At 48.1% G+C, this 57,671-nt stretch carries 42 protein-coding genes (2 of these 42 running past the window's edge); 27 read left to right on the forward strand and 15 right to left on the reverse strand.

The window, feature by feature from the left end:
• Window positions 1–765 carry the 3' portion of an AAA family ATPase gene (locus tag BLV62_RS05950; RefSeq protein ID WP_225889519.1) on the forward strand. Its footprint begins 345 nt before the window's first position, so 765 of the gene's 1,110 nt are visible here — the last part of the coding sequence; its start codon lies beyond the left edge, outside the window; its stop codon occupies window positions 763–765.
• On the opposite strand, the gene BLV62_RS05955 is transcribed toward BLV62_RS05950, so the two are convergent.
• A complete protein-coding gene (locus tag BLV62_RS05955; RefSeq protein WP_089759680.1) occupies window positions 755–1,369 on the reverse strand; it encodes a 4'-phosphopantetheinyl transferase family protein in 615 nt (204 codons plus the stop codon). The genes BLV62_RS05950 and BLV62_RS05955 overlap by 11 nt on opposite strands.
• A gap of 269 nt (window positions 1,370–1,638) precedes the next feature.
• Here BLV62_RS05955 and BLV62_RS05960 point away from each other — a divergent pair, with 269 nt between their 5' ends.
• From BLV62_RS05960 to BLV62_RS06030, 16 genes are all read left to right on the forward strand, one after another.
• A complete protein-coding gene (locus BLV62_RS05960) occupies window positions 1,639–2,232 on the forward strand; it encodes an RNA polymerase sigma-70 factor (protein ID WP_089759682.1) in 594 nt (197 codons plus the stop codon).
• 62 nt (window positions 2,233–2,294) lie between these two features.
• A complete protein-coding gene (locus BLV62_RS05965) occupies window positions 2,295–3,272 on the forward strand; it encodes a FecR family protein (RefSeq protein WP_089759684.1) in 978 nt (325 codons plus the stop codon).
• Window positions 3,273–3,337: 65 nt separating this feature from the next.
• A complete protein-coding gene (locus BLV62_RS05970) occupies window positions 3,338–6,625 on the forward strand; it encodes a TonB-dependent receptor (protein ID WP_089759894.1) in 3,288 nt (1,095 codons plus the stop codon).
• Window positions 6,626–6,628: 3 nt separating this feature from the next.
• Entirely contained in the window at window positions 6,629–8,116 is a 1,488-nt protein-coding gene (locus BLV62_RS05975) for a RagB/SusD family nutrient uptake outer membrane protein (protein ID WP_089759686.1), read from the forward strand.
• 14 nt (window positions 8,117–8,130) lie between these two features.
• Window positions 8,131–10,683: a glycoside hydrolase family 38 N-terminal domain-containing protein gene (locus tag BLV62_RS05980; RefSeq protein WP_089759688.1), complete on the forward strand. Its 2,553-nt coding sequence runs from the start codon at window positions 8,131–8,133 to the stop codon at window positions 10,681–10,683.
• A 165-nt stretch (window positions 10,684–10,848) separates the two neighbouring features.
• On the forward strand, window positions 10,849–12,546 hold the full coding sequence (locus tag BLV62_RS05985) for a RagB/SusD family nutrient uptake outer membrane protein (RefSeq protein ID WP_089759690.1): 1,698 nt from the start codon (window positions 10,849–10,851) through the stop codon (window positions 12,544–12,546).
• A 30-nt stretch (window positions 12,547–12,576) separates the two neighbouring features.
• Window positions 12,577–12,996 (forward strand): DUF5004 domain-containing protein, encoded by a 420-nt coding sequence (locus tag BLV62_RS05990; RefSeq protein ID WP_089759692.1) that lies wholly within the window; start codon window positions 12,577–12,579, stop codon window positions 12,994–12,996.
• A gap of 1 nt (window position 12,997) precedes the next feature.
• On the forward strand, window positions 12,998–13,975 hold the full coding sequence (locus BLV62_RS05995) for a DUF4961 domain-containing protein (protein WP_089759694.1): 978 nt from the start codon (window positions 12,998–13,000) through the stop codon (window positions 13,973–13,975).
• 8 nt (window positions 13,976–13,983) lie between these two features.
• Window positions 13,984–17,073: a SusC/RagA family TonB-linked outer membrane protein gene (locus BLV62_RS06000; protein ID WP_089759697.1), complete on the forward strand. Its 3,090-nt coding sequence runs from the start codon at window positions 13,984–13,986 to the stop codon at window positions 17,071–17,073.
• Between the two features lie 5 nt (window positions 17,074–17,078).
• Window positions 17,079–18,797, forward strand: a complete 1,719-nt coding sequence (locus BLV62_RS06005; protein WP_258522411.1) for a RagB/SusD family nutrient uptake outer membrane protein — start codon at window positions 17,079–17,081, stop codon at window positions 18,795–18,797.
• 32 nt (window positions 18,798–18,829) lie between these two features.
• Entirely contained in the window at window positions 18,830–21,895 is a 3,066-nt protein-coding gene (locus tag BLV62_RS06010) for a SusC/RagA family TonB-linked outer membrane protein (protein ID WP_089759699.1), read from the forward strand.
• Between the two features lie 24 nt (window positions 21,896–21,919).
• The gene (locus tag BLV62_RS06015; RefSeq protein ID WP_089759701.1) at window positions 21,920–23,308 is read left to right on the forward strand and encodes an SGNH/GDSL hydrolase family protein; all 1,389 of its coding nucleotides are present in this window, start codon (window positions 21,920–21,922) and stop codon (window positions 23,306–23,308) included.
• Window positions 23,309–23,313: 5 nt separating this feature from the next.
• A complete protein-coding gene (locus BLV62_RS06020; RefSeq protein WP_089759702.1) occupies window positions 23,314–25,584 on the forward strand; it encodes a GH92 family glycosyl hydrolase in 2,271 nt (756 codons plus the stop codon).
• A 161-nt stretch (window positions 25,585–25,745) separates the two neighbouring features.
• The gene (locus BLV62_RS28275) at window positions 25,746–25,898 is read left to right on the forward strand and encodes a hypothetical protein (protein ID WP_168927744.1); all 153 of its coding nucleotides are present in this window, start codon (window positions 25,746–25,748) and stop codon (window positions 25,896–25,898) included.
• Window positions 25,885–27,183, forward strand: a complete 1,299-nt coding sequence (locus tag BLV62_RS06025) for a glycosyltransferase family 2 protein (protein WP_089759704.1) — start codon at window positions 25,885–25,887, stop codon at window positions 27,181–27,183. The genes BLV62_RS28275 and BLV62_RS06025 overlap by 14 nt, the downstream gene beginning before the upstream one ends.
• Window positions 27,180–29,030, forward strand: coding sequence for a hypothetical protein (locus BLV62_RS06030; protein ID WP_089759706.1), 1,851 nt, complete (start codon window positions 27,180–27,182; stop codon window positions 29,028–29,030). Before BLV62_RS06025 ends, BLV62_RS06030 begins: the two co-directional genes overlap by 4 nt.
• Here the strand turns inward: BLV62_RS06030 and BLV62_RS06035 are convergent, their stop codons facing one another.
• From BLV62_RS06035 to BLV62_RS06045, 3 genes are read right to left on the reverse strand one after another with little or no spacing between them, the layout of a single operon-like run.
• Window positions 29,031–30,284, reverse strand: a complete 1,254-nt coding sequence (locus BLV62_RS06035; protein WP_089759707.1) for a hypothetical protein — start codon at window positions 30,282–30,284, stop codon at window positions 29,031–29,033.
• On the reverse strand, window positions 30,271–31,263 hold the full coding sequence (locus tag BLV62_RS06040; RefSeq protein WP_089759710.1) for a FecR family protein: 993 nt from the start codon (window positions 31,261–31,263) through the stop codon (window positions 30,271–30,273). Before BLV62_RS06040 ends, BLV62_RS06035 begins: the two co-directional genes overlap by 14 nt.
• A 27-nt stretch (window positions 31,264–31,290) precedes the next feature.
• Window positions 31,291–31,842 (reverse strand): RNA polymerase sigma-70 factor, encoded by a 552-nt coding sequence (locus BLV62_RS06045; RefSeq protein ID WP_168927745.1) that lies wholly within the window; start codon window positions 31,840–31,842, stop codon window positions 31,291–31,293.
• Window positions 31,843–32,290: 448 nt separating this feature from the next.
• Between BLV62_RS06045 and BLV62_RS06050 the strand changes: the two genes are divergently transcribed.
• Window positions 32,291–32,827 carry an ORF6N domain-containing protein gene (locus BLV62_RS06050; protein WP_089759713.1) on the forward strand — a complete coding sequence of 179 codons (537 nt, stop codon included), beginning with the start codon at window positions 32,291–32,293 and terminating at the stop codon, window positions 32,825–32,827.
• 532 nt (window positions 32,828–33,359) lie between these two features.
• On the opposite strand, the gene BLV62_RS06060 is transcribed toward BLV62_RS06050, so the two are convergent.
• From BLV62_RS06060 to BLV62_RS06075, 4 genes are all read right to left on the reverse strand, one after another.
• Window positions 33,360–34,952, reverse strand: a complete 1,593-nt coding sequence (locus BLV62_RS06060; protein ID WP_089759717.1) for a DUF5005 domain-containing protein — start codon at window positions 34,950–34,952, stop codon at window positions 33,360–33,362.
• Window positions 34,953–34,997: 45 nt separating this feature from the next.
• The gene (locus BLV62_RS06065) at window positions 34,998–37,541 is read right to left on the reverse strand and encodes a glycosyl hydrolase 2 galactose-binding domain-containing protein (protein WP_089759719.1); all 2,544 of its coding nucleotides are present in this window, start codon (window positions 37,539–37,541) and stop codon (window positions 34,998–35,000) included.
• 308 nt (window positions 37,542–37,849) lie between these two features.
• Window positions 37,850–38,905 carry an NAD(P)-dependent alcohol dehydrogenase gene (locus tag BLV62_RS06070; protein WP_089759721.1) on the reverse strand — a complete coding sequence of 352 codons (1,056 nt, stop codon included), beginning with the start codon at window positions 38,903–38,905 and terminating at the stop codon, window positions 37,850–37,852.
• 177 nt (window positions 38,906–39,082) lie between these two features.
• Window positions 39,083–39,949, reverse strand: a complete 867-nt coding sequence (locus BLV62_RS06075) for a helix-turn-helix domain-containing protein (RefSeq protein ID WP_089759723.1) — start codon at window positions 39,947–39,949, stop codon at window positions 39,083–39,085.
• A gap of 340 nt (window positions 39,950–40,289) precedes the next feature.
• On the opposite strand from BLV62_RS06075, the gene BLV62_RS06080 reads away from it, so the two are divergent.
• The 4 genes from BLV62_RS06080 to BLV62_RS06095 all read left to right on the forward strand — a co-directional run bounded on the left by BLV62_RS06080 (window position 40,290) and on the right by BLV62_RS06095 (window position 45,649).
• Window positions 40,290–41,174 carry a helix-turn-helix domain-containing protein gene (locus tag BLV62_RS06080; protein WP_089759725.1) on the forward strand — a complete coding sequence of 295 codons (885 nt, stop codon included), beginning with the start codon at window positions 40,290–40,292 and terminating at the stop codon, window positions 41,172–41,174.
• Window positions 41,175–41,185: 11 nt separating this feature from the next.
• Window positions 41,186–42,715 carry a gluconokinase gene (locus tag BLV62_RS06085; protein WP_089759726.1) on the forward strand — a complete coding sequence of 510 codons (1,530 nt, stop codon included), beginning with the start codon at window positions 41,186–41,188 and terminating at the stop codon, window positions 42,713–42,715.
• Window positions 42,716–43,270: 555 nt separating this feature from the next.
• Window positions 43,271–44,101, forward strand: a complete 831-nt coding sequence (locus BLV62_RS06090) for an alpha/beta hydrolase (protein ID WP_089759727.1) — start codon at window positions 43,271–43,273, stop codon at window positions 44,099–44,101.
• Between the two features lie 27 nt (window positions 44,102–44,128).
• Window positions 44,129–45,649, forward strand: a complete 1,521-nt coding sequence (locus BLV62_RS06095; protein WP_089759728.1) for a glycoside hydrolase family 43 protein — start codon at window positions 44,129–44,131, stop codon at window positions 45,647–45,649.
• A 3-nt stretch (window positions 45,650–45,652) separates the two neighbouring features.
• Here the strand turns inward: BLV62_RS06095 and BLV62_RS06100 are convergent, their stop codons facing one another.
• On the reverse strand, window positions 45,653–46,039 hold the full coding sequence (locus BLV62_RS06100) for a winged helix-turn-helix transcriptional regulator (protein ID WP_089759731.1): 387 nt from the start codon (window positions 46,037–46,039) through the stop codon (window positions 45,653–45,655).
• A gap of 88 nt (window positions 46,040–46,127) precedes the next feature.
• On the opposite strand from BLV62_RS06100, the gene BLV62_RS06105 reads away from it, so the two are divergent.
• The 3 genes from BLV62_RS06105 to BLV62_RS06115 all read left to right on the forward strand — a co-directional run bounded on the left by BLV62_RS06105 (window position 46,128) and on the right by BLV62_RS06115 (window position 48,677).
• Window positions 46,128–46,520, forward strand: coding sequence for a DoxX family protein (locus BLV62_RS06105; RefSeq protein ID WP_089759732.1), 393 nt, complete (start codon window positions 46,128–46,130; stop codon window positions 46,518–46,520).
• A 224-nt stretch (window positions 46,521–46,744) separates the two neighbouring features.
• Window positions 46,745–47,743, forward strand: a complete 999-nt coding sequence (locus tag BLV62_RS06110) for an SDR family oxidoreductase (RefSeq protein WP_089759734.1) — start codon at window positions 46,745–46,747, stop codon at window positions 47,741–47,743.
• 142 nt (window positions 47,744–47,885) lie between these two features.
• The gene (locus BLV62_RS06115; RefSeq protein ID WP_089759735.1) at window positions 47,886–48,677 is read left to right on the forward strand and encodes an SDR family NAD(P)-dependent oxidoreductase; all 792 of its coding nucleotides are present in this window, start codon (window positions 47,886–47,888) and stop codon (window positions 48,675–48,677) included.
• Between the two features lie 130 nt (window positions 48,678–48,807).
• Here the strand turns inward: BLV62_RS06115 and BLV62_RS06120 are convergent, their stop codons facing one another.
• Both BLV62_RS06120 and BLV62_RS06125 read right to left on the reverse strand, forming a co-directional pair.
• Window positions 48,808–49,866, reverse strand: a complete 1,059-nt coding sequence (locus tag BLV62_RS06120) for a hypothetical protein (RefSeq protein WP_089759737.1) — start codon at window positions 49,864–49,866, stop codon at window positions 48,808–48,810.
• A 40-nt stretch (window positions 49,867–49,906) separates the two neighbouring features.
• On the reverse strand, window positions 49,907–50,914 hold the full coding sequence (locus BLV62_RS06125) for a helix-turn-helix domain-containing protein (protein WP_139169958.1): 1,008 nt from the start codon (window positions 50,912–50,914) through the stop codon (window positions 49,907–49,909).
• Window positions 50,915–51,086: 172 nt separating this feature from the next.
• Here BLV62_RS06125 and BLV62_RS06130 point away from each other — a divergent pair, with 172 nt between their 5' ends.
• Complete coding sequence (locus tag BLV62_RS06130; RefSeq protein WP_225889520.1) at window positions 51,087–52,331, forward strand: MFS transporter; 1,245 nt, start codon at window positions 51,087–51,089, stop codon at window positions 52,329–52,331.
• Window positions 52,332–52,348: 17 nt separating this feature from the next.
• Here the strand turns inward: BLV62_RS06130 and BLV62_RS06135 are convergent, their stop codons facing one another.
• From BLV62_RS06135 to BLV62_RS06145, 3 genes are all read right to left on the reverse strand, one after another.
• The gene (locus BLV62_RS06135) at window positions 52,349–53,017 is read right to left on the reverse strand and encodes an ArsR/SmtB family transcription factor (RefSeq protein WP_089759741.1); all 669 of its coding nucleotides are present in this window, start codon (window positions 53,015–53,017) and stop codon (window positions 52,349–52,351) included.
• 49 nt (window positions 53,018–53,066) lie between these two features.
• A complete protein-coding gene (locus BLV62_RS06140) occupies window positions 53,067–53,495 on the reverse strand; it encodes a rhodanese-like domain-containing protein (protein WP_089759743.1) in 429 nt (142 codons plus the stop codon).
• A 66-nt stretch (window positions 53,496–53,561) separates the two neighbouring features.
• Window positions 53,562–55,937 carry an ABC transporter permease gene (locus tag BLV62_RS06145; protein WP_089759744.1) on the reverse strand — a complete coding sequence of 792 codons (2,376 nt, stop codon included), beginning with the start codon at window positions 55,935–55,937 and terminating at the stop codon, window positions 53,562–53,564.
• A 173-nt stretch (window positions 55,938–56,110) separates the two neighbouring features.
• Here BLV62_RS06145 and BLV62_RS06150 point away from each other — a divergent pair, with 173 nt between their 5' ends.
• Window positions 56,111–56,476 carry a hypothetical protein gene (locus BLV62_RS06150; protein ID WP_089759746.1) on the forward strand — a complete coding sequence of 122 codons (366 nt, stop codon included), beginning with the start codon at window positions 56,111–56,113 and terminating at the stop codon, window positions 56,474–56,476.
• 92 nt (window positions 56,477–56,568) lie between these two features.
• Here the strand turns inward: BLV62_RS06150 and BLV62_RS06155 are convergent, their stop codons facing one another.
• Window positions 56,569–57,671, reverse strand: the 3' portion of a protein-coding gene (locus tag BLV62_RS06155; RefSeq protein ID WP_089759748.1) for a RagB/SusD family nutrient uptake outer membrane protein. 391 nt of this gene lie beyond the right edge of the window; 1,103 of the gene's 1,494 nt are visible here — the last part of the coding sequence; its start codon lies beyond the right edge, outside the window — the gene reads right to left on this strand; its stop codon occupies window positions 56,569–56,571.

The raw sequence follows: 57,671 nt of genomic DNA on the forward strand, positions 1-57,671 counted from the left end.
CCTTTTGCAATACGGGAGCAGATAACAGGATTGATCAGGTATCATGGCCTGCCGTTATGGATATTCGAAAAACCGGACCCTCTGAAAACCCTTGTAAAAGCCAGCATGGAAGTAAATACCAAACTGCTGGCCATACTGGCAAGGGCGGATGTCAACGGGCGCTGGTGCGATGATAAAGAGGCGTTACTCTACAGGGTAGATTGTTTTGAAGAATATTGTAAAGAACAGGATTGCTGGGGCAAACCCAAGGCGTTTGAATCGGCGAATGCGATGATGCATTATATGTCGAAAGACGATGCCTCTTTGCATTACGTTCCGTTCGAACAGCCTAAGACCAAAGTGATAATGTTATGCGGCCTGCCTGGCAGCGGAAAGGATTTTTACCTGAGGCAGTTTAAAGATCTTCCGGTTATGTCGCTGGACCAGATCAGGAGAGAATGGAAGATAGACCCAACGGATAAATCGGGCAATGGCCGCGTGATCCAGGAAGGGAAGGAGAGGGCCAGGCAATTCCTGCGCAAACAACAAACCTTTATCTGGAATGCTACCAATATTACCAGGCAAATGAGAGGACAACTGATCGAATTGTTTATGTTGTACGATGCTGAAGTTGAACTGGTATACATTGAAGTGCCTTATCAACGGTTGGTAGAACAGAACCGGCAACGGGAACAGGTAGTTCCGCTGGCAGTCGTGGAGAAGCTGATAGACAAGCTGGAAGTACCTGTGGCGTGGGAAGCGCATAAGGTGACCTTTAGGGTATAGATAATTCTTTAACGGTTATTGACCTGATGGGAGCAGTAGCGGCAACATGGCAGGCATACCCTTCTTCCAGCCTTATCTCTTCCAGGTAATAACTGTTTCCCCGGAACTGAACGGCGGCCAGCCCGTTTATTTCAGGGAAAGCATCGGGCCCGGTTCCATCGGCTTTTAATATGGCTTCCTTGGCCGTCCAGGCGCGATAGAAATCAGCATACGGGGTAGCCGACCGCCGGATGGCTGCCCATTCTTCCCGGCTGAAGTAATCTTCAAAGTCGGGGAGTGCGATCTCTTTTTCCTGCTCCAGGTCTATCCCGATAGTATGAGGGGCAATCGCGCAAACGGCCAGGTTCCCGCTATGCGAGATGCTGAAATGAGGCGGCCCCGGAAATGCCGGCCGCCCGGCTTCATTGAAGCGGATATCGTCCAGCGAATACGGAACCTGCATGGTTGCCAGTATTTGCGCCAACAGCCATCTTCCGGCTACGAACGATGGCAGGTCGCCGGTTCGGGGCGCCCTTGCCAGCTGTCGCCCAATTGCCGGGTTGCCGGCTATCAGCAACCCGGCTTTTCCGGCACTGGGTAAATATGTATAATAAATGTTGATCACCTGCTAAAGTTGCGGTTTTTTTTATAATTGCCACCCCTTTTTGAATGCGGCGCTTTATATTTGTATCCCCCTTCAACCTTTCATCCCAAAAAAATTAGTTTGCCTTCAAATATTGGTTATTTTCATGCCCGGATCAACCATTAAATAATTACAAACTTATCAGCCAGTCGAATAATCAGGTCAGGAGATTGAAATAGTAGGAAAAGATTTTGAAATAAGATGCTAAAACGATTAACTTTAGTTAAATGGTTTCAGGCTAATGGAACGTTATGAAACAAAATTTATCCGCGTTATCAGATGAAGAATTGTTCCTGCTTGTAAAACAGGAGCATAAAGAAGCGTTTGCAGCGATCTATCATCGCTATTGGAAAGAGATGCTGGATGCTGCCTATAAACGTGTGAAATCAACCGACCATGCTACCGAAATGGTGCAACAACTTTTTGTAACGCTCTGGCTGAAGCGTGACACGATCAGTATTACTTCTTCTTTAAGGAGCTATTTACACACCGCCCTCCGGAACAAGATCCTGAATGAAATCAGGAGCGGGGTGGTGCAAACCAATTACCAGCTGCACCTGTTGTCGGCCCCGCCTTCCTTCCAGGCAGATGCAGCAGCCGATCTCCAATTCAAAGAACTGCAACAGCAAATCGACAAGGCTTATGCCCTGCTACCGGAAAAATGCAGGGAAGTTTTTCTTTTAAGCCGCCAACAACAGCTATCTTACCGTCATATTGCCGAACAACTGGGCATTTCCGTTAATACCGTTGAAAAACATATGGCCAAGGCGCTGAAAATTTTAAGGGCCGGGTTAAAGGAATACGCCCCTGGCCTTGTATGGCTGATAATCGGGTTGTTGAGGTAAATTTTTTTTGACAGTAACGGTAAGTAATTATCAGCGTGTCTAACTAATGAGAGCTAATAACAATGAATAATACTGAATTAAAGGCACTGATAGCAAAATACCTGGATGGCCTGGCAACTGCCGAGGAAAAGCAACGGGTAGAGGCCTGGTATCAGTCTTTTGATACAGAGCAGGGATTGACTGACCAACTGGATGCGCAGCAACAGGAAGCCTTACAGCAACAAATGTACGGGCAGATAGACCAGGCAATCGCTTCTCAGTCAAAAGGCGGCCGTGGCCTGTTCATACGCTATCGCTACCTGGTAGCGGCTGCAGCAATGCTGTTGCTCGTAATAGCGGGAGGCGCCCTGTATTATTCCAGGAAACAACCGGCCGCTCAGCCAATTGTTATGGCCACGGCAACCGGTAATAATATTGCCAGGAAAGTGAAACTGCCCGACGGGTCGCTTATGTGGCTGAATGCAAACAGTAAGGTGAAATTTGAACAAGGCAGAACAGCCGACAGCAAAAGAGAAGTCTGGATCAGCGGGGAAGCCTATTTCGAAGTACAGCAGCAAACAAACCTGCCGTTCCTCGTACATGCCGGCGATATCACCGTACAGGTACTTGGTACCAGTTTCAATGTAGATGCTTATGAATCCGCTAAGCTTGTTGCGGTAACGGTAAATTCAGGCAAGGTGGCAGTGAACAGGGATCAATCGCAGAAAGCAGTATTGCTGCCGGATGAACAATTGGTATATGATCTCAGCAACGCCTCTTTTGTAAAAAAACAGGTGAGCGCAAAAGACATGGTTACCTGGACAACAGGGCAACTAATATTCAAAAAACAATTGTTTAAAGATATTGCTGCCAGGTTGGAAAGACGCTATAACGTACACATCGAGTTTGATAACGAAGAAGTGGCAAACGGCCTTTTAACAGCCAGCTTCGACGAACAGGTCGCCCTGCCGGAGGTATTGGACATGCTTTGCCGTGTTTACAGGTACTCATGGCGCAAAGAAAATAATGTTTACAGGATATCAGGAATGCCTGTACATTGATATATTCACGGTATGAAAAAGGTATCGCAGCAGGAAACTTCCCGGGTGTTATAATTATTGTTGTTATGAAGAAGTTTTACAGGAGCATTCCCCTGTTTATCATACTATTGTTGTTGGTTGTGCAGCTGAAAGCTCAGCATATAAAACAGACCTTTGTCAATATCCATGTCACAGATCAGTCGTTAGACAAGATTTTTGAACAGATAGAAGCCACTACAGTTTTCAGGTTTGTTTACAGTCCCTCTGCCATCGCCAGCATAGGCAAAGTATCTTTCAATCGTGATAATGTAACGGTAGAACAGGTGCTGAAACAGGTACTTCCGCGCAGCCTTGCTTACGAACAGAGAGGGAAGAATATCCTGGTTACCGTGCGGGAAACAGAGAGCATTGCAACTCCTACCACGGAAGGACTGATCACAGGTGTGGTCACCGATCAGAAAGGGCAACCGCTTTACGGCGTAAGCATTATGGTGAAAGGCTCCGGGAAAGGCGTTGCATCCGGCGTGTTCGGCACCTTCAGCATACGCGCCAGATCTGTTGATACCCTGCATTTCAGGCACCTGGGTTTTTATGAACAGGAGGTGATCGCGGGCAACAGTTACCTGAAAGTGGCTTTAAAACAAAGAATGTCCGACCTGGGAGAAGTAGTAGTGGTTGGATATGGCATCAGCAGCAAAGCTGAATTAACCACGGCAATAGGTACGGTATCGGGCGAAAAGATCACTGACCGGCCTACCACTATTAACCTGGTACAGGGACTGGCGGGTAAACTGGCCGGCGTCAGCGTAATGACCAATTCAGGCAAACCCGGTGGCAATCCAACCATCAAGATCCGGGGAACAGGTTCTATCAACGCTTCGAATAACCCGTTGTTTGTGATCGATGGCATTGTAGGAGCGGACCCGGACATCATTGATCCTAATATTATTGAATCGACCGACATACTGAAAGACGCCGCAGCTACGGCGATCTACGGCGCCCGCGGTTCTAACGGGGTAGTGGTGATCACTACCAAACGCGGCGCCAACACAGCGGCGGTGATCAACTTCCGTAACACCGTCAGCTTCGGAACCCTGGCCAGGGAAATTTCCCTGATGAATGCCAGCGAAGCCCTGGAAATGTTCAAAAGAGAATATGAATATAAACCAGGAAGGCTGGCGCCGCATTTGGATCCCAACAAAACTTTCGAACGCAAATCCGATCTCTTTAATGCCGACGGTACCCCGAAATATAATACCAACTGGCAAAAAGAAGCTACCAGGCTGGCCATCTCACATGCTCACTCACTCAGCTTTTCGGGGGGCAAAGATAATCTTACCGCTGTAGCCAATGTTTCCTTTAAAGACCAGCAGGGCATATTGCTGAGCAGTTATTCGAAACAGGTCAATGGATTTATCAACCTCGGGTGGGATGTAAAGAAATGGTTTCATTTGCAGGCGGTGTTGAATACCGGGGCCGTCAGGCAGCGAAACGTTGATATCAATACTTTCGGGTTGAATGGCATCCGGCAGATCTACGAGTTCCTACCCTTTTTTCCCGTCAGGTATCCCGATGGCACTTACTCCCGCAAAGGGGATTACCCCGGAGCTGAAGATTCTGAAAATCCCGTGCGCCTCCTCAAGGAGGTGCAATCTGTTTTTGGGAGGACCTATACAATGGGAAGTCTGACCGGTACTTTTCATCTGAACACCAAACTGGACTTCACCGCCAGCATCACCGGGCAAACAGGAACGACCTACGATTTCTATTACTCGGGGCGCGATATCAGGGGCCTTTCAGAAACACAGCAGGGCGTGGCTACCCGAACCAACGCGATCTTAGGCTCCTGGACCTCGGAAGATTACTTCACCTATACCAATCATTTTAACAAGCATCATCTCACCGCTGTAGCCGGCGCCAGTTGGTACTACTTCGCCAATACGGCTACCAAGGCAGGAGCGGAGGGCTTCTTCGACGATTTTTTTTCTTACAATAGTTTGCAGACCGGCACCGTTAAGCAAACCCCTTACTCGTATAACGGCACCAACCAGATGAACTCTTTTTTTACCCGTTGGAATTACGGGTATAACGATAAATACCTATTAGGAGCGTCTTTCAGGGTAGACGGTTCTTCCAGGTTCGGGAAGAATAACAAATACGGTTATTTCCCGGCTTTTTCGGCCGCCTGGCGCATATCAAAGGAAAATTTCTTTAACGACAGGATCGTCAGCGATCTTAAGCTGAGAACGAGTTACGGGGTAGTGGGAAATGCGGAGATTGGCGATTATGTGACCATCAGCAAAATGAACAACGCGCTGGGCGTTTTTAACGGGCAGCCCGTGCCCTCCGTTACGTTGGCAACATTCGGCAACCCCAACCTGAAATGGGAAAAATCCAGGCAGCTGAACCTGGGGATAGACGCTACGTTGCTGGATGGAAGGGTGCAGCTGACAGCGGATGTTTACAACAGGCTGACCAGGGATCTGCTCTATTCCCGCCAGTTGCCGGCTACTACCGGTTACGACTATATTCTCGACAACATCGGTTCTATCAGCAACAAGGGACTGGAAATTACGGTAAACAGTACAAACATCGACAAGCCCGCATTCAGCTGGAGCACCAGTTTCAATTTTTCCATGAACCGTTCCAAGGTGCTGAAGCTGAACGGCGATATCATGTATACCTGGGCAGGCCGCATTATGGAAGGCCGGCCGCTGAACGAATTTTTCGGGTACCAGCGCCTGGGCACCTGGGGAAGCGACGAAGCCGCGGAAGCAGCGGTCTATGGCAAGAAGCCGGGCGACCTGAAATTTGCCGACCTGAATAACAACAAGATCAAAGACGCTGGCGACAAGACCAGCCTGGGAAACGCCATGCCTAAATTCGAGTCCAACATTGGCAATACCTTCACGTACAAAGGACTGTCGTTATACGTGGATCTGCAGGTGATGTATGGTCATAAGCTGGCCAATTTCACCCGGTTTATCACGGAAAGCGCGGCGCCTGTTGCCAATAGTTATAAAAGCATCCTCAACGCCTGGACGCCGGGCCATCAGCAGACCTATAACGCAGCTTTGCGTTTACCGGGCGATGGTTACGATAATGAACTGGATTCCTATAACATCGAAGACGGCTCATTCCTGCGGGTGCGCAATATTGCGCTCAGCTACCGGCTGAAACCCGAATGGCTGCAGCGTTATAACCTGAAAGGCGCTTCCATAGGGATCAATGCCGAGAATTATTTCCTGTTCACCAAGTACAGCGGGTATGATCCGGAAGCAACCTCTTTTGACGGAGGACTGAACCAGGGCGTGGATGTTTATCAATATCCCAAGCCCAAAACAATTTCATTATCCTTAAACATCAATTTCTGAACAATGGGTACAAGGATATTTTTGTTGTCGATACTTCTGTTCTTCTGTTCCTGCCAGAAATTTCTCCGGGAAAATCCTAACGGGTTCCTGGCTGCCGATCAGTATTATAAAACGCCGGAACAGGCCAAAGCGGCTGTAAATGGTACTTATGAAGGCCTTGGGAAAATATTTACTGTTGACTTAGGCGTTAGCGTTAGTGCGGTGTTCGCGCTTGAATATATTACAGGGTACAGCAACAGGCCGCGTCCATCAGGTTTTGAAGATGACCAGTTCCTGCGGCTTGATAAGATCGACCCGGCTAATTCCCGCCTGCAGGCATGGTGGGCGGCTTACTACAAAGCCATTGAGAATTGTAACAGCGTTATCGAAAATATCAACAACACGAAAGTGCTCGACACTGCTACCAGCAGGCAATACCTGGGGCAGGTGTATTTCCTGCGGGCCTGGTACTATTTCCAGCTGGTAAGGTTGTTTGGCGACGTTCCGTTGAAAACTACTCCTACAAAGGATCTCGATAATATCTTCATTCCAAAAACTCCCATGGCCCAGGTATATGACCAGGTAGTGAAAGACCTGGATATGGCTGCAGCCAGCAACCTGCCTTGGACAGATCAATCAGGCCGGGTAAGCCTGGGGGCGGTGAAATCCTTATTGGCAAAAGTCTACATTACCATGGCCGGTTACCCGTTGCAGAAAGGGAAGGAGTATTACATCAAGGCATATGAAGCAGCCATGGAGGTTGTCAACAGCGGGAAATTCGAACTGTTTGACGACTACAGTGAACTGAGGGACATAGCAAAACAGAATACCAGGGAACATATTTTCATGCTGCAGCGGCATCCGACGGAAGCTGCCAGCATCATTCATTTTGGATATCTTCCCTATCCTGATCAGCCCATCTCCATACAACCCGCCTATGGCGGCGCAATGGCGCCCGAACAATCGTTTTACGACTCTTACGCCGCTGCGGATAAGCGAAAAGCGGAGCAGGCATTCTTTTATACCCGTTATCCGAATTATAGCAATCCTAATAGCATTGTTCAGCTGCCCGCCCCTTTTATTTTTAAATTCTGGGATGCGCTGGCAGAACAGACAGGAAGGTCGGGCGAGAACTTTCCTCTCATCAGGTATGCTGATGTTCTGTTGATCTGCGCGGAAGCCAGGGCAATGGCTGATGGCGGCTCAACGGCCGATGCGGTGGCTATCGGCGCCTATTACCAGGTACGCAAAAGGGCGATGCCCGGAGAACAAAGACCTGCCATTTTGGAAGTTGACCAGGTGCTGAAGGAAAGGTATTGGGAGTTATGTTTTGAATTCCAGACCTGGTTCGATATGCTGCGCACCCGCAAAGCATTGGATGTACCTTCCGGCCAAATAGTTCCCCTGCTGGGCTATAAAGCGCCCCGGCACATTAAAGCATTTACGGAAGCTGATCTGAAATTTCCGATTCCGTTAGCTGAGATTCAGAAAAATCCTGCATTAAAAGATTAATTATTGAAGATAAGATGAACAAATTGCGTTTTTACCTGGCCCTGTTTTTACTGCTTAGTACCTCTTCTGTTATGGCACAGCAAGCCTATTTTATAGACGGATACCACGGTGGGATCTACGGGCATTATCCCGTCTGGAACACCCGGTTCATGGCAGATCTGTTGAAGCGGCATCCTGGCTGGAAGATCAACCTGGAAATAGAGCCGGTAACCTGGGATGACGCCAAAGTAAAAGACAGGCAGGCATACGACGCATTTAAGCAATGGTTCAGCGACCAGTCGGTCAATGGCCGTATAGAGTACGTAAACCCCTCCTATGGCCAGAGTTATCTCTATAATATTTCAGGAGAAAGTATTATTCGCCAGTTTAGTTATGGAATGAAGAAATTGAGAGAGCATTTTCCCAATGCTGTTTTTGAAACCTATTCATCGGAAGAACCTTGTTTCACCAGCGCTTTGCCGCAACTGCTGCTTTCCTACGGTTTCAAATATGCTTCGCTGAAAAATCCCAACACCTGCTGGGGTGGTTATACCCGCGCCTGGGGAGGCGAACTGGTGAAATGGCAGGGATCTGATGGTTCGCAGATCCTGACGGTACCCAGGTATGCCTGTGAAGACCTGTTGCCCGGGTCTACCTGGCAAACCACCGCCTGGAACAATAGCAAATCATACCTGGATGCAGCCGTTCGTATGGGCATACAGCACCCGGTAGGCATGTGCCTCCAGGATGCCGGCTGGAAGAACGGCCCCTGGTTAAAGGATGCCACTTATAACGGGTTGCCGGTGCAGTACGAAACCTGGAGACATTATTTCGAAAAAGTGGCAGATCAGCGCCAGGCCCCTGTCTGGAAGTTCAGCCAGGAAGATATCAGGGTAAGCCTGGTATGGGGGGCGCAGGTTTTGCAACGTATAGCCCAACAGGTTAGAACAAGCGAAAATAAACTGGCAACAGCAGAAAAGATAGCCGCCCTGGCAGCCTATAACAAATTTCGCTGGCCGGCAACGGACCTCGACAGCGCCTGGGAAGCCTTGCTGCTCGCCCAGCACCACGACTGCTGGATAGTGCCCTACAACGGCCAGCCGGGCGATACCTGGGTAGATAAAGTAGCTGCTTGGACCAGCTTTTCCGATCAGAAAGCAGACCAGGTGATCTCCGCCGCTTTGGGGGCTTTGTTGCAGAACAACGGGAAACCGGACGAACAATACATCAGCATATTTAATCCCACATCCCACGACCGTACCGAATGGGTGAGCGTTCAACTTCCTGCCGGCTGGACGTCCGATCATGTGCTGGTATCGGATACGCTGGGAAGGAAAACCCCTCAACAGCAGGGACCTGGCAATACCATCGTTTTCCGGGCCTTTGCTCCCCAATTGAGTCTTAATACCTATAAGCTGAAACGCTCGGCATCGCCGGTAGCTACCGGGAGTGCCAATGCCTTCAGACAGTTACCTGGCGGCAGGTACGTCCTGGAAACGGATATGTACAGGTTAGAGATCGATCCGGCAAAAGGCGGCGCCATATCCAGCCTGGTTGCAAAATTCCTGGGTGGTAAAGAGTTGGTGAAGAAATCCGATAGCCTGGGCTTCAATAGTATCCGCGGGTACTTTTATGATGAAGGTAAATTCCTTTCCAGCGCCGATAATCCTGCCACAGTGCAGGTGTTGCAGCAAGGCGCCGGCCTGGTAAAAGTACAGGTAAACGGGAAAATAGGAATACATCCTTTCACCCAATTCATTACCCTGGCGCAAGGGCAGCGGCGGATCGACATGCAGGTGAAGATCGGCTGGCAGGGCAACCCTGGCATAGGCGCCTATTCCCAAAAGCACAACTATAAGGCCGAGTCATTGAAGAAAGCCTTTTACGACGATCGTTATAAGCTACAGGTTATGTTCCCGTTAGATCTTGCCGATCAGTTGATCAGTAAAGACGCGCCTTTTGATGTTACGGAAAGTACTTTACCCAACACGTTCTTCGAAAGCTGGGATAGCATTAAGAACAATATCATATTGCATTGGGTAGATGTCAGGGATAGGAAGGAGAAAACGGGGATGGCCTTATTTACTGACCATACTACCAGTTATGTGCATGGGGAAGGAACGCCTTTGGGGCTTGTATTGCAATATGCAGGAAAAGGCCTGTGGGGCAGGGATTACGACATTACCGGGCCAACCCTTGTGAACTATGCCATACTGCCTCATACCGGCAACTGGGTTAAAGGAAATGTATATACGGAAAGCACGGCATGGAACGAACCCTTGTTACTGGCGCCGGGGAAACCTGCCGCCAATTATTCGCCCCTGTTTGGGGTGAAAGCCAGGGGATGGGAGGTAACAACCATGCTGGCCGATGGAAATGATCTGGTACTCCGGTTGTTTAATTACGGGGGAACAGATAAAGAAGGGCAAATATTGGTTCCCGGGCGGTTCAAAGACATCAGCCTGGAAGAACTGGATGGCCGCCGGGTGCGGTCGCTCCTGCCGGTTACCGGCTCCCGGGTCGCCTTATCTATTCCGCAGTTTGGAGTCCGGACCCTCCGGTTTAAAGATGCGGGTATAGCCAGATAACAGCACGGAGAAATTTTTTTACTACCCCGACTACGGTAGCGGCGTTTGAAAACGTCATTCTTATAAGCGAGCTGGTTTCATGAACAGGTTTGACAGCCAACCGAACCTGGTCTGCCCCGCTCGTATCGAAAAAGAATGAAGTCTTATCAATCAAACTACTACGTTATGAAATGCCGTTACCTGCCTTTTTTGGCGCTATTAACGGGGGTGCTATTGTCGTGTGAGAAGAAACAGTTTCTTGACCAAACGCAGACCACCGATCTGACAGAGGAAGCAGTATTTTCCGATAGTTCCCGGACTGTCGCCTTCCTGAACAATATTTACACAAGCATTGCTATCAGTGCCAACCCTGTCAGGTTTGGAAACGGGGGATTAGACGCTTCATCAGATGAAGCGGAGCCCCAGAAATCTGCCAACATTACTACCTCTGTCCAATTTGCTACCGGCACCGTAAATGCCGCCATCATTACCGACGACGCCTGGAGAACAGCTTATTCCAATATCCGGAGCGTTAACCAGCTTATTAAACATATTCCCCGTACGCCTATGCAGGCAGCCGATAAGATCAGGCTTGTAGCAGAAGCCAGGTTTTTACGGGCATGGTACTACGCTATTTTGCTGAAGCATTACGGGGGAGTGCCATTGGTAGGAGATACCATATTTACCATGGCAGATAAGATCCCCGCGCAACGCAGCACCTTCGATGAATGCGTGAAGTATATCGTTGCGGAATGCGACAAGGCGGCGAAAGATCTTCCGGTTGTCAGGATCCGGCAGGATTACGGTCGCGTGGGCGCCGGTGCATGCCTTGCCCTGAAGGCGAGGGTTTTGCTGTATGCGGCCAGCCCGCTTTTCAACGGCGGTAACATTGCGGCCGGTAATTCTTACACCGGGTATACAAATGAAGATCCCGAACGCTGGAAACTGGCTGCCGACGCTGCCCGCGCCGTTATAGGCCTGAATGCCTACTCGCTGTACGTAGACAATGCCACCGCCCCGGGTTACGGCTTTTATAAAGTATTTACCCTGCGGGTGAACAACGAATACATATTTGCCCGGATGCAGGGAGGGAACAGGGATCTTGAAACCTACTGGCAGCCGCCTTCGAGAGGTGGCGGACAAGGCGGATTCCCTTACCAGCAGCTGGTAGATGCCTTCGAGATGGCTAATGGCAAAGCTATCACCGATCCCGCTTCCGGCTATGATCCCAATAACCCGTATGCCAACCGCGATCCGCGGATGAATTATTCCATCATTCATGACCAGTCCATGCTTATCCAGAAAACCGGGGTAAAGGAACTGGTGAATATCTACCTGGGGCCTAACGGCAAAGGAGTTAGCCAGGATGCCGTGCATGCAGGTACGCCTACCGGCTATTATATAAATAAAATGCTGGCCGATAATATCAGCGCCAACAACATCCACGGAACCGACAGGTGTTTGCCATTGATGCGGTATGCAGAGGTATTGCTAAACTTCGCCGAAGCAACGAACGAGTATGCAGGCCCCGTTGCCGATGTATACACCGCGGTAGAGCTGATCAGGCAACGCGCGGGACTCAATCCCTACCAACTTCCGCAAGGCCTGGACAAAAATGCCATGCGGGAAGTTATTCGCCACGAACGCCGTGTGGAACTGGCCTACGAGGAACATCGCTTCTGGGATGTGCGCCGCTGGAAAATAGCCGCCCAAACCGAAAACCAGGTGATGAACGGCATGGAGATCACCAGGGATGGAAACAAGGTTACCTATAAAGTATTCGCGGTGCGCAAGCACAATTTCAGGGAACCAATGTACCTGTGGCCTATCCCGCAGAGCGAAACTGCCAAATCGCCCGAACTGCAGCAAAACCCGGGCTACTAATCTTTAATCGTCCACGGTCAATTTGTTTATATGAAAAATTATTTAGTATCTGTATGTCTGCTCCTGCTGGCCGCCTGTAGAGCCACGGAGATAGCAATTCCCGAACCTGTAAAGAATATTGAAGGCACCTGGAGGATCACCAAAGCAACAAGAAATGGTACCGATCTGACCAACGTGGTCGACTTCTCCAAATTCCGGCTTCATTTCCAGAACAATACTTATACAATAGACAACCTGCTTCCTTTTATCGTAAGCGGCAAAGGAACCTGGTCGCTGGATGACCCGCAATATCCTTTCAAGATCACTTTCCACCAGGAGGGTGTGGATTCTTCCGTTGTAACCAAATTCGATTATCCCATCACAGACGGGCAACGCATAATCAACCTGGTTTTCAGCCCGGGATGTATTAACAACACTTACCAGTACACGTTGGAAAAAATTTCGAAATAACATGAAGCACAATAAATATACAGGCATCTTAAAGTACACGTTGATCGTATTGGCCTGCCTGGTACTTTCCAGATGTGTTTACCTGAACGAAGTGGATCAGCCTTCGGAAGTAAAGGCCGGCCAGGACCTCGTTGCAGTGATGCATACACGTTTTGAAATAGCCGAGGCCAGGGCTGCCGACAGGATAGTGGTAGGCATCCTGGTTCCCAAGAGCTGGAACGCAGCCGCCAATACTACCATGACCTATACCACTACTTCCATGGGTAGCGGCACCATGGTAAAAATACCGGCCGGCGTACTGACCAACGGGAAGGAATGGCCGGCTGCCCTGCGCGAAAGGTACGGCATAGGACCTAACCTCCTGGATGATATGGAATGGGTTGTATTCTGGTCGCAAACGACCTATGATGTCGTAAATGGAGATAAACAGGATGTAGACATCAAAATAGTAACAAAAACAGGCCCCGAAAACATGCGGGTAAAACTGGGATATTTCATCGCATCCAGCTCCGACGGGTTGAATGACTTCTATACCAACAGGCCGTATAAAGCCATCTTCAAGGACTGCTTCGAGGTAACGGATGGCGACGGCGACCTGGTCGACTTCTGCAACCCGCAGCTGGCGATCACCGATCCCAATTCGTCGTTAGACAATGATATCATGACCATCACCTTCAACGCCGATGTTGTGAATACGCCGCTGACCGGAGCCCAGGATGTTTATTTCTGCGTGAAAGCATATACGAACGATGGCCAGGTGATAGACAGGTGCGTACAGCAACCCGGGTCGCGCATGCCAAAAGCTGCCGGCGTCGGGAACCGCTACAGCATTACGTTCTGGCCAAGGCAATACTTTAATGTAAGCGCCAACCAAACCATCAACCGGCTGGAATACTATTTCACCGACGCAAGCGGAAATATAAAGGTAGGATACGGTAATACAGCCAGTCCTTTTGTCTATACGTTCAAATGTAAATAGAAATAAAAATGTTGCGATTTTACTATATAAAATACCTGGCCGTTTCTATCCTGTTTACGTTGCTGCTATCTGTTTCCGCAACTGCGCAGCAGGCGGCAGGTAAGGTACAGGGACAGGTGGTAGACGACTATGGTTCGCCCCTGCAGGATGTGAAGATACAGCTCAAAGGCTCCGGCAACGCTGCAACTTCAGACGCCAATGGTTCTTTCAGTATAGACGCTCCCGTTAACAGTTTGCTGGTGGTGTCTAAAGACGGTTATTATACCACAGAATATAAAATAAGCCAGGATACGCTCACGCGTATACGAATGGAGGCGGCTTTTATCCGCCAGCCTAAAGAAGTGGATGTATTGTATGGAAAGATGCCAAGGAGCCGGGTGTTGGGAGAAGTGAATGCGATCTACAACAGGCAGTTATCAACTACTCCGGCCTCGCAACTTGCATACGCATTGCCGGGCCAGCTGGCAGGTTTATATACCCAGCAATACAGCGGTTTCAGAAGCCCTGTTACAGCAGCGAATTATAACGTGGATATTTTTGTCGGCAACCGTCCTATTCCGGGTGGCGCCAGCCCCTCCGAGAACTCGGAGTTCTTATTGTCCCTGAGGGGACAGGGAGCTGTTACCCTGGTAGATGGCGTACAGCGTGATTTCTACTCTGTTGATCCGGAGAATATAGAATCAGTAACAGTACTGAAAGACGCTTTATCTACGCTGTTGTTGGGACAGCGGAGTTCGCGGGGAGCCATCCTGATCACCTCAAAAGCTGCAACACCTGGCAAAACGCGGATATCATTTACCGCGCAGCGGGGAACACAGGAGCCGTTAAAACTGCCGTCTCCCTTACCTGCCTACCAATATGCTTACCTGCTGAATGAAGCGCTGCAGAACGACGGGAAAGACCCCGTATACAACCAAAAAGATTTCGAAGCCTACAGGAATGGAACAGATCCCTTCGGACATCCAAATGTTAACTGGTATGACGTACTGTTAAGGGATCGGGCTCCCATATCCAGGTATAACCTGAATATCGGGGGAGGCACTAACGTAGCCCGCTATACGGTATCGCTGAACTATACAAAGCAAGACGGGCTGTTTAAAACCGACCCTGCTAATACCTATAACACTAACCTGCAGCTGGAACGTTATATCATCAATTCGGATCTCAATATTAACGTTACCAGGGAGTTTACTGTTGGGATGCAGCTGTTTGGCCGTTTGCAGAATGGCAATCAACCCGGAGCTACTACCAGCAAGGTATTGGGCGACCTATTGGCCACCCCGAACAATGCCTATCCCATCAAGAACCCTGATGGCTCCTGGGGCGGTACCAATTCCTTCCAGACCAACCTGCTATCCAGCATGCTTAATTCGGGTTATATCCTCGACAATGCTAAAGACGTGATGGCGAATATCGTACTGGCTTACGATATGGGTAAATGGGTGAAAGGTCTTTCCGCGAAGTTCAGGACCAATCTTTCCATCCAGTCGCTGAATTCGACCGTGCGGAACAAACAATCCTTAACCTATAAATATGGCATAGGGCCGGATGGCGATACCACTTATTCTAAATTTGGTACGCCACAGTCGCAGTCCAATAACTTCGTTACCGTATTCAACGCCCGCTATTGGTTTGCACAGGCATCTCTTAACTACGACCGCAATTTTGGCGATCATGGCGTTAGCGCAGCATTGCTGGCAGATCAGCAGCAAACAACTTTCAACTACGATCTTCCCGGTAAGCTTAATAACCTTTCCGCAAAAGCAGCTTACAATTACAAAGAGAAATACTTCCTGGAAGGCGCCATCAACTACAGCGGCTATAACCGTTATATGCCGGGCAGGCAATACGGGTTGTTCTATGCCGGAGGTATAGGCTGGGATATTGCGAAAGAGGACTTTTTTAAAGAGAATGTCAGTTGGATAAACCTGCTTAAACTTCGCGCTACTTACGGAAAAACCGGCAATGGCGTTGATAATTCCGGTTATTATATCTGGCGTCCTTCCTTTGCTTTAAACAACGGCGTTGGGGGAGGCATTTACTCGCAGGGAACGACCAGGTCGCCGGGCCAGGGATTTGAAGAGTACAACGGCGCATTATCCAATATCAATATTTCCTGGGAGAAAGCGCATAAACTGAACACGGGAATAGATATCTCCCTGTGGCAGGACCGTTTGCAGGTTACCGCCAGCTATTACCACGATAAATACTACGACCTGCTGCAATTGCGCGGTAAAAGCATTGCGCTGATAGGATTGTCTTACCCGCCTGAAAATATTGGCGTAAATCTCTATACAGGCCAGGAATTAACGGTTACCTACCAGGATCATATCGGCAACTTCAACTACTTCATTACCGGCAATATCAGCAGGGAGCAAACCAAAGTGCTTTTTGTAGATGAACAGAAACGCCGTTATGAATGGAACAAAAGAACAGGGCAGCCGGTAGGCATGCCGTTCGGGTATATTGCTGATGGCTTCTTCCAGACGGCAGAGGAAGCGGCCAACGGCGCCACGATCGCAGGATATACGCCGAAGCCGGGAGATATTAAATACAAAGACCTCAACGGCGATGGATTGATAGATCAATTTGATGAAGCGCCTATCGGAACAGATAAACCCAGGGTTTATTACGGCGCTACTGTTGGTTTCAACTACAAAGGTTTCGAGGTTAGCGCCCTGGTGCAGGGAGTGACCAACCGCCTGATGGAAGTGAACAACTTCGCTACGGAAGCCGGTTTCCTTTACTACAACGGTACCTACGGGCAGGCATATGAACAGATACTGCACAGATGGACGCCGGAAACCGCTGCTACAGCCACTTATCCGCGTCTTACCGCTTTGGCCAATACCAACAACCAACAGCGGTCTTCTTTCTGGATGAGGTCAGGCAACTATGTACGGTTAAAGAACATCAGTATTGCCTATAACCTGCCCGCCAGCTGGATGCGCCCTATCAGGATCTCGGGCGTCCGGGTATTTGCGAATGCAGAGAACCTGTTCACCCATGCGGCTTACGATTGGGTTGACCCGGAAGTAGGAGTGGGCGCGTACCCTATCCAGAGAGTATTTAATGCGGGTATTAACATCAAACTATAAATACCATGAACAACCAGAATATGAAGTGCAGATATATTTTTCCCCTGATGGCGCTGTTGATGGGTGTAGCGTGTACAAAAGATTATGAGAAAGTGCCGCTGGAGAATATTACCATAGATTATGTTTTTGATAAGGATGATTCTCTGGGTACCAATGCCAGCAAATATCTTAACAGCCTTTATTCAACATTGCCTGTAGGTTTTAACCGGATAGACGGCGACCTCCTGGATGCGGCCACAGATAATGCTATTTCTTCCCTGCCCGGCACTTCTGAAGTGCAGAAACTGGCAACAGGCGCCTATACCTCGCTGGTAGCGATAAAGAACGAAATGCAATGGGGCAGCTATTACAATGTGATCCGCCGCGCCAGTTTATTTGCGAATAACGTAGGAGTGGTGCCGGTGAAAGAAACTCTGTCAAACGGCCTTTCTGTCAAATATGTATGGAAAAGCGAAGCACGTTTTCTCAGGGCCTTTGCATATTTCGAATTGCTGAAACGCTATGGCGGTATTCCGCTGATGGGAGATAAGGTAAGAGAACTGGGAGACGATGTGCAGATTCCACGCAGCTCCTTTGCCGACTGTGTGAAATACATTGTGTCCGAATGCGACGCAATAAAAGACAGCATCAGGACCAATCCTATAGAAAACCCGGAGCTGAATAGCCACAGGGCTACCAGGGGCGCTGCCATGGCCCTGAAAGCAAGGGTATTGCTCTATGCTGCCAGTCCTTTGTTTAACGGCGGCAATATAGACAACGGCAATAACCTTACCGGCTATACGGATTTTCAGAAAGAGCGTTGGAAACTGGCTGCAGATGCTGCCAGGGAGTTGATAAACAGCAATGCCTTCTCTTTACTGCCGACATATACAAACGTTTTCACTACCCAGAACAACAGCGAAGTGATCTTTTTCAGGCAGGGCGATAACAACACGGATGTAGAATCTACCAACGGCCCGGTAGGCATCGCCTCTGCACAGGCGTTCGGAAGAACAAGTCCAACCCAGGAGCTGGTAGACGCTTACCCGATGAGCAACGGAAAACAGATCTCTGAAGCCGGTTCAGGCTATGACGCCCTTAATCCTTATGCGAACAGGGACCCGCGGCTCAGGTACAACATCCTTTACAACGGGGCTACCTGGCTGAACACCTCCCTGGAAACGTTTGAAGGCGGCATAAATAAACCTGGCGGCGCGGTTCAGCAAACAAAAACCAGTTACTATATGCGCAAGTTCATGGGCAACTTCGAAAGCGGTACCCAGTACAGCAGCACCAGCCACGACTGGATCTACTTCCGCTATGCAGAAGTGCTGCTGAACTTCGCCGAAGCGCAGAACGAATACAACGGTCCGGATGATGAAGTATACCAGGCTATCATCGCCCTGCGTAAAAGAGCAGGCGTGGAAGCCGGCGATGACGGGCTGTATGGACTTAAAGCAGGCATGACCCAGGATGAGATGCGCAACATCATCCGGAACGAAAGAAGGATAGAACTGGCATTTGAAGAACACCGCTTCTGGGATATCCGTCGCTGGAAGATCGCTGAAAAAGTGATGAACCAGCCGCTGAACGGCATGCTGATCATCAAGATAGGAAGCAGTCTTACCTATAACGTTACGCCGGTTTTCACACCTAAGTTCAAAGCGCCGGCGATGTATCTGTTCCCTATTCCGTACGACGAAGTAGTGAAGAACGATAACATGGTGCAAAACCCGGGATGGTAAGTTGTTACGCTAACATTAATCAGATCATTGTTATGAAAAATATATTACAGGTATTTTTTTGCTTCACTTTATTCCTCGCGCCGGGATGGCTGTATGCCCAGCAAACCGTGGTGAAAGGAACTGTTAAATGTACAGATGGTCCGTTGCCGGGAGTTACCATTATAGAAAAAGGGATGCCGGCAAATGGTACTACTACCAACCCGGGAGGCGAATTCCAGCTGACGCTTAAAGGCCGTTCCAATAAGCTGATAGTACGGCTGATAGGGTACGTGCAGCAGGAGGTAGATGTACAGAAAGGGGAACCGCTGGATATCTTCCTGCAACCCTCTACCCAGGGAATTGATGAGGTGATAGTAGTGGGCTTTAATACAAAGAAGAGGATCACGAATACAGGAGCTGTGAGCGCTATTACGGGCAGCGAGATCCGGAACGTTCCCACCGCCAACGTCCAAAACGCCCTGATGGGAAAATTGCCCGGGTTTGTGGCGCAGCAACGCTCCGGTCAACCAGGTAAAGATGCCTCCGACTTTTTTATCCGCGGCGTAAGCTCGCTGAACGCAGATGGCAATAAACCATTGATCATCGTGGATGATATCGAATATGCCTACGATCAGCTGCAACAGATCAACGTGAATGAAATAGAAAGCATCACTATCCTCAAAGATGCCTCTACTACAGCGATCTACGGTATCAAAGGCGCAAACGGGGTATTGGTTGTTACTACCCGCCGTGGAAAAACAGGCCAGCCCCAGGTGAACCTGCGCGTTGAATCCGGCGCCCAGTCGCCCGTTAAGAAGCCTAAATTCCTGGACAGCTATAATACCGCTTTGCTGGTGAACGAAGCATACAGGAACGATGGCCTGCCCGAACAATTTACAGCGGAAGACCTGGAGCTGTTCAGGAATGGAAAAGATCCATACGGGCATCCGAATGTAAACTGGTACGATGCGCTGTTCAAGGCATACTCTCTACAGGCGAATACAAACGTGGATATCTCCGGGGGAACAAAAGCTGTTAAATACTTCATCTCCGCAGGCGCATTAACCCAGAATGGATTGGTGAAAGACTTCTCCGATCCCCGTAATGAAGTGAACAACAACTATTTCTTCAGGCGTTATAACTTCAGGTCCAACCTTGATCTCCAGGCTACCAAAACGCTGAATCTGCGCCTGGATGTGACTACGCGCTTCGGGAACGTGAACCAGCCGCATGCCGCCAACGTGGTATCTGAAGTTTACAATTTCGAAAAGATACATCCATACTCCGCTCCGTTGATGAATCCCAATGGCACTTACGCTTTTGCCTATGATACAAAAGATAAGCTGCCTACTATCAACGCCCGCCTGGCAAACGGGGGATACAACAGGGCAAGACGTACCGACTTTAACGTGTTGCTGGGCGCTACCCAGCAACTGAATTTCATTGCCGATGGTCTTTCCCTTACCGGACGTGTAGCCTATGCCGGTATAGAACAATATTCCAGGAATGTGTTCAGGGGAGATGAACCTCCTTCTTTCCACTATAACCCTGCCGACGGGTCTTATACGCTGGACCCCAGGGGCAACTACCAGCTATCAACCTACGCGGTAACAGGAAGTACGGATATTTATAGCAGGAATATAAACCTCCAGGCTTTCCTCACCTACGATAAAACTTTCGGTAGTCATCACTTCAACTCGTTATTGCTGTACAATAAACAGAGCTATAACTCCATGGCCGATATCCCTGCCAACTCAAGGGGCTATTCACTCAAGCTCGGGTATGATTTCAAGCAGAAATACCTGTTCGATTTCAACGCGGCATATAACGGGTCCGATCGTTTCCAGGCGAAAAAGAGGAACGGGCTTTTCCCCGCAGTGGGCTTAGGCTGGGCTATTTCGCAGGAACCTTTCTTTAAAGACAACGTTTCGTTTATTCACCTGTTGAAGCTCAGGGCAACCTACGGGATCGTAGGATCTGATGTGACCAGCGGCAACCGGTACCTGTTCCAGCAAACCTATAATAATGGGGGCAACTATTCGTTTGGCGAAAACAATACAGCTGCTCCAACCATTTATGAAGGCGACCTGGGCAACCTGGATGTAACCTGGGAAAAAGCGAAGAAAACAGATTTCGGTATAGATATCAATATGCTGAAAGACAAGCTCTCTTTAACCCTGGATTATTTTTATGAAGAAAGATATGACCAGTTGATCAGGAAAGGCTCTGTACCTGCAATTATTGGCATTGGTTATTCGCCTACCAACGTGGCGAGAACCAGCAACAAAGGCTGGGATGGACAAGTGAATTACCGCGACAGGATAGGGAAGGTAGATATTAATACCAGCCTGGTTTTCCAGGTGTTCAGGAACAAGGTGCTTTTTGCGGATGAAGCGCAACCTGCTTATCCATGGCTGGCAAAAACCGGGCAGCGGATAGATCAGCCGTTTGGTTATACATTCATTGGTTATTATACCCCCGAAGATGTGAAGAAGATACAGGAAAACGCGCACGACAAACCAGCTACCCCATTGGGTGAGTACCCGATCCAGGCAGGCGATCTTAAATACCGCGACCTGAACGGCGATGGCATCATTGATAACAACGACCAGGGACCTATAGGAAAACCGAATGTTCCCAGCACCGTACTGGGTCTGACATTGGGAGCCAATTACAAAGGCTTCAGTATAAATGTGCTGTTCCAGGGCTCGTTCAACTATAGTTTCAGCGTGGTGGGTACCGGTATTGAAACTTTCCAGAGCCAGTTCCAGCCTATACACCAGCAGCGCTGGACTCCTGAGAATGCAGATAAAGCGCAGTTCCCGCGCCTGACCAGCAACCCCACCACGGTTAACAGCGCCAGGTCATATATGTCTGATTTCTGGCTTATCAATGCACGTTATGTAAGGCTGAAAACAGTGGATATAGGTTACCAGTTACCAAGCCGTTTGCTGCCTTTGCACCTGAACAATGCCAGGTTCTATTTAAGCGCCTATAACCTGTTTACCTGGACCAATTATAAAAAATACCAGCAGGACCCCGAGATCGCCAGCAATACAGCCGGAGATGCTTATATCAACCAGCGGGTGTTGAATATTGGTTTGCAGGTTGGATTTTAATTTAATGTTGAATAAATGATAATTATGAAAGTGACAAGAAAGATAGTTCCCGGTATCCTCTTTTGTTTAAGCTGCCTGCAGGCGAATAGTCAAAGCATTCGACCTTTCAGGGCGGGCGACAGGGTAGTGTTTGCCGGTAACAGTATTACGGAAGCGGGCTTATATGAATCGTACATCTGGTTATATTACATGACCCGTTTTCCTTCGGAACGGATCACGGTGTTCAATGCCGGGATAGGTGGCGATGTGGCCGGGCAGATCTACAACCGGATGGACAGCGATATCTTAGCCAAGAAGCCTACTGTATTGGCAGTCACCTTTGGGATGAACGACAGCAGGTATTTTGAATATAATCAAAAAGACAAAGTTGCACAGGTCAGGGAGCAGGCGGTAAGCCAATCGCTCAACAGTTTTCAGCAGATCGAGCAGCAGTTGAAAGAATTGCCGGGCGTAGAAAAAATAATAATGACCTCTTCGCCCTACGACGAATCTGCCAGGATCAAGAACGAAGTATTTCATGGAAAGGTAGAAACCATGGAAAAGATAGCAGCGTTTCAAAAAGCGGCTGCCAGGAAAAACCATTGGGGCTTCCTCGATTGGATGCACAGCATGACAGCGATCAATAAGCGGGAGCAGCGGAAAGATTCGTCATTCACCCTTACAGGCCCCGACAGGATACATCCCGGCGCCGCGGGTCATTTCGTAATGGCATATTTCTTCCTTAAAGAACAGGGACTCGCCGGTAAGCCGGTTGCAACAGTGAGCATCAACGCAGCGAAGAATGAAGTGCTGAAAACCGCTAACTGCAAAGTATCAGAGCTGAAAGCAGGCAAGGATAACGTTGAATTCAACTATACGCCGTACGCTTTGCCATTCCCTTCCGATACAGTGCCAAGAGTATGGATGAACTACCAGAAACAGGTAGATGCGCTGAAAGTGATCCCGTTTGTGAAAGAGTTCAACCAGGAAGTGCTGACAGTAAAAGGACTTAACGGTAACAGCTATACGTTAGCTATCAACGGTGAGAAAGTAGGACAATGGTCGGGCGCCGAACTGGCTGCCGGTATTAACCTGGCGGAACAGAACACGCCACAGAGGAAGATTGCCCAGGAGATCATGGAATTGAACAACAAACGCAGGGAGCTGGAATCTAAATTCAGGTCTTATTACTGGGTGCACTATAATTTCCTGCAGGAGAAGAAAATGCTGTTCAATAATTCAGACGCGGCAAAAGATACGGTGCTGAAATATGGCGCTGAAAACGGTTGGCTGAAAATGAAAACAGAAGATTTCGAAACTGTCCGGATGCCGGCTACCCGCGCTGCGCTGCAAAAACAGATGGACGATATTGTAGACGCCATCTATCAGAAAAACCAACCCGCTCAATATCATATCACCCTCACTGCTAATTAATATAGATGCGAACGAGATTTAAGATACTGGCAATGCTCTTGGGTATTGCCGGTATTGCCAATGCCCAGCAAAAAGATATTGTTTCATACGCGAATACCAGGCAGGGAACAAATTCGCATTTCGGGTTAAGTCATGGCAACACTTATCCAACTACTTCCCTGCCTTTTGGAATGAATGCCTGGTCGCCCCAGACAGGCAGGAATGGCGATGGCTGGAAATACCAGTATAAGGCCGATTCTATCAGGGGCTTTCAACAGGTGCATCAGTGCAGCCCATGGGTGGGCGACTATGCGGTATTCAGTCTTATGCCCGTGAGCGGTCCGTTGCAGGTCAACGAATATGCCCGGGCTGCCGCGTTTACCCATGATGCTGAAATTGTGCAACCCGACTATTACAAGGTTACCTTCCGGAATGGCACTAAAACGGAGATAACGCCTACCGAACGTGGCGCGCATTTCAGGTTTTCTTTTCCTGCAAAAAAAGCTGCCTACCTGGTACTGGATGGTTATACAGGAATGAGCGAAGTGAAGATCTATCCGAAAGAAAGGAAGATCACCGGTTACGTAAGGAACGGGGCTTTCATACCTAAGAGTTTCAAAAACTATTTTGTAGTTGTATTTGATAAGCCGTTTGAAGTCTATGGCACCTGGGAGCCTGGCCCTAACAAAATAACAGAAGGCAACCAACAGGCGGGAGGCAAAGGCGCCGGCGCCTATGTAAAGTTTGCGGATGGAGCAACGGTGCAGGCAAAAGTGGCATCTTCCTACATCAGTCCCGAACAGGCGGAACTGACGCTTACAAGAGAATTAGGAAACTATAAATCGTTTAACGATACCCGTAATGCGGCGAATAACACCTGGAAAACATTGTTTAACCGGGTAAAAGTAGAAGGCGGTACAGAAGAAGATAAAGCCACGTTTTATTCCTGTCTTTTCCGCGCCAATCTTTTCTCTCACCAGTTCTTTGAATACAATAAAGAGGGCAAGCCTTACTACTATAGCCCATACGACGAGAAGATCCACGATGGTTACATGTATACCGACAATGGTTTCTGGGATACATTCAGGGCGCAGTTCCCCTTAAATACCATCCTGCACCCGGAAATGGAAGGCCGTTATATGCAGGCCCTGCTGGATGCGCAGTCACAATGTGGTTGGCTGCCTGCCTGGTCGTTTCCCAGCGAAACGGGCGGCATGTTGGGCAATCATGCTATCTCCCTGCTTACAGACGCCTGGGTAAAAGGCATCAGGACATTCGATCCAAAGAAGGCCTTAGACGCATATTTCCACGAAGCTATGAACAAGGGTCCATGGGGCGGGGCTAATGGCCGTGCGGGCTGGAAGGAATACTACCAGCTGGGCTATGTCAGCTTCCCCGAATCGCACGGCAGCACATCTCAAACCCTCGAGTATGCGTACGACGATTTTTGCGGCTACCAGTTGGCAAAAGTAACCGGCAATAAGTTTTACGAGCAGTTATTTAGCCGTACAATGTATAACTACCGTAACCAGTTCGATTCATCCACCGGCTTTATGCGCGGCAGGAAGGTAAACGGCGATTGGGTAGAACCATTTGATCCCTTCGAATGGGGAGGGCCCTACACCGAAGGAAACGCCTGGCATTGGCTATGGTCTGTATTCCACGACGTGCAGGGACTGATTAACCTGATGGGCGGAAATGAAAAGTTTGTAGCGAAGCTCGATTCTGTTTTCTCTCAACCCAACAAAGTAAACCCTGGCTATTATGGTGGAATGATCCACGAAATGACGGAAATGGTAGAAGGGAATATGGGGCAATATGCGCACGGCAATCAGCCTATCCAGCATATGATCTACCTGTACAACTATGCCGGCCAACCCTGGAAAACGCAGCAACATGTCCGTAACGTAATGGATAAACTATACAGTGCAACAGAAGACGGTTATCCCGGAGATGAAGACCAGGGGCAGATGTCGTCGTGGTACGTGATCAGCGCCCTCGGTTTTTACAGCGTATGCCCGGGTACGGACCAATACATAATAGGCAGTCCTGTTTTCGGTAAAGCAACCATTACGCTCGAAAACGGGAAGAAGTTCATCGTAGAAGCATTGAACAATAGTAAGGAGAATGTTTATATACAATCTGCTACGTTAAACGGCAAACCCTATAGCCGTAATTACATTACGCATGAAGATATTATGAACGGCGGTACTTTGGTATTGCAGATGGGAAATCAACCGGCGAAGAACCGGGGAATAGGGGAGGATGATAAGCCGTTTTCATTAAGTAAGCGTTGAAGTGTTAAAAATTGACGAATAAGGGGCGTTCCGGTTTTGGAGCGTCCTTTTTGTTTTGGGGGGCTAAACTTATCTTACTACCACAACCACCTGAAAAATATTTTCTTCCCTGCATAAGGGTGTCTGCCGTTCCACGTGTTATTAATCTCAAATTCAACAACATGATGCGACAGGAGACATTCTTCCGCTATGCGATCATCGCATGGTCGGTAGTGGTAACAATTGTCTGTATACTATCTCTTCCCATAGCGGCCCTGTTCCTATTGAGGAATTGCTTTACCCGGAAAAAGACCAATAGCTATGATAAACAGTAAAGAGACTTACAACAACCGCCAGGTAACAAAGTATATTGATTTCTTTCATTCCCCGGGCTGCAGCAGGCTGCATCTGCGTATGGCCCGCCAGCAACTGGCTGCATACGCCGAAGATGGTGTATGGGTTAACATATCTGCCCTGCCTCCGGGCGCCACATACGACCTTGTTGTACTGGAATACGCCCTTGGCAGCAGCGATGATATACAGGCATTGCTGAAACAGGTCAGACCCCTCTGCCACGCCACAACGCTGCTGATAGCGGTAGAGTACAATATGGTATGGAGCACCGTTATCCGTTATTGGAAAAGATTTTCCGGACGCAAAGAGCAGACGCCATCCAACTGGCTTTCGCATGGCGATGTAAAGAATATAGTGCAGTTGGAGGGAATGGAAGTTTTCCGGCATACCCGGAAAACGTTGCTTCCGTTTAATATTCCTATACTGGGGCCGTTCATGAACAGGATAATAGGCAACCTGCCGCTGGTCAATCATCTTTGCCTGAATCATTTCTATTTTGTTCGTTTCCAGCCGGGAGAATTGCGTATGGCCGGACAGCAAGTATATTCCACAAGCATTATTATACCCGCCCGGAATGAAAGCGGGAATATCAGGAACATTGTGGAGCGGATCCCGTCGTTTGGCGGAACGCAGGAGATTATATTTATCGAGGGCAACTCTACGGACGATACCTGGGAGCAGATGCTGGCCGTACAGGAACTATATAAAGGGAAACGCAATATTGTGGCTATACAGCAAACCGGAAAGGGCAAGGCTAATGCCGTGCAGGAGGCTTTCCGCATCGCTTCGGGGGATGTGCTGATGATCCTCGACGCAGATATTTCCGTTTGCCCGGAGGACCTACCTAAGTTCTACGAAGCGCTCATCGCCCGCAGGGGGGATTTCATCAACGGATGCCGGCTGGTTTACAAGATGGAAGAGAATGCCATGCGGGGCTTCAACCTTGTGGGAAACAAAGTATTCTCTCTCCTGTTCTCCTGGTTATTACATCAGCCGATAAAGGATACGCTATGCGGCACAAAGGTATTGCTCAAAAAAGATTACCTGGCGCTGGAAAAGAACAGGAGCTATTTCGGCGATTTTGATCCCTTCGGCGATTTCGATCTGCTCTTTGGCGCATACAAGCTGGGTCTTAAGATCGTTGACCTGCCTGTGGCCTATAAAGCCAGGACTTACGGCGAAACAAATATCTCCCGCTGGAAGCACGGATGGCTGCTGCTGAAAATGTGGGCCTTTGCTATCATTAAGATAAAGTTCAAACCATGAAGAAGAGCAATACAGGTATTCTTCTCCTGGCGGCGTGCATATTGGTTTACGGCCTGCTGACGGCGTTGCTGTTTGATGTGAAGGTATCCGACGGAGGAGACGACAGTTCTTATGTGCAGTCGGCCTACTATTTCCTGAAAGCGGGAACATTACCCGGTTACCAGGGACCGCTGTATCCTGTGGCGCTTAGTGCCGTGATGCTGTTTTCCGGTATGCACCTGGTAATACTGAAACTTTCCTCGGTCCTGTTCCTGCTCCTTTTCTTTATTGTTTTTTACAATACCTACAAGGATGTCGCCGGCCGGGCAGTATTGTTGCTCCTGTTGCTCTGCTGTATTGTGAACGCGCATTTTCTTTATTATGGGTACCACTTGTACTCAGAAGCTTTCTTCATGTTGCTGATGGCGGTCACTATCCGCTTTTTCAACAGGCATTTTATAGCAACTGAACCCGTATTCGCGCAGTACCTGCTGCTATCAGTGCTGCTGCTGGCCTGTTTCCTGGCCCGAACGGCAGGTATATTTTGCCTGATGGCAGTTTTTCTTTACTTCCTTTCCTACAGGAAATGGAAGAATATGGGTATTTACCTGCTTGTCACTGTTGCCATATTTGGCGCTTATTTCATGTTGAAAAAGATCATTTGGCCCGACACGAAAAATCTCCATTTCAGTACGCAGTTAGCCAGCCTTTTGCAGAAAGACTTTTATAACCAGGCCAGCGGGTATGAGGATGTTACGGGGATGCTGAGGCGGTTGCTGGATAACGGGAAACAGTACCTGTCTTACCATTTCGCCAATATTACCGGCTTCCTGCCGGATACCGCTGCGCGGCCGGGCTATTTCGCTACCCTGCTTTGGTATATCGTTTACGGCTATACGATGTGGTATTTTTTCCGTTGTAACAGGCTATTGTATTTTACGGGGCTGATGGTGATCAGCGGTTGCCTGGTATCCTTCCTGGCGTTGCAGGTGAGCTGGGACCAGGAGCGGATCATCCTGGTTTATGTACCGTTCATGCTTATCCTGTTGGCTGCATTGTTGGAGCAATGGCGTACAGGCGCTGTGGCAGCTTGCATACTGCTGGGAATATCTGCAAGCATCAACCTGAAAAAAACTATCGGCAAAATCGAGGAACACCAGCCGGAAATGACAGAGAACCTGTCGGGCAACCTGCTTTATGGCTATACGCCCGACCTGGCAAACTACCTGGAAGCTGCCAAATGGTGCGGGGCCAATAGGTCAAAGGACTCCGTATATGCCTGCAGGAAACCATCCATTGCCTTCATATTTTCGCCGGCGCCTAACTTCGGCATATTCAATGTTCCTGCGGTAACGGGAAAAGTATTAACTGATAGTTGCAGTTCCGCAGCATACACGCCGGTGCTGTTGGATATTTCCCGGGCACAGGGTAATGCCGCCTACGCTGTTTTCCTGGAAGGGGCAGCCCCGTTCATGTATGCTGTAGCCTCCTTCAACGATACGGGCAATAATGAGAGAATTGGGCTCCTTTGCCGGTTCCCGGTTGCAATGACAGCAGCCTTCCTGGAACAGGCCAGGACTGCGGCAATGCCGGTTTATACGGGGGTGCCCGTCATACAAGGCTTGCTGGCTAACGGCGGGTACCAGATAGACGAACTGCGGAACAACCTGCAGGAGCATCGCGTTTCGCACATGATCATGGCCAGCCTGCGGGTAGACCCGAATCGCAATACCGGTTACATTATTACCACCTTGCACAGGTATGCGTTTTACCTTAGCCTGAAATACCCTCGTATGTTCACGTTGGTAAAGACTATCGGCAATACGGAGCCGGCAATGATATACCAGATCCGGTACCCGCAGGACTGATCATTTCAGGCGCCAGAACAATCCTGCCTGGAACCCGATCCATAACTTGTTGTTGGATGAGGAAGTGCTGCTGTAGCTGTTGCTGAGCGTATAAAGAGGCTTGATAACATAGTAGGTTCTGTCGATATCGGTTCCGGGCATAACATTGGATGCCAGCGTCGATTCTTCTCCATTATAGTAATAAGTACTGTGAAGCAGGTTAAGCACCGGGCCAAAACAAATGTGCAGGCGATTGTTCAGTTTCTTCTCTGCCTGGATACCAAGCCTTGACAATTGTGCCTTTACCCGTATCTGCCCCATAATGCCCAGGGTGTCTGGCCGGTTGGCGTAGTCGGCAGACAGTTTGCCGGTTGTAACATTGAGCGCCAGTCGCCAGTTGCCGGGCAGTTGCCGCGATATGCCTGCTCCATAGGAAAAACCATTCACTTTGAAATTGGTGTTCCATATCGCTATTGCGTAAAGCCAGGGAAGACCCGCATGTATAGCAGGGGAGAGGTAAAATACGTCATCAGCGGTGATACCGGTTGTTATCATCAGGCGCATGGGATCTTTTTCTTTCCGGCCACTGACTGCTACCACTGATGAACTAATAGGCAATATGGTGTCGGGCCGCTGTGTGAAGCTTACGGAACGACGAAAGGCAGTATCAGTTTTCTGAAAATAGCCTGCAGAGCTATGTATTACCATACCGGGTTTACGCAACAACGTTGTAGGAACATTCACCGGGGAAACAAGCGTCTGCGAAAGCGGCTGAACATCTACCCGGTACGGATTTTTCCACAACTGCTTTGCAATTGCCGGTCGCTTTTCCGCAGGTGCTGCCGGAGCCGGCGAACTAACGGTCAGGGGTACACGTCTTTTTACAACACTGGCAGCAGGCGCCCCATTATTCGCTTTTTTGCCACTGCCTGCTGGAACAGGAACATTGCGTATGATCACGTAATTTCCGGAGATAACATATTGCAGATAATATTTTTTACTAAGATGCTCCAGCAGGGATTTTACTGTCATAGTACGTTGCGGCAACAGTATCTCCTGCCCCGGGTTGGTTCGCTGAGCGTTAAAGGAAAATACAATGCCTGTTTCCCTGGCTACATGGGCGCCCAGGGAATCCAGCCGTATGCCGGCGCGGGAAAAATGTAAAACCTGCTCCAGGCCCGATTGTTGTTGTCTTGCAAAGCTACGGTACGGGAATAAGGAGTGCAGGAAAAAAAACAGGGCAAGTCCTGTTGTTGCTGCTTTAGCTGCATTCATTCCCTGAAAAATAAACGATATTGTTCTCAAACCTGTATTGGAGGCCCAGCGATGCAGCTATCACATGCAGCACCTGCTGCAATGGCTGCCGGTCGAACTGCGTATTAAGCCTGCACCGGGCCAGCTTTTCGTTCTCAAATACTACGCTGATGCCATAGGACTTTTCCAGCGCCACTTTCACTTCTTCCATGGGCATATTATAAAAATAAAGCGTCCTGGTAGCATAAGCGTAACTGTTACGGTCAATCACCGCCTGCAATTGCAGTCGTCCGCTTACCCTTTCATAAACGCCGGTAGCGCCTGCGCTTACCTGTATCTGTGCGCTACCCGCACGCATCCTGACCATGCCTTCGTTCACACTCACGGTTATTGTATTGCTGTCTTTCCTCACATTGAAAGCGGTTCCCAGCACTGTGATCTCCAGGTTATCCATCCGGATGGTGAACGGTTGCCCAGCCAGTGGGGCCACTGAAAAATATGCTTCCCCGTCCAGCGTCACTTCACGCTTTCCTTGTGCAAACCGGCGGTTAACGGACAACCGGCTGTTATGCCAGAGTGTAACAACCGATTGGTCTTGCAAGGTATCTTTTATCACATTCTCTCCCGAGCGCAACACTGTATAACGCTCCTTTGCACCAGGCCGCAGCAGCAGGTATGCCGTTAAACCAACGCCCAGCAACATCACTATGCTGGCCGCTATCTTCAACCGGGATGCCAGCGTTGGTGCAACCCGCCGGGATGTGGTTATCTCTAACCCTGGTTTAAGCTGTTCCCATGCCTGTGCCAAATCCTGCGCCCTGTACGGCGTACCCGGGGAGGCCTGTTGCCATAACAGCGCCAGTTCCGCGAACATTGCCTGGTTCGCGGGATGTTGCGCCCTCCATTCGTCTATAGCAATAGCTTCCTCCGGCAGCGCTTCTCCTGCCAGGTATCTGCCAATTAAGGACGGATCTACATGTATGTCAGGTTTCAGGTCCACTTGTAGCAATATTACATAGTGATCATTTTATATCAATATACCTATTATCAGTATTACAACGAGATAGTCAGCCAGTCTTGCCCGGAATATCTTCAATGCCTTGCCTATCTGCGCTTCCACAGTTTTCACGGAAATATCCATCTCCCGCGCTATATCGGCATATTTCTTTCCTTCCATCCTGCTTTTAACAAAAACAAGCCTGCATTGAGGCGGCAGATCGCCCATCACTTGATGTATGAGGGAAGTCAGCTCTCCGGTGATCACCTTGTCCTTTGTATTGCTCTCAACATTAACGGTATGCGCCGTTGCAGCAGATGTATGCTGTTTTCTTATCTTGTTATCACGTATATAGTTCAGGCAAAGGTTGTGCGTGGCCTTATAAAGATACCCTTTAATAGCCCCTTCCATCAGCAGCTCGTCCCGTTTTTCCCAGAGTTTTTTGAACACCAGTTGTACCACATCGTCCGCCGCATCAGGGTCTTTCAGCATGGTAAAGGCATAGTAGTGCAGCCTTGCATGATAAACATGAAAGAGCTGCTCAAATGTAGCCAACGGATGGTTGTCTTTCGCCTTCTCCAAAACGTTAATGTATTCCTTACCAAGGAATATAACACTTCTCCCGCCGCTTACCCTATGTGTTGTTTAAAATTTTTTTTGCTGAAGCGGGGGGATGGTAGGATTAAGGTTAGGGAGGTAGGGTAGGTGGTGAATGCGAAAAATATCTGATTTACAGCTAAGAGAAGGTAAGATTATGATATATGCCAAACGAAGAACTGTTGCCAGGAATATGACCTTAGCGAGCTTCAAGGTGTATTAGATAATGGACTGCCTGCATGAAGTGGAAAAACAGCTTATTATCCGTTGGTTAAAAGGATATGATCTTAGAAAATACAGTACCTGGCAGACCATAAATACGTTAGTTCTGTAGAGGCATATAAACAAAGTGTGCTGGATAGGTTACAAAAGGCTGTAGCCCGTTACTATTTGCTATAAGAAAGATATTTTTAATCATCAAACCATTATGTAAATGGAAAAATCAAAACAATCGCTGATAGTTCCGGAAGAAAGAATTATGCAGCGAATAGTATTGATAAGGGAAGAAAAAGTAATATTGGATCTTCATCTTGCAGAGTTGTACGGTGTAGAAACGAGGACCTTAAAACAGGCAGTACGGCGCAATATGGAACGCTTCCCGGAAGACTTTATGTTCGAGTTGACCGAAGATGAAGTAGAAGCGGTGGTATCACAAAATGTGATACCACACAAAAAGTATCTTGGCGGCGCAAAACCATTTGCTTTTACAGAAACAGGAGTGGCTATGTTATCCAGTGTATTAAAAAGTGATACGGCTATAGAAATGAATATAGCCATAATGAGAACCTTTATATCATTACGCAAATTATCGGTTAATTACAAAGAGGTAATGCGAGTACTGGAGGAAATGCGGGAGCAATATGATAATCAGTTCGAGGATATTTATCGTGTGCTGGAGCATTTGATAAATAAGCCACAGGAGTCGCGTAATATGATCGGATTTACACGGCATAATGAGACGGCAGAATAGGTAACAGTGAGAGTTCTGGTGGGATGCGGTAATCATAAAATCTATTACATCAGAGGCCATAAGGTAATGTTAAGTCGTGATCTTGCAGTGTTGTATGATGTAAAATCAATGCGGTTAAGGGAATAGGTGAAACGCGATATGTTATTGGGGCTTAATTACATCTTATTTTTGCATAACGACAAATGGAAGTTGTATGTTAGGGAATTGGATAAGCAATCCGGAAAACAGCAGCTTAGAGGGGGTATAATTGTCTGGTCTATAATAGTACTAATTTTATCAAATCTGATCTTCATGTTCTACTTAATGAGTAAAGTGGATTGGTCTTTAATAGATAAGGGCACTTTTCAATAGGGAGCTTCATCTGATAATGGCCGAATAGCAGGGGGCCACAAACACCGGTATTACGGTAGAAGTAAAAATTCTGTTGACGAATTTGAGATAACAATTATTGATAGTAGTTATAAGATTCCTCGACACTTTATAACCATAAACCAGGCCACAGATGTTTGTCTGTGGCCCGGTTATTTTCTCCTTACTTCCAGTTATATATCCTCACAAAATACGGCCTATACTTATCCGCACTTCCCGGCGCATTGAAATTATCCCAAAAATTAAAAGGATTGGTATTGTAAGATAATACCAGTTCTCCCTCTCTCGATAACTCCTGGTGCAACGAAGCGTTATAGGTGAGCACATCAGGAATAACCGGCTCCAGGTAAAGGACGCGTTTATTTGTCCACGGGCCGATGTGGCTTGCAGATTCATAGATATATATGTCCTTGCTCAGGTAGATATTTGGGTTTTGCGTTACGAAATAATACTTGTTGCCCGACTTAAATACATTGGGAATAGATGCTCTCTCCGGAATAATAACCGTATTATCCGGTGTATTCTGCCAACCCGAACTGGTATAGAACTGCCAGGGTTGGGTAAGATCATTGCTGGCTGCCCTGGCAACAGCAACGCCGTTATCTGTGCTGCCATACATGTAGGTATAACCGTCGTCGTTCGTCAGTAACCCTCCGTCATAGGTAGTGTTGCCAACAAATTTATTCTTGATCACCTGGGTAAGCGTAAGGCTGGGAAGGGAAAGAATGGCAAGGTCGGTGCCCGGATGATCCAACCCGCCGCTGGTATTGTATTTCAGGTGACTTAATAATACCTGTACCGTACTGCCATGTACCTGTGCATCCCCGGGCCAATAGAGTTCCTTATCGTCGTTCGATGCCAGGTTATCGTATTGTATCCAGGTTTGAGAGTTGTTACCGGTTCCGCTGTTTAACTGCACAAAGCTGCTGGTAGACATATTCTGTTGCAGGATGCCGGCATTACGACGGAACGCGTTAATATTGCCGTCCCTGCTGCGGTTATTGTCTATATCTCCGAAGAAGCTGTCCTGGAAGGTCCAGAGCACGTTGTTGCCTGGCAGCAGGAGCGAATAACAGCCATCGCCTCCATTCCAGCCACTGTAGCGGGTCAGGTAGGCATTATACCTCAGGTCTTTGAACACCTGGATACCCGATGCCCAGCCCCCGTTTGGAATATACTCCGCATCCGTGTTGAGGGTAAGTATCCAGTGCTGGGTATTGCTGCCTGTATAGGTTTCCTGGGTAACAGGCGTACCGCTGGTGGTAGACCCGTTATGATTGGTTACGGCAAGCCCGTTACCTTTATTAGTGATCTTGTAAGCGCCGTTGCCAACGCTGGTAATGCTCCATAGCTGCGCGTCTGTGTTATTGCCTTCATATTGGTTCAGCTGCGTACCTGATACAGTTGTACTTCCCGGAACGTCCAGGAATTTCCCGCTGTAGGCATTCATGATCTTGTAATAGCCGCTGCCATTATCAGTGATCACCCATTTCTGGTTCTGGAAGAAGAAATTTGCATACTGGGTTACAGGGGCATAATTGGCGGTAGAAGAGGAGCCTATTTCTATGGCATTTCCCCCTGTTACACAGGTGATGCTGTATAGCCCGTTGATACCGGCATCCAGGGTAGTGTTGCCCAACGCCAGTTTGTTCCCGTTGATCTTATCCAGGGGCTGCTCTTTTTTACAGCCGGAGAAAGTAAGCAGGGCGGCGCCCACGAAAAACAGGATACATAATGAAAGATGGTAGCTTTTCATTTGTGGAATTTTTGAGGTGAATGAATATTTGAAATAAATAGTTCATTATTCGTTGTTATACGGAATAGCTACTACTTTATAAACTTCACTACCTAAAAGCGCCGGGTCAACTTCTATTTCAACCTGCCTGCTTTCTCCTTTCAGTAAAGTAAAATAGTTATTGTTCATGATCACCGGTAAAACAGGAACCTGATCTTTTCCTTTCATTAACCGTACCCTGATGCCAAATGCGGTACCTGCGGTATTTTTGATCGTACTGGTGATCAACAGCCGCCCGTTCGACAGCTTGCGGCTTTTGGAACGGATATCCAACCTCGCCGGCGGAAGCGTGTTTAACTGCGTATAATCCCTGTTGCCTCCCGGGCCTCTCCAATAAAGATTCTCGGATATCTTACCCCTGCGGTTCTTTAATATGAGTTTCAGGAAATAGGGTTGGGAAGCCGGGGCTGCGTCAAAACTCATACGGAAACAGCTTTTGGCAGTACCGGGAAGCAGGGACATCACGGTATCCCTGCGGGAACCCGGGATAGCCTCTCCCTGCGTGTTGTAAAGCATAGCGGTAGCCGACAGTTGATGTTGGGGCAATAAAGTATTGTTGATGACCTTAATGGAATCGTTAGCGCAGTTCCATTGAATATGCACAGGTTCGCAGGCCAGCTTCGCACCAAAGAATGCGCCTGTAAGGTCGAGGTAATAATCATAGGTTTGCCAGATCATGCTGGGGTAGGCGGATTGACTCATCCAAAGCAGGATGCCTGACGCGTCGTTCCAGAGCCGGTCCTGCCAGCCCTCGAACATGGCCTTGTTGATTTCCAGGTTGAACAGTTGCGCCCTTTTGCAGAAATCGTTGATATTCGTAGCGGAGTCGTAGCTCCTGGCAATGTCCGACATATAGCTATCGGGGCCTGCTACTCCGCCAAGTTCATATTTCTTGCTGAAGAAATGTTTGTCCCACATTTCGTTCCTTGGCCATAACGCTGGTTCAGGAATGAACTTCCGGAGGCTTTCCACATTCGGGAATACTGCACTGCCTATTTCACTCCTGATTCCCCAGTTATGGTAATTTCCGAAGTTGACCGGATCTGTAAAGTAAGAGGTAAGATTCATATGCACCCAAAGCCCGCTGCCGGAAAAACCCGGGCCAGTGTTGGAGCAGGGTTGGTAAAATCTGTCATTCCCATCGTAAACGGCTATACTCTCTTTGTTATGATCATTTAACCCCTTTGGCGGAAAGCCTTCATTGGAGCCGCACCACAACGCAATTGAAGGGTGGTTCCTGAATCGTTTGATCTTCTCCACAACATTTACCTGGTAAACTTTCTCTTCTCTCGGGTAACCGAAGGAGTTATTAAACCAGAAGTCATCCCATACCATAATACCATATTTATCACAGGCTTCATAAAATTCCTCATCCGTTGTAGAACCAAGCCAGTTACGGATTATATTGAAATTCATTTCCCTGTGAAGCCGCACCCTCATATCATAATCCCGGCACCGGAGCAGGTATTCCGACATTCCCCAGTTGCCTCCTTTCAGGAAAACACGTACGCCGTTGACGTTAATATGAAAAACTCCGCCTGTGCTGTCGTAGGTATATTTCCTGATGCCAAACCTGGTTTCTTTATTGTCGGATATGCTGTTAGCGGTACTCTCTTTAAACGTCCAGTTGCAGGTATATAGGTTTGGCTCTCCATAGCCGTTTGGCCACCACAGTTTCGGGTTAACGATATTCAATGCAGGAAAGGTAACCAGGGAACCGGTTTGCGGCGCCAGGGTTACCTGCTGCGAAAAGCGGATGTTGCCTGGTTGTATAGTGCCTGTTATTACGCCGGTAATACTGCTGCTGCCGTTATTTCTCAGTGTAGCCGATGGCGTTATTACGGCTTCCGACCGGCTGGCCGATAATGTCCTGATCCACGGATCTTCAATAGTAACGGCGCCGGAGTAGGAAAGATATACTTTACCGGTGATGCCCATGTTGAGCCCCGGCACTTCAGGCATCCAGTCCCAACCCTGGCTCGACAGGTAAGTTGGACTTGCCGCATTGGCGAGGGGAGTGGGAGGCGGCGCATGCAGGTATACTGCCACTACATTGTCGCCGGGTTGCAGCAACGATGTGATATCGAACCTGCTGCGGTTCACCAGGCCGCCTAAACTGTCGGCATTGGCGTTTAACCGTTGGCCGTTGAAATAAATATCTCCGCGTTTATTAATGCCGTCGAAATGCAGCCAGGCTTTTTTATTGGAAGGCGCTGTATTTTGAAAGGTTGTACGATACCAGAATGCCTGCTGGTACTTAGCTTTATTAACGTTGTAAATGTTGTCGCCGAAGTTGGGATCGCTTTCTTTCCCTGCCGCTACATAGGCTGTGAATGGAGTGCCCGGCACTTGTGCGTCTGTCCAGTTGCTCACCGGAAAGCCAGGTTGGGACACCGAATTTCCGGTTCCGTTTATTTCTCCCGCCGGGATAATTTTCCAGTTGCTGAGTGAAATGGTCTGTGCGCTCGTTCTTAGGTTAATGGCAAAGAAAAGGCTTAGATATAGCGATAGGCTCACTATATGCTTCAGCGGTTGTTTAACTAAAAGCATTTAATTCGAAATTGTTTATGTACTAATAAGGCATGTTGAGCAATGCCATTTAAATAATGACACGGGAAACGTGATTTACCGTAACTCACAATCAGGGAATCTTGCTAACTGGTAAACTGGTTGACGAATATGGCGTATGGCGGGTATAGGCGGGGCAATAAAAAAGGCCCGGGCAGTGAACCGGGCCTTAGCAGATTTATTTTTAATACCAGGAGGGCTTGCCTGCATCCTTTCCGGGCTTTCTGATTCCTAAACTCTTCCGGCGTTATTGCGGGATGGTCGACGATGCCTTACCGGCTAATCCTGCTTTAGTTTTTCAGGGAAGCCATGTCAATTACAAACCTGTAATGTACATCTCCTTTAAGAAGACGGTCATAGGCTTCATTGATCTGTTGGATGTTGATCATTTCGATATCGGAAGTGATATTATGCTCGCCGCAGAAATCCAGCATTTCCTGGGTTTCTTTGATGCTTCCGATAGTAGATCCTGCGAAGTTCACCCTTCCAGGGATCAGGGCGAAAGCCGCTACAGGAAGCGGGTGCTCAGGCGCGCCTACCAGTGCCAGGGTACCGTCTACGCGAAGCAGGGCCAGGTAAGCATTGATATCATGTTCTGCTGATACGCAGTCCAGGACGAAATCCAGCTTTTTGCGGTATTGCTTCATCTGGGCGCGGTCGGTAGACAGCACTACTTCGTCGGCGCCTAAACGTTTTGCATCTTCAAATTTTGAAGGAGAAGTGGTGAACACTACTACATGCGCACCCATTGCCTTCGCGAATTTAATACCCATATGGCCCAGACCTCCGATACCCACAATACCTACTTTTTTGCCAGGTCCTACCTGCCAGTGGCGGAGGGGCGACCAGGTAGTGATGCCGGCGCATAATAGCGGCGCAGTGGCAGCCAGGTCGAGGTTGGCCGGTACATGGAGTACATAATTTTCATCTACCACAACACGCTCTGAATAACCTCCGTAAGTTTGTCCGCCCAGGTGTTTATCGGGCGAGTTGTAGGTCAGCGTATTTCCCGGTTCGCAGTATTGCTCCAGTCCCTGTTGGCAATACTCGCATTCCCTGCAGGAATCTACCATGCAGCCAACGGCAGCCAGGTCGCCTACTTTGAATTTGCTAACGTGATCGCCTACCCTTGTTACCCTTCCAACAATTTCGTGTCCCGGAACTACAGGGTAAACAGATCCATGCCATTCGTTCCTGGCTGTATGCAGGTCGGAGTGGCATACACCGCAATAGAGGATCTCGATCTCCACATCGTGGGGGGTTGGAGTCCTCCTTTCGATGGTAAGTTGATCCAGCGGCTTATCTGCAGCGGTAGTTCCGAATGCTTTAGTGTTAACTGTGCTCATTTTAGTTGTTTATTTTAGATTAAGGGAGATGGCTTTTTCAGGCCGAATGCCAGACTATAACATTATTCCATACCATTCGGTTGTATGAGGGCATAAAAGGACTTTGTTGTACCGGGTGCAAATTTAGGGGTATGACGGCGCCAGGGCTAATGCAATTCAAACCATTATCTAAATAAATCAAACATTTTCTGTACGGTAGGCGGTAGGCGCTTTTCCCGTCAGTTTTTTGAAATAGGTGTTGAAATGAGTAGGGTATTCAAATCCCAGCGCGTAGGCGATCTCGGTTATACTCCAGTCGGTATGCTCCAGCAACGATTTGGCCTCGGTAACAATCCTTTCCGCAATGTGAAGGGACGTAGGCTTGCCCGTAATCTCCTTCACCGACCGGTTCAGGTGATTCACATGTACAGCCAGGACGTCTGCAAAATCGTGAGGGGTTTTGATGGTGAGTTGTCGTTGGCTGTCTACCGGGAACTGTCTTTCCAGCAGCTCCATAAACAGGGAGGCGATCCTGGCAGATGCGTTTTTCTGTTTGAAATACCCCTCGCTGGGGTGCATTTTCAGCGCTTCATGGATGATCAGGTTTATACAGTTGCGCATCAGTTCTTCTTTGAAAATATAGTCGGAATCCTGCTCCCCGATCATCTTCCTGAAAATACCTGCTATATAGTCGCGCTGTTCTCCTGAAAGGTTAAAAATAGGCGTTCCGCCGATCCTGAATAGAGGGGATTGCTGCAGGCTCTCCGAACTGATGCCGGTTTTAAGGAATTGCTCTGTGAACAGGATGCTGTAACCGGCCTGATCGGTTGACACCACTTCCCACGAATAGGGAATATGCGGGGTGCCAAAAAACAGGTTGTTGCCATTGATCTCGATACCCCTGTCGGCATATTCTATCAGGTGCCGGCCGCTGACCAGGCAAATCTTATAAAAATCTTTTCTACTATAATCTTTGGCAGTATTGGTGTGTATCTCGTAAACCAGGTAGCCCTGAGAAGGGATGTTCCCGGCTTTCTGAACAGGTTTTTCCCTCTTGTAATTCATTCGCATGATTTGATTAAGCAATGTTGCTATTTAAATGTGGTTTTTGAAGAGATTTTGAAGTTATTAAAACCCTGCCGGGGGGAAACAGTTCCGCCGGCGGGGTTTTAATAGCAATTTATCCCTGATGCGGTAATATCGTTGCTTTGATGATATATAAATGTCAAATTAACAATTTATATTTATTATATTGTTGCAGGATAGTCTGAACTGGTCTGTCAGGATGAAAAAAAGCCTTTACCCACGTTGCCGGGGAATGAATAACAAGCCCGATCCCGGAGGGCGCAAACGGACAGGTGTTCTGATAACTATGAATAAATAAGGGAGGTCGAATAAGTCGCTAATGAATCAATTTCTATTTAAACAGGATAATGGAAACGAATTGATGTTGTTCCCGCATATTCTGGAAATGGGAGTGAGGAAGAATCTTTCCGTGCAGTTGAATGCCTTTCCGGAAATAGTGGCAACCCGGTTCTGTGTTTATTATGTTATTGATGGGAAGTTTGACTGGCAGGTTGCCGGGCGGCGATCTATTATCCTGCCTAAAGATGCAGTATATGTAATGCCCGGTGAAAAGATCGGTGGGGTGAATGGGACCCTGGATGTGGGTACGGTGGCATGGATACATTTAGACATTGATTGCCTGTTAGATAAAGGAAGGACCCAGGGAAAGTGGAGCGGGTTTTCGGAAAGCGAGGCGCTGACCATCGAGCATATATTCAGGATGCACCGGGCGGCGCATCTTCCTATTTTAAATGAAGTAAGCAGGATATTCCAGGACATTTATACAGAACTGCAACAGCGGGAAGTGGGCTATGCCAGTATGGTGAACCAATTGCTCGACGAACTGATCATCGTGCTTGTCAGGCAACTGACCCGCCAGAGCGCCTCCAGCAGGGATTTTCCAAAGAAATTCCTGCAATTGGAACAAATGCTGAGACAGAATTTAGCGCACCAGTGGACAGTGGAAGAAATGGCTGCCAGCGTAGGCATGGGAACTACTTCATTCACAGAGCGGGTAAGGAGTTATTCCGGTTTTTCCCCGCTTTCCTATCTCATCAATCTGCGGGTTACCGAAGCAACCAGGTTATTGAAACAACCTGACCTGAATGTTACCGATATCGCTTTAGATACCGGTTTCTATTCATCACAGCATTTTTCAACAACATTTAAAAAACTCACCGGCTATACGCCCAGGGAGTTCAGGAAAAAAAATTTATACCTTTAATACAGTAGTATATGGATTGTTTCATAAGCATAGAATTAGGTACAAATGCTGTAAGAGTATATGCGTTTGATACAAATGGAGCAATAGTCGGTTTTAACAGGGGTGCATACACTACTTTTCATCCCGCGGCCGATTACAGTGAACAGGACCCTGAGCAGATCTTTATTACTATGCTGTTTGTTTTAAAGAACCTGGTAAGCGAGATAAAGAGTACTGGTAAATACCAGATCGTTTCCCTGTGTTTCAGCGCTTCCATGCATAGTTTGCTGGCGGTTGACAGGAACGGCGTTCCGTTGGGCAATGCTATCACCTGGGCCGATAACCGCGGCAAGCAGGAAACAAAACGGTTGCGTACAAAAGCCCTCGCCAGGAAGCTGTATGAAGCTACCGGTACCCCGATCCACCCTATGTCGCCCCTCCTGAAAATTCTTTGGCTGAAAAGCAACCAACAGGAAAAGTTTGAAAAAACTTCCATGTTCCTCTCTATCAAAAGTTATATTATCATGCAGCTGACCGGGCGCTATGTTATAGACCTGAGCCTCGCTTCCGCCACCGGTTTGCTGAATATTCACCATTTCGGCTGGGAACAGGAGGCGTTGGATTATGCCGGTATAACTCCCACACAGTTACCGGATATAGTTCCTATCTCTGACAGTTCCTGCAAGCTGAAAAGACAGTACCAGGTTTCGCTGGGAATAGGGCCTGAAACCAAGATAATTGCCGGGTCGAGCGATGGATGCTTCGCTTCCCTGGGCGGCGGAATCATGGAAGAAGGCCGGGCGACTATCACTATTGAAGACAGTGCAGCCATGCGGATCATAGGCCGGAAGGTATTGCAGGACGAAGGCTGCAGGATGTTTAATTATATTCTTGATGAACACTATTATATCTCCGGTGGTCCTTCGAATAACGGCAGCGTGGTATTTGAATGGTTTAGCAGGCAGTTTGCCAATTATACAGACAGCTACAGCGATGAAATGGTAATGCGCGACCTGTTATTAATGGCCGAACAGGTAGATGCCGGCGCAGACGGACTGCTCTTTTTGCCGTACCTGTTGGGGGAAAGGGCGCCTATCTGGAACCCCAGCGCCAGGGGCGTATATTTTGGCGCCAATATCAACCATGATCGCCGGCATTTTATCAGGGCTACCATAGAAGGAATACTGTTTGAAATGTACAGTATCGGGAAATTATTGCTGCAACACCGGGATATCAGCCAGATCACGGTGAACGGTAGTTTTGTAACTGCCCCGCTGATCAGCCGCCTGCTGGCCGATATTTTCAATATTCCTATGAGCGTAAACCAGCATGTAAGCGCTGTTAGCACCGGGGCCTTTTTACTAAGCGCCAAGGAATTTGGTATATACCGTTCCCTGGAAGAAGCGGCAAAATCTATCACCCTTCATGCCCCCGTGCATCCCGATCCGGCTAATCATGCTATTTATGCTAAATACCATCAATTGTTTGAAAAACTGACAGATAAGCTCAGCCCGGAATTTGAACTCCTGGATGAATTAACATTGTTGTCAGATAAACACTAATTTCTAAATTTTTACACCGGTAGATTTTATACTTTTTAACGACAGTAATTTACTTTCTTTACAGTATGATCTTTTAAAAGCCAACACGCCGACGAATAATTTTCAACCAGTTATTTAGTTGCAGCAACGAAAGGAGAAGAAAGAACTGTTGGTACTGTTTTATGCAATAAGAACCGATTTCTAACTATGCATATTTTCCACGGAAAATCGCTCAGGGCGGGATTCCATGTGAGCCTGTAATAAATTCAGGCTCACATTGGATGAATGTTTTTCTTGAACAGCAATGTTTGTGGCTCCCGGACTTGAAAACGAAAAGAACACGATTATGAAAACATCTTCCGGCAACGGGTTTATACAACAGTTAAAATCTTTTATACTTCACAACGATTACCAATGGCCAAGCGCCTGAAAATAAATTAAGTCCGGTTCCTGCAACAGGAAGGACCAAGATTTCCTCAGATCCCTGGTATGGTACTGAGTGATACTTAATATCGTGGAAATAGGGGAGATGCTTTCCAGCGTCTCCTTCTCTATTAAATCTAAAAACAACGATCCATGAAATATATTTTCCTCTTTTTACTGGCTATTACCACTAACCTGGCAGTTCGTTCACAATCCACGCCTCAGCCGGCGCCGGAAGGATTTGATGCTTACCGGCAAAACATTCCGCATGGCACAATAGATACTGTGAGCTACGACTCAAAAACAGTAGGCGCAACCCGCAGGGCTATTATTTACCTGCCGCCGGGGTATGATCCGCAGCAGAAATATCCTGTTCTGTACCTGTTACATGGAATAGGGGGAGATGAGAAAGAATGGCTGAATGGAGGGCAACCGCAGGTGATCCTGGACAACCTGTATGCACAGAAAAAGATCAAGCCTATGATCGTAGTAATGCCAAACGGAAGGGCAATGAAAGATGACAGGGCTACCGGAAATATTATGGCGCCGGACAAAGTACAGGCATTTGCCACTTTCGAAAAAGACCTGCTGGATGATCTTATTCCTTTCATCGAAAAGAAATTTCCTGCTTTATCAAACCGCGAAAGCAGGGCTATTGCAGGGCTGTCGATGGGCGGAGGCCAATCCCTGAACTTCGGCCTTGGCAACCTGGATACCTTTGCCTGGGTAGGCGCTTTCTCGGCTGCGCCCAATACCAAGGCGCCCGAACAGCTCATTCCTGATCCCGCTGCCGTTAAAAGTAAACTGAAACTCCTGTTTATTTCCTGCGGCAATGAAGACCGGTTGATCAGCTTCAGCAAAAGGACGCATGATTACCTGGTAGAAAAAGATATCCCTCACATTTATTTTACTGAGCCGGGCAACCACGACTTTAAAGTATGGAAAAACGGGCTTTACATGTATTCGCAGTTATTATTCAGGTAAACCGGCCAACAGAACAGCATTTGATCTATGAGAAGCATACTGACCGTTGTTATTCTATTTTGTTCGATATTCAAAATCAGCGCCCAATCAGCACATAATCCCATTATTTACGCCGATGTGCCCGATCTCTCTATGATCCGGGTAGACAGCGTTTATTATATGAGCAGTACTACCATGCATATGAGTCCGGGTTTGCCTATTATGAGATCTACGGACCTGGTCAACTGGCAGTTGCTTGGCTATGTGTACGATACCCTGGCCGATGTGGACGCGCTCAATTTAAAGAACGGGAAGAATGCCTATGGGCAAGGGTCCTGGGCCAGCAGTCTGCGTTACGAAAACAATACCTTCTACGCAACAACTTTCTCCGGTACTACGGGTAAAACATATATCTATACAACAAAAGATATTGAGAAAGGGGACTGGGAACGGCACGACTTCCGCCCCTTATTGCATGATCACAGTTTATTCTTTGATAACGGGAAAGCCTATATGGTATATGGCAGCGGGAAGATCCGGATAACGGAGTTGAAGCCTGATCTTAGTGGCATACAGCCGGGAGGGCTTGACCAGGTGATCATTGAAAACGCGGGTTTGCCGGCGGGCGGGAATGTCGGTTTGCCTGCTGAAGGCTCCCAGTTATTCAAAATTGACGGCGCCTATTTTCTCTTCAATATCTGCTGGCCTAAAGGCGGAATGCGTACGGTAGTGATCCATAAGGCCGACAAACTTACGGGCCCTTATACCGGCAGGGTTGCCTTGCAGGACAAAGGTGTGGCGCAGGGAGGTTTGATCAATACACCGCAAGGTAATTGGTGGGCCTACCTGTTTAAAGACCAGGGCGCGGTAGGAAGAGTACCATACCTGGTGCCTGTTCAGTGGAAGGATGGCTGGCCTGTGTTAGGCGTCAACGGGCGGGTTCCGGATTCGCTTGAGCTCCCGGCTAGTAAAGGGTATATTCCCGGCCTTGTTGCATCCGACGAGTTTAATGAAAAACAATTGCCGCTGGTATGGCAGTGGAACCACAATCCAGATAACAAAAGCTGGTCGTTAACCCGGCGCAAGGGATACCTGAGGTTAACTACATCGCATATCGCCACATCGCCGCTGGATGCCCGGAACACGCTCACGCAGCGGACAATAGGACCCGAATGCTCCGCCATTACATCTGTTGATCTCTCAGGCATGAAAGAAGGAGATGTTGCCGGTTTGCTTCTGCTGCAGAAAAATTTCGGATGGGCGGGTATTCGGATGCTTGAGGGTAAAAAATACCTGGTAATGGAAACCGCGGTATCGGGAGAGCAACAGCGGTTGCCCCTCTCCAAAAACAAACTTTACCTGAAAGCCAGCTGCGATTTTCGCCAGGATAAAGGGAGTTTCTATTATAGTTTCGACGGCGAAAAGTGGAGCCAGCTAGGTGACTCGTTCAAGCTGGTTTATACGCTCCCTCACTTCATGGGCTATAGGTTTGGGTTGTTTAATTATGCTGCTAAAACAACGGGCGGGTATGCCGATTTTGATTTTTTCCATATAGAGGATCATCAATAGAGATCAGGCATATTTTTTTAAACGCCCGTCCCCGATGTTGCTGTTCCTGTGCTCCAGGCCCCAGGAGATCATGGCATCCAGGATGTTTTGTATTTTCCGCCCGGAAGCAGTTAACATATATTCAACCATTTCGTTGTTTGTATTCCTGGAAATAATACCATTGGCTTCAAGGTCTTTCAACTCTTTCGACAGCATTCGCGGATTGATGCGGGGAATGCTTTTTTCTATTTCTGTATAACGTTTGGCGCCGGAGAGCAATACGCCAATTACAGGAAGTTTCCACTTCCCGGTGAATACGTTCATAACATCGGTAATGGCCAGCATATATTCCCGGGGACAGGTATCCGGCGATATCCTGGCGTTGGTCCATTGATCAAAAGGCGCCTGCATAGTAATTCATTTGCAACTATACCGGAGTATAGCAGTTCAATATTTGAAGTGAAGGTAGCATAGTTTCGCAGAAAATTATGATACTACTATGTCTGGTAAACAAATCTTCAACATTTTTTTGTGGGTACTGCAAGGATTACTGGCGGTATTATTTTTATCGGCGGGCGCTATGAAACTGTTCCAGCCGGTTGCACAGCAGGCGGCTATGTATCCCTGGACCGGCGAAGTGCCGCGGCTACTGCTCACCATTATGGGCCTGGTCGATCTCCTGGGAGGTATCGGGATCATCCTGCCCGCCATTCTTAAAATCAAACCGTGGCTGACAGTATGGGCAGCGGCAGGCATTGTTTTGCTGATGTTATCGGCAATTGTATTTCATATCAGCAGGCATGAGGCGCAGGTGACAGGTTTTAATATAACGGTTGCATTGCTTGCAGGAATTGTTGCATGGGGAAGACGTAAACGGCCGCTGCAAAGCTAATCAGGCTCAGGTTTTTGGCCGCCCAATTTTAATCTCGTTTTGTGTTTTTTTTGTTGAATTTTTTCTCGGTTGTTTGTTGACCATTTTTGTATTGTTAGCCTTCCTGCCATTTTCTGTATTCTGGCATAATTGTTCGGAGCTGTTTTTAGCCATTGAAAGACCTATTACTGCACTGTGAAACCTTCAGTTCGTATAGCCTTTCAGTTTGTTAAATACTGTGATCTATGCAAAAAGAAAATGTAATGAGCCGCAGGAAGGCGCTCGGCGGCATTGGCGCAGGCCTTGCATCTGCCGTACTGCCATTTCCTGTACAGTCGCTGGGCCAGGCCGCCAGCGCATCTCCTTCACTGGAAGATCCTGTTTCCAAATATCCGAAGCCGCCGTTCGAGCGCCAGTCGCAGCCCTGGCCGGGTTTGGCAGGCAAAATGAACCCAAGGCCGGATCATGGAGAAAAAAGTTATAAAGGCAGTAACCGGCTCAAAGGCCGCAAAGCCCTGATCACGGGCGGCGATTCCGGGATGGGAAGAGCCGCCGCAATTGCTTATGCACGCGAAGGTGCAGACGTAGTGATCAACTATTATCCAACAGAAGAGCCGGATGCACAGGAAGTAATTTCCCTGCTGAAAAAAGAAGGGCATAAGATCGTTGGCATACCGGGCGACCTCAGAGAGGAATCGTTTTGTACCGACCTCGTTGCAAAAGCAGTACAGGCCCTGGGCGGATTGGATATCGTGGTAAATAACGCGGCAAGGCAACAAACCCGGCAGTCGATCGCCGACCTTACCACGGAAGATTTTGACGCCACGATGAAAACCAACATCTACGCGCCTTTCTGGATAATCAAAGCAGCGCTTCCTCACCTGCAGCCGGGATCGGCTATCATTGCCACTACTTCCGAACAGGCATATGATCCGTCGCCGGACCTGTATGATTATGCGCAAACAAAAGCGGCAACCATGAACTATGTTAAATCCCTCGCCAAGCAACTGGGACCAAAAGGTATCAGGGTGAATGGCGTGGCGCCTGGCCCCATCTGGACGCCGTTGCAGGTAAGCGGAGGAGCAACGCAGGAGAAGCTGACACAGTTTGGGAAACAGACGCCGTTTGGCCGTCCGGGCCAGCCAGCGGAACTGGCTTCCATTTATGTACAGCTCGCGGCAAATGATGCCAGCTATGCAAACGGCCAGATATATGGCGCATCCGGAGGGGCAGGACAACCGTAATTTGATATTATCACTCACCGGCTGCCTTTATCGCAGATTGCGCATGCATACAAGATCTTTCAGAAGAAGGAAGAAGATTGCGTAAAGGTGGTATTGGACCCATGGAGTTGAGTTATTTATTGAACCTTAAAACCTGATCAGTATGTCGACTTTAAAATATGCACTTATCACGGGCGCTACCAGTGGTATTGGCTACGAGTTGGCCAAACTCTTTGCCATTGATGGTTACAGCCTGGTGCTGGTTGCACGTTACCAGGAAGAACTGGATACGGCGGTGCAAACCCTGGGCACTTTGGGAGCGCCGAAGATCATGACGCTGGCTAAAGACCTTTTTGATACCCAGGAAGCTTACGAAGTATATGACGAAGTGAAGGCGGCAGGCATCGAAATTGACGTCCTGGTAAATGATGCAGGACAGGGTCAGTATGGAGAGTTTATTGAAACTGACCTGGAACGCGAATTAGCGATCATTGATCTGAATATCAGCAGCCTGGTGATATTGACAAAACGGTTTTTGATAGATATGGTAAACAGGGGAGAAGGTAAGATACTGAACGTTTCCAGCATTGCTGGAAAAATGCCGGGGCCATTACAGGCTGTGTATCATGGCACCAAGGCATTTGTACATTCATTTTCGGAAGCGATCCGCAATGAAGTGAAAGACAAGGGAGTTACAGTTACTTCCCTGTTACCCGGCCCAACGGAAACCGACTTCTTTAACAAGGCGGATATGAATGAATCTAAAATTGTTAAAGAAGGAAGCCTGGCATCCGCAGAAGTAGTAGCCAGGGATGGTTACGATGCGTTGATGGCCGGGAAAGACAAAGTGGTTTCAGGCATGAAAAACAAGCTGCAGGTAGCTATGAGTAATGTTACGCCTGATGAACAGGTAGCGCAAATGATGCATAATCAACAGAAACCATCGGACGAGTAGGCTTGCTAATAGTGCCGGGCTTTACATCGTGGAAGTTACAGTTGCTCAATTTTTGAGATGCCTTCCTGGTGTTGGGCCTGGCCTATTTTTTTGTTGTATCCCGGGTACGGTGAATACCCGGGTTTAATCGTTATTTTGGTTCAGGTACAAATAGCAATTGCATTTGCAGACTGTCTGTACCCAGTACGCCCGTGAAGCGGAAATTTTTATTGCCGGCCCGTTCCAGCGTTCCTTCGAATTGCGTTTTAAAACCCGCCGGGTATCGCCACTGTACCTGTATATGCCCGCTCTTTTCGTCGAAATAGTAAGTGCCGATATACCTGTTGTTGTAATGATTGAACTCAAGTACAAAGTCATCCTGCCAGTCCATGTATACAGTGGTGAGCAGGCTGTCTGTTTGCCGTTTTACCTGCATGGGTTCCCCGTTTATCCTTAGTTGTTCTACCTTGTACTTGCCGGTAAGTTCGGGGTGCAGGTCGGGGTACCGGTATGTAGCCAGCAACAGCAACGGTATTGTCACAACCAATGCGCCTAATAACCACTGCAAACGCTTGCCGGCGTTCAGCGGCAGCGTATCGGGGCTGCGGAAGAAGAAGCTGATCAAACCAGGTAGGTATTGTACGAGGAGGAATAAAAGGCCGGACGTCAATACCAGTGCGTGTATTAATACCCATGTATGCAGGCGATAGAAAATATCGATGAGGATAATGTTTACCATTATAGGAAAGATCACTATTAGTCCCAATAACCGTGTTCGCCGGAACAACAGCAATATGGAGCCGGAGATCTGGGCAATGGCTATGGCTACAGTAAAGGGGTAGGAACGCCTGAAATACGCCCAGGTAAGGGTTTCACCATCCAGGCTGTTAAACGGCATGTCGAGCATCCCCAGAACGACTGCCATTTGCAATTTGCAGATCTTCTGCCAGCCGAAAGAGTAGAGGTCAAATGCCAGCAGGTAAAGGATCATGGCATTAAAGAAGGCACGGGTACGATCGGGCGATCTGAAATATCCGATACAACCGGCAACAAGACTTCCGGGCAACATCAAAAATGATATTCCCCATGTTACATAAGGAGGCAAATAGCTGCCCGCATACCTGGCGAGCATCCTGTAAACTATAAGCGTTGCCATCAGGCCGGCGATGGCGGATGCCATAACAATAGGACCAAACTTCAGTTTTTTCATAATATTGCTTTTACAGCAATACTAGCCAGGAGTCATCGTTTCAATGCCCGTTTGTATCCAGTCGCACCACTACTTTGCGAAATTCTCCCGGCGTCTGGCCTGTTAATTTTTTGAAGGAAGTATTAAATGCCGTTTTGGAGTTGAAGCCAGCTTCAAATCCAATTGCCAGTATGCTTAAATGTTGATGGGTGACAGACGACAGCAGTTCCTTTGCTTTGGCTACCCGGTATTGATTGATGTATTGATAGAAGTTTTTTTCCAGGCCGGCGTTCAATAAATAAGAAAGTTCATGAACGCTTATCTCCAGGTGTTCAGCCAGTCCCGGGAGGGTTAGATCAGGGTCTGTATAAGGTGCCTGCTCTTTCATCAGCGCCTCAAGTTTTGCTTTATAACTGGTTAGCTGTTTATCGTTTAACCTTGGAACGGTGACAGGTATTTGTTGTATGTTTCGTTGCCGGACCAGGAGAAAAGTGGCCATACCGGCGCCCAGCAGATACAGGACGCTGTTAATGCCGTAATTGGTTATTGGCCCGATCCAGGGACTGGACAAATAAACTGCGATCATTACCCCCACTGTTATCATCAGCTGTTTTAACCAGGTGGATCTGTATTGACTGGCAAGTACTATTCGGAAACCTGCGATCCAATACAGCGCCAGCTGCAGTTTTATGCCTATCATCACCAGTAGCCCGGCCTGTCTTGGCAGATACCTGCTTAATCCCGCCAACAGCACGATAAAGATCAACGCGGGGATAAAATGCAGGAAATGTTTCCGGTTAACGACGGTTGTTGGTTGGGTGAAATGCAGAATAGAAAAGTATAAAGCCGGCGCCATGGCAAACCGCGTAGTTTCCAGCAGGGGGATCAATAACGGGTATTGATCGCGCAGCGGGGATCTTTCCGCCACGAACGAAAGCATAGCGAAGCCTGCGAACAGGAAGAAGATGCCCATCCAGCGGTTAGCAAGGCTATGGATATTGATCGCATTGCTCACCAGGATAAAGGAGAGTAAGAAAAGGCTTCCGCATGTAAGATAAGCTAATAGCAAAGCAAATTTTAGAAGAAGATGCAATAAGGGTGGAAATCCATATCCTTTCTCTCTTACTTTTTTACTTGATAATTTTATCCCTTTATTTTGTCTTTCTATCTATTCAATAATTTTATTGAATAGATTTTCCTGTCTTATATTTGCCTGCAACAACCATCAACACAGGTATACATTGGAAGTAAAATTAGGACTGAAAGAAAACTGGAAGCAGTTTGCCCTGCTGGTACTGGTAAATATGCTGGTAGGGGGCATGGTGGGCCTGGAAAGGACCATAGTGCCATTGGTGGGAACTGAAGAGTTTAAAATCGCATCCGACATCGTTGTCTTTTCTTTCATTATAGCCTTTGGCGTGGTGAAAGCTTTAACCAATCTTATTTCCGGTGTATTGGCAGATAAATATACCCGTAAGCGTGTGCTGATCCTGGGATGGTTGTTCGGGCTGCCGGTGCCTTTCCTGCTGGCATGGGGCCCCGGCTGGAACTGGATACTGTTGGCTAATGTGCTGCTGGGCGTCAGCCAGGGACTGGCCTGGTCTATGACCGTAAATATGAAAATAGACCTGGCAGGCCCCCGCAAACGCGGTCTTGCTATGGGGTTGAACGAAGCGGCAGGATACGGAGCCATGGGGCTTACCGCGCTCCTTACAGGCTACCTGGCGGTTCATTATGGATTGAGGCCCGCGCCTTTCTATATCGGTATCTTCTATGCCATTGCCGGTTTGCTGCTTTCTTTACTGGTGATACATGATACGCGGAAATTTGCGCAACTGGAAGCGGCGGGCGTACAACCGGTTCCAGGCGCCGAAACGTTTCATAAACCAGCCTTAGGCTGGGTGTTCAGGGAAACAACTTTCAGGAATAAGAACCTCTTTGCCGTATCCCAGGCAGGGTTGATCAATAACCTGAACGACGGGATGTCGTGGGGCGTATTCCCTTTGCTGTTCACTTCCGCAGGTGTAGGATTGGAAGGTATTGGCTGGATCAAGGCGGTGTACCCCGTAGTATGGGGCCTGGGGCAGATCGTAACCGGACCGCTGGCCGACCGTTTCGGCCGCAAACCGCTCATTGTTTACGGCATGTTTGTTCAGGCAGCCGGGCACCTGGTGATAGGATTGGAGCTATTTGAACCGTTGACAGCAGGGTTGTTGGGATCAGTATTATTAGGCCTGGGTACCGCGATGGTTTATCCTGCATTGCTTGCTGCCGTAAGCGATACCGCGCATCCTTCATGGAGAGCTTCTTCGCTGGGTGTTTACAGGTTCTGGAGAGATATTGGTTACGCAGCCGGAGCGCTGATGGCAGGTATTGTGGCGGCTTACCTGGGCCTGGTATGGGCTGTACACCTGGCTGGATTAGCCACATTGGTCTCGGGGATTATTGTTTGGGTGCAAATGAAGGAAGCGGGGATGAAAATGTAAGGATCCGGGAACTGTCGTTAATGTATCGAAATGCTCACCGGGTAACCCTTTGCCAGCCAGTCTGGATACCCTTCCTGCATTCTTTTGGCTTTAAACCCTTTCTTATACAACAGCTTAACGGCTTCGTCGGCATATACGCAAAACGGCCCCCTGCAATAGGCGACAATAGTTTTTCCTTTAGGCAGTTGTTTCAGCTGCTCATTCAACTGTTCAATGGGTATAGAGATCGCTTTATGAATATGTCCCCGGTTGTATTCTTCCGCAGGCCTGACATCCAGCAGGATCACTTTGTTCTTCTCCAGCAATTCTAAAAGTTCATCTGCTGCCACGGCTTCCAGGTCGTGATATGCTGATCTGAAATCATTCACTATTTTTTTAACAGCGGTATTGTATACCAGGCCCAGTTCACGCAACTGCGCCCAGGCTTCGTATACCTTGCTGCCAGCGAGGGAGTAATTAATGAAGTTGCCCTGGCGGCTGACAGCAACCAGCCTGGCATTCTTCAGCACCTGCAGGTGCTGGGACGCGTTAGCCACAGAAAGGCCGGTATTGCCGGCTATCTGTTCTACTGAAAAAGGTCCCTGGGCCAACAGGTCGATGATCTCCATACGATGAGGGTTGCCCAGGGCTTTCGTTACTTTTGCCAGCTCACTATATACTTTATCCTTAAAATCGCGTTTCTTCATCTTTGGCAAATGATGGCAAGCCAGGAAAATACCAGGCCTGCCGGTAAAACTATTCTTCTTTTGCAGGGTAGTTTTTATCCAGCCAGTCAACCTTTAAGTTGGTAGCCAGGTTCAGTATGCTCACTTTTGTGAATCCCATTTTCAGCGCCTGGGCCAATGCCGGCCTGGTGTTCGGGCATTTCGTCAAAGGGCAGCAGCCGCAGTAGATCACGATAGCACGGTTCTTATCCTGCTTTTCCAGGTACGTTTTGAGTTTCCTGATAGTCTCTGCTTCCCGGCCTTCACCGATATCTACAGATCCTTTGATCAGGTCCTGGGGGCCTAAACAAAGAATGAGGCTCTGGTTGGAATTGGTTTCTATCCTGGTCGCCAGTTCTGCCGGGTCCATCAAATACTTTTCTTCGATCGGCGGCTGTTGTGCCGCTGCCACTTTAAACAAAAGGGTAGCGATCACAAAAAGGAAATACACTTTTTTCATCAGCAAAATATTATAGGTCTTTTAACTATTCAATAAAGTTATTGAATTCCTATTAAACGACAGGTATTAATTATTGTCTTTTAAGAAGACCAACGGGTTGATCCTGGACGCCCTGATCGTTTGCAGGCCAATGGTTAACCAGGCGATACACAGGGCGGTTAAGGCGGCGCCGATGAAATAAAGAGGCGATAAACTGATCCGGTATGCAAATCCATTGAGCCAGTGCCGGGTAACCAGGTAGCTCACCGGAATTGCAATGGCAATGGCGATCAATACAATTTTTGTGAAATCTGCAGATAACAGGTATACGATATTGGATGCCTGGGCGCCCATAATTTTCCGCATACCTATCTCTTTTGCCCTTCTTTCCACTGTAAATGCCGCCAGTCCGAAAAGACCCAGGCAGGAGATAAGGATAGCCAGCGCCGCAAAATACCTGGAAAGGCCGGCTACCAGCATTTCCGATTGATACTGCTGCTGGTAATCGCTGTCCAGGAATTTATAATCGAAATAATACCCGGGGTTGAATGCCTTGTAGGTTTCTTCAATACTTTTGATCGTAGCGGCCGTTCTGCCGGCATCCAGCCGTATCATGGCCAGCATGGTTTCATCTGGCGATAACCGGAACACAAAAGGTTTGATCTCGCTGTGCATGGAATTAAAGTGGAAATTCCTTGTTACCCCCACAACGTGGGTATTGGCGCCGTTCACATTGATCGTTTTGCCAACTACGCTGCCTGAAAGGTTCATAGCCTTTACAGCCGCCTCGTTCAGTATCACTCCTCCGGAATCGCTTGCAAAGCTGCGGGAAAAAGATCTTCCATCCGCTATCTTAATATCCAGCGTTTCGATCAACCCATAGTTGACAGGAAGTTCTGTAACGCCCAACCGTTGATTGGTATTGCCATCCAACTGGATAAACGAATTAGGTATATCGCCGGGCAATATCACGCTTTGCTGGATACTGGATGCGTTTATCACTCCAGGTACCCGCTTCACCGCTTCAAGGAATGTTTCTTTCTTCTCCGCCGTTTTTCCATCAAATTCAAAATACAGGATATTGTCTTTGTTGTATCCCAGGTTTTTGCTTTGTACATATTTTACCTGGTTGTAAACAACCAGCAGGGAACTCACGAATATGACTGATATCACAAACTGGAAAACCACTGATCCTCTCCTGATAAACAGTTCGCTGGCCGAATCCGTGAACTTCCCTTTTAGTGTAATAACCGGTTTGAACCGTGAAAGATAGAATGCCGGGTAACTGCCGGCTATGAGCCCTGTTACCAGCGCAATGCCAATAAAAGACAGCATCAGCGTTGGCGAAAGACTTAATGTAAGGTGTTTTCCTGTAAGGTTGTTGAATTGCGGCAATAAAAGGAAGATGAGCGATACTGCGATTAACAGCGAAAGAAAGCTCAGGACCAGCGACTCAGATAAGAACTGCATAACAAGTGCTGATGGCTTTATTCCCAGCGCTTTTTTTACGCCAACTTCTTTCATCCTTTTAGATGCCCGGGCGGTCGAAAGGTTCATGAAATTGATGCAGGCGATGAGCAAAATAAAAACAGCAATTATGATGAATAATTTTACATATTCGATCCTGCCGCCGGCCTGTTTTCCATTCTCGAACCTGCCATAGAGATAAGCGTCTGAATATTTCCGCAGGAACAAAGTATTGTTTATTGCCTTAAACCGGCTGCTGATAAAATTGGCTATTTTATTATTGAAGCTGGCTGCATCGGCGCCTGGTTTCAGCACCACGAAATTCTTGAACGGACCGCCCGCCAGGTCGTTCGTTGCAGGCATGATCTCTTTCCAGGCATCCAGCGGCAGTACAAAGTCATATTGTTGGGTGGAATTATGCGGCATATCCTCGTAAACGCCTGTTACCAAAGAGGCTTTGGAAAGCGAAGCCCATTTCCATTCGATGGTCTTGCCTATCGCGTTTTCAGGGGTTTTAAACAATTTGCGGGCAAGCGTTTCAGATAATACGATACCTGTTTTATCGCGCAGCACCTGGTCTTTGTTTCCTGATAACAACCTGAATGAAAAGACGGAGAAAAAATCCCGGCTGGCAAAATTCCCTTTCGCCCCGATCGTATTTTCCTTGTATGATATATTGAATTTCTGGAACCAGGACTCGGGGGAAATGGTAGCAGCCGCCTCTACTTCAGGGAACTCTCTCTTTAATGTTTCTCCAAGCACTCCGCTGGCCCCTTCTTCGGTATTGACATGGTTTTCCTGCACCCTGTTCACCATTACCTGGTAAAGGTTAGCATCGTGTTCGTGGAAGCGGTCTACACTTCTTTCATCATTTATCCATAACAGGATAAGCAGTGCGGCGGCTAAGCCGGTTGACAGGCCAACCAGGTTAATAAGGAAAACGGTCTTCGACTTCTTTAAACCCCGGTAAATAAGGAGTAGCGCGTGTTTGATCATTGTGTGAGAATTGTGTGTGAATAGCGTTGGGATCTGAATTTACGAAACTTTTGCAAGTGTGGCGCCGGTTTTGTCTTATTGTTATCTTGATTGCATCTTTCGGCTATCCTCCAACGCTGATTTTCAAAACAGCAATTTCCTTATCTTGGTCTTCTATTTAAAATATAACAGCTATGAGTTTTGATATTCAACTATACAGAACGGAAACCAAACAACGGCAAAAGGCATCCGGTAATGACCAGTTTTTCGATAATGAAGAAAATCTTGTACCCTTTACAGATGAGCAATTCCAATCCCTGAAAGAAAGATTGCTGGAATATGATTATGTGCTTGAATCGGATAAACCCGGTGAGGTACAGTTATCGCATGACGAGTACAATATAAAAGCTCTCTTAACCCGCAGGGGATTGTACTTCACTGCCGGATGGGACCAGGGCAGCATGTTTGAAGCCGGTATGACGGCTTCCGAGCTGACAGACTCAGGTGAATTTGAAAAATACGATCCCCAGAACGGGGGATGGGAGGAGATAGAAGGCTGATTCAAATTATCGTGAACGAATAAACGTAAAGGGGCTCAGTAATTTTTGAGCCCCTTTTTACGTTTGCCGGGTTACACCAATTAATGGAATCCCTAATACCCGGGATTCTGCTCGAGCGCCGGCTGGTTGCGATCAATCTCAGTTTGTGGTATAGGCCAGAATTTATACTTATCTGCATACTGTGTTTTAATGGCCGGGAACAGCGGGTTCGGTACAAAACCATTCAGCTTCTCCCTGGCTATTCCCCAACGGCGCAGGTCGTGGTATCTTAAGCCTTCCATTGCAAATTCAACCCGCCTTTCGTGCCGTATCTTTTCTCTCATCTGGTCTTTCGACAGGCCTAACGGTAAAGGCGGCATATTAACGCCTGGCCGGCTGCGTACATCATTCACCTGCTGGTAAACGGATGCATCCGGCCCTGCCGCTTCATTTTGGGCTTCTGCATACATCAGTTTAACATCTGCATAGCGGAGCAGTACGAAATCGTTATCATCCAACGCGCCATAGTCGGGATTTTCCAGGCCCGGCGTCAACCATTTTTTTACTGCATAATAGCCGGTTATCCAACTGTCTTTGCCCGGGGTAGCCACGGAAAGATCGCCTGTAAAAGGCCAGCCCTGGGCTTTTGTATCGCCCGCAAAAAAGAAGGTCATCGTTTTTCTCGGGTCTCCCGGTTCGTATTCATTGATCAGGTCCTGGGTGCCCAGTTCTCCTTTCCAGCGTTGCAGGTGAACTGCCAATGCCACATCCTGGTGTTGAATATTAGGCAACTGGTAACGTACGGAGAACATGATCTCAGGACTGCTGTTTTGATCCGGTTTGTAAAAGTTGCCGGGGTAATTGTTATACAGCGAGAATTTTCCGCCGTCAATGATCTGTTTGGCCAGCGCCGCGGCGTCGGTCCATTTCTGCTGCAACATTAAAGCGCGCAGTTTATATCCCATTGCCGTTGCCTTCACTGCGTGACCATCATTGTACGCTTTGTCGGGAAGGTTGGCAATTGCGGCGTCAAGATCCGATTCTACCAGTTTCAGGACTTCCGACTGGGGCGATTTGGCGCGGGTAGATTTGAAGTCAAGCGTGAACGGGTCTTCCGTTACAATAGGAACATTGCCATACAACTGCGCCAGCCAGAGGTAATTGAATCCCCTGATAAAGTATGCTTCCGCCTTGTACTGATCCAGTTTCTGCCCCT

The organism is Chitinophaga terrae (ex Kim and Jung 2007), assembly GCF_900107795.1.
Lineage (GTDB): Bacteria > Bacteroidota > Bacteroidia > Chitinophagales > Chitinophagaceae > Chitinophaga > Chitinophaga terrae.

What these genes read in the sequence shown, in the direction of transcription:
- BLV62_RS05960 (WP_089759682.1), top strand. Translation starts at nt 1,639, where the DNA reads ATGAAACAAAATTTATCCGCGTTATCAGATGAAGAATTGTTCCTGCTT.
- BLV62_RS05965 (WP_089759684.1), top strand. Translation starts at nt 2,295, where the DNA reads ATGAATAATACTGAATTAAAGGCACTGATAGCAAAATACCTGGATGGC.
- BLV62_RS05970 (WP_089759894.1), top strand. Translation starts at nt 3,338, where the DNA reads ATGAAGAAGTTTTACAGGAGCATTCCCCTGTTTATCATACTATTGTTG.
- BLV62_RS05975 (WP_089759686.1), top strand. Translation starts at nt 6,629, where the DNA reads ATGGGTACAAGGATATTTTTGTTGTCGATACTTCTGTTCTTCTGTTCC.
- BLV62_RS05980 (WP_089759688.1), top strand. Translation starts at nt 8,131, where the DNA reads ATGAACAAATTGCGTTTTTACCTGGCCCTGTTTTTACTGCTTAGTACC.
- BLV62_RS05985 (WP_089759690.1), top strand. Translation starts at nt 10,849, where the DNA reads ATGAAATGCCGTTACCTGCCTTTTTTGGCGCTATTAACGGGGGTGCTA.
- BLV62_RS05990 (WP_089759692.1), top strand. Translation starts at nt 12,577, where the DNA reads ATGAAAAATTATTTAGTATCTGTATGTCTGCTCCTGCTGGCCGCCTGT.
- BLV62_RS05995 (WP_089759694.1), top strand. Translation starts at nt 12,998, where the DNA reads ATGAAGCACAATAAATATACAGGCATCTTAAAGTACACGTTGATCGTA.
- BLV62_RS06000 (WP_089759697.1), top strand. Translation starts at nt 13,984, where the DNA reads ATGTTGCGATTTTACTATATAAAATACCTGGCCGTTTCTATCCTGTTT.
- BLV62_RS06005 (WP_258522411.1), top strand. Translation starts at nt 17,079, where the DNA reads ATGAACAACCAGAATATGAAGTGCAGATATATTTTTCCCCTGATGGCG.
- BLV62_RS06010 (WP_089759699.1), top strand. Translation starts at nt 18,830, where the DNA reads ATGAAAAATATATTACAGGTATTTTTTTGCTTCACTTTATTCCTCGCG.
- BLV62_RS06015 (WP_089759701.1), top strand. Translation starts at nt 21,920, where the DNA reads ATGAAAGTGACAAGAAAGATAGTTCCCGGTATCCTCTTTTGTTTAAGC.
- BLV62_RS06020 (WP_089759702.1), top strand. Translation starts at nt 23,314, where the DNA reads ATGCGAACGAGATTTAAGATACTGGCAATGCTCTTGGGTATTGCCGGT.
- BLV62_RS28275 (WP_168927744.1), top strand. Translation starts at nt 25,746, where the DNA reads ATGATGCGACAGGAGACATTCTTCCGCTATGCGATCATCGCATGGTCG.
- BLV62_RS06025 (WP_089759704.1), top strand. Translation starts at nt 25,885, where the DNA reads ATGATAAACAGTAAAGAGACTTACAACAACCGCCAGGTAACAAAGTAT.
- BLV62_RS06030 (WP_089759706.1), top strand. Translation starts at nt 27,180, where the DNA reads ATGAAGAAGAGCAATACAGGTATTCTTCTCCTGGCGGCGTGCATATTG.
- BLV62_RS06035 (WP_089759707.1), bottom strand. Translation starts at nt 30,284, where the DNA reads ATGAATGCAGCTAAAGCAGCAACAACAGGACTTGCCCTGTTTTTTTTC.
- BLV62_RS06050 (WP_089759713.1), top strand. Translation starts at nt 32,291, where the DNA reads ATGGAAAAATCAAAACAATCGCTGATAGTTCCGGAAGAAAGAATTATG.
- BLV62_RS06060 (WP_089759717.1), bottom strand. Translation starts at nt 34,952, where the DNA reads ATGAAAAGCTACCATCTTTCATTATGTATCCTGTTTTTCGTGGGCGCC.
- BLV62_RS06065 (WP_089759719.1), bottom strand. Translation starts at nt 37,541, where the DNA reads ATGCTTTTAGTTAAACAACCGCTGAAGCATATAGTGAGCCTATCGCTA.
- BLV62_RS06070 (WP_089759721.1), bottom strand. Translation starts at nt 38,905, where the DNA reads ATGAGCACAGTTAACACTAAAGCATTCGGAACTACCGCTGCAGATAAG.
- BLV62_RS06075 (WP_089759723.1), bottom strand. Translation starts at nt 39,949, where the DNA reads ATGAATTACAAGAGGGAAAAACCTGTTCAGAAAGCCGGGAACATCCCT.
- BLV62_RS06080 (WP_089759725.1), top strand. Translation starts at nt 40,290, where the DNA reads ATGAATCAATTTCTATTTAAACAGGATAATGGAAACGAATTGATGTTG.
- BLV62_RS06085 (WP_089759726.1), top strand. Translation starts at nt 41,186, where the DNA reads ATGGATTGTTTCATAAGCATAGAATTAGGTACAAATGCTGTAAGAGTA.
- BLV62_RS06090 (WP_089759727.1), top strand. Translation starts at nt 43,271, where the DNA reads ATGAAATATATTTTCCTCTTTTTACTGGCTATTACCACTAACCTGGCA.
- BLV62_RS06095 (WP_089759728.1), top strand. Translation starts at nt 44,129, where the DNA reads ATGAGAAGCATACTGACCGTTGTTATTCTATTTTGTTCGATATTCAAA.
- BLV62_RS06100 (WP_089759731.1), bottom strand. Translation starts at nt 46,039, where the DNA reads ATGCAGGCGCCTTTTGATCAATGGACCAACGCCAGGATATCGCCGGAT.
- BLV62_RS06105 (WP_089759732.1), top strand. Translation starts at nt 46,128, where the DNA reads ATGTCTGGTAAACAAATCTTCAACATTTTTTTGTGGGTACTGCAAGGA.
- BLV62_RS06110 (WP_089759734.1), top strand. Translation starts at nt 46,745, where the DNA reads ATGCAAAAAGAAAATGTAATGAGCCGCAGGAAGGCGCTCGGCGGCATT.
- BLV62_RS06115 (WP_089759735.1), top strand. Translation starts at nt 47,886, where the DNA reads ATGTCGACTTTAAAATATGCACTTATCACGGGCGCTACCAGTGGTATT.
- BLV62_RS06120 (WP_089759737.1), bottom strand. Translation starts at nt 49,866, where the DNA reads ATGAAAAAACTGAAGTTTGGTCCTATTGTTATGGCATCCGCCATCGCC.
- BLV62_RS06135 (WP_089759741.1), bottom strand. Translation starts at nt 53,017, where the DNA reads ATGAAGAAACGCGATTTTAAGGATAAAGTATATAGTGAGCTGGCAAAA.
- BLV62_RS06140 (WP_089759743.1), bottom strand. Translation starts at nt 53,495, where the DNA reads ATGAAAAAAGTGTATTTCCTTTTTGTGATCGCTACCCTTTTGTTTAAA.
- BLV62_RS06145 (WP_089759744.1), bottom strand. Translation starts at nt 55,937, where the DNA reads ATGATCAAACACGCGCTACTCCTTATTTACCGGGGTTTAAAGAAGTCG.
- BLV62_RS06150 (WP_089759746.1), top strand. Translation starts at nt 56,111, where the DNA reads ATGAGTTTTGATATTCAACTATACAGAACGGAAACCAAACAACGGCAA.